This is a genomic window from Paenibacillus sp. FSL F4-0097, from assembly GCF_038593125.1.
Lineage (GTDB): Bacteria > Bacillota > Bacilli > Paenibacillales > Paenibacillaceae > Paenibacillus_AQ > Paenibacillus_AQ odorifer.
Window position 1 is genome coordinate 576713 of record NZ_CP151965.1, and the last position, 57671, is coordinate 634383.

The following is a 57671-nucleotide window of genomic DNA, read 5'->3' on the forward strand; positions in this document are numbered from 1 at the left end:
AGAGTAGCAGAGTCGTAAATAGTTATGAAATAAGCCTATATATCTGCATGTTCCTGAGTAGGGATTGCGGGTGATGGGCTTATTTTGGTTTGTAGAGCTTCGGGATCTGTCCTGAAATTGAACGAAGCTAGCTCGAAAAAGACGTAATCAGGGAAAACCTCCCTGAAAATGAACGAAATTAGCTAAAAAAGGCCATAATTAGGGAAATCCTCCCTAAAATTGAATGGAATTAACCCAATAACAGAGTAATAGCTGAATTTTTAGGGAGGAATTCCCTAAAAGCTCGTAATCTAAGCTCTATTTGGCTGATTTTAGGGAGTTTTTCCCTAATGTTTCTATTCCGTCCGGCAGTCGCCCATATCCCACACCTGAAACTGCACTAGCAGCCGAAACGGTATCCCGCACCCGAAACCGCACCAGCATCCGAACTAGCATTCCGCACTCCGAAACCTAAACAAGCATCAGCAGCCGAACAGTACCTCGCATCTGAAATTGCACCAGCATCCGAACCAGCACCCCACCCTCGAAACCGGACCATTCGCCGCGCACGCATCATACCCCCGAACTAGCATCCCACATCCGAAACCCCCGCCCTCACTCGAACCCGAACCTGAACCACTATCCGCCCCGATACTCACCACCCGCCTCCTTCAACGCACATCACACCAACACGTTGCATAGAAGCAGAGAGTGAGCTCTTACTACTTCATTTCCTGAAATCAATTATCTAATAAACTCAATTATCCCAGTTACATTCGCCCCGTAGCATTCTGCCTCAATTCCCCCTCATTGTAGTTAATCTCAATTAATAAGCGTTACCTAACGTCTGAGAGTGTCTTCATAAGCTTGAAGTATGAGGTTGCCCAAATCTCCTATTTCTTTTGAATAATTTCCAGTTACAGGATTGACAATGTAAAATTAAGGTCATATACTGTGTATATAGATATATACAGTAAGCACAGGGATATGAACACCTGCTTCTGCTAGACGCTGAAGACATTGTAAAGCGAGGTTAGCATTGATGAGAACATTAAAAGATTCATGGTTTATGTTGCGCTCTGATTTTCGCGGAGACAAATTAAAAATATTAGGGACCCTCGTAATAACAGTTGTTTTTATGAGTTATCTTGGTGGACTGACTAGCCTGATAGCAAATGATGTACTAGGTGAGCAGGATCGGACGATGCTAGCGGATTTCTTATTTCTCTCCTTTATCCCCTTATTGGGATTAACATTCTCTCGCCGCTCCATGAAATATTGGAGTGAAGACTCTTACACAAAAATGTTGGTTTACTTACGGACTTTACCGATTCCAGCTGCAGTAATATTATCGCGGAGGAAACTTCAGGGTGTGGGCTCCTTTACACTAAATGGTACGTTATTCTTCGGTATTATTTACTTGTTAGGAGAGAATTTCCGGACAGAACTGGCGGTTCCTTCGTATATAGCTTTTGCGATTACTTGGCTCGGCTTCGGATTCATGGTCTCGGGTCTATATATTTTTATTGAATATCTTTTTAGCGGCAAAGCTTATCTATGGCTAACATTGCTTATCGTAGTTTTATCGTGGGCAACATCGTTCCTAGTTACACTGGGCGGAGGCAGTTTGTTCTTATACAGTATCTCCTATTCCAAGGAGTGGGGGTTGTTATCTCCGATCATGTGGGGGTCACTTCTGCTGGGGACAATATCTGTGCAATTATTCTCTAAATGGACTATACATCGGCTGAAAAGTCGCAATCTCGTATAAAAAATCGGAAATGGCAAGGACTGCGCTCTAGCACGCTAGAGTGGAAGGCGAGGTGTAAATAATGTGGATACCGGTACAAATCAACGAAAATAGTGCAGAGCCCCTCTATCATCAAATAGAGACTCAGCTTAGATCATTAATCATTAGCGGAGTCATTACAGAAGGTACGCTGCTGCCCTCAATTCGTGAGTTCGCAGGAGATCTGAAATGCAGTGTAATTACCGTGCGGCGGGTATATCAGGATCTGGAGAACGAAGGTTTGCTGCGAACGCGACAAGGAACAGGTACCTTTGTATCCCATGTAGGTGACGGAGCAATGGAAGAATATAAACGGGAAACGGTTGGCAAAGCACTTGAAAGTGCAGTGGATATCGGCCGATCGGTACATTGCAGCAAGGATGAACTTGAACAGATTTTTATGGAGATTGTAGAACGCAAGTATAGAGAAAAGGATTGAGAGGGGGGCGCTTACTCATATGGTACAGATGGCTATAGAATTGCGGAATGTACTTAAACGGCGGCGAAACAAGACGATAGGGCCGCTGACCCTGAATATGCCTAAAGGATATATTACAGCTTTGGTAGGTCAGAATGGTTCCGGCAAAAGCACACTGCTGAATCTGCTGATGCAGCTGACTAATCCAGAGGAAGGCGAGATATATTGGTTCGAGAACAGGTATGATAGCGGGTTGTCTCTGGAGCTTCGCCAGACCATTGCCTATGTTCCTGAAACGTCAATTACTGAGGAGAACCACTGGAATGCAGAGGAGGCAGCTCGATTTCGGAAGTATTGGTATCCAAATTGGGACGATCAATATTTTCAGGAGCTGATGGATCGCTTGGAGGTTCCGTATCATATGAGACTTTCGAAGATGTCTAAAGGGGAGCGCCGGAAATTCGAAATTGCTGCAGCACTTGCGGCGCGGCCAAGTCTGCTGCTATTGGATGAACCTTCATCAGGTCTTGATCCTTTTGCCTGGAAGATTATGATCGAGACACTTCGTAAATATATGGATGAGAACAACGCAACGATCATCATCTCCACACACATTGTGGATGAGGTGCGGCGGCTGGCGGATTATATCGTCCTTATGCATCGGGGAGAACTGCTGGGCATGGCTGAAAAAGACAGTCTGTTCGGTGCTTGGACCGAGGTTTGGGTGAATGCTGCGGATGAAGAGGAGCTTGCGGAGTTATCGGCTGAGTTGCCAGGAGGCTTGCACTTTACAATGGATACACCGGGTGTAGCTTCTTTTATCATAGAACAATTTTCTGAAAACGAGAAACGCATTCATAACTTGGGCGTAAAGGTTATCAAGAGCCGCAGTTTGGAACTGGACGAAATATTAAGTTTATGGACACAGGGTCATCGTCCTATTCTAATTGACCACAAGAGAGGGGACTAGAGAAATGGAAGCCTTAAAGCTGGAAAGTGTAGTTAAGCAATATGGAGAAAAAACCGCAGTAAACGGAATTAACCTAACTGTAGGTAAAGGGGAAATTTACGGATTACTGGGGGCGAACGGCGCGGGAAAAACAACCACGATGCGTATGGTACTCGGCCTAATCTACCCTGATGAGGGCAAAATTTTGTATAACGGGAAGCCTTTCAACAGTGAACTGCAGCAACTTATGGGTTATCTGCCCGAAGAACGCGGGCTATATCCTAAGGTGAAGATCAGCGATCAAATCGTTTACTTAGCCCGCCTGCGTGGGATGTCAGCTAGTGATGCAGATAAGAGCTTGCGCTATTGGCTGGATCGATTTGAGGTTCCGGATTATTACAATAAAAAGATAGAAGAGCTTTCCAAAGGAAATCAGCAAAAAATGGGCTTTATCGCCGCTGTCGTTCATAAACCGCAGATTCTGATTCTAGATGAAGCTTTCAGCGGGCTGGACCCAGTAAACGTGGAGCTGCTGAAAGATACGGTCAAAGAATTGCGTGATTCGGGAACAAGTATCCTTTTCTCTACGCACCGGATGGAGCATGTAGAAGAGCTGTGCCGTAACATTACGATTCTCGATCGTTCCAATACGGTCGTTCAAGGGGATATCCGCACGATTAAGAATGGCTACCCGCGGGAAGAAGTATTGCTGCGTACAGCTAATGAGGTGAAAGGTCTGGAGTCCATCGCAGGCGTTACAGCAGTGAAACGGCTGGAGCGTGGGTATCTGTTATCGATCAGTGAGATCGGTGCAGCACAGCGTATTTTACAGCAGGCGATAGCACAGGGTGAAGTGGAGCATTTTGAAATCAAGGAACCTACGTTAAACCAAATCTTTATCAGAGCGGTGGGTGAATCTAATGAATAAGATGGGGACAATTATCGGCTTTACCTTTAAAAATAAAGTTAGAACGAAATCATTTATGATTACTACTTTGATTCTAGTATTATTGCTCAGCATAGGGATGAATCTTCCCTATATCATCGATCAGTTTAAGGGTGATTCGGCCAAAAGTGAAGTTACTCAAATTGCTGTGATTGCTGAAGAGGGAAATCAGGTTGCAGAATTGTTGAAGGCTTATACTGCGCCAGAGGGCATGCCACAGGCTAAGATAGTACAATATGCTTCTGCGGATGATGCCGAGTTAAAGAAAGCATTAGATGAAGAGACAGTAGAAGGTTATGTTACTTTTGCAGAACCTACTGGTGAAGGGCTTCCACCCGTTACTTATCACAGTAATGATGGAGAACTAAACGGAGATGTTCAAGTTTATCTTCAAAATGCACTTCAGCAAGCAAACACACAATTCATCGTTGGCGACAAGCTGACCTCTGAACAGATTGCTGCAATGTCAACACCAGTGCAGATTACTACACAACAGCTTAACGCAGGCGGTGGCAGTGAAAGCTCTCAGGAGGACACTCCGGCCATTAACTACATTATCGTATATGCCATGCTTATGTTGTTCTTTATGTCCATTATGATGACAGGCAACATGATTGCCGCTGAGATAACCTCTGAGAAAAGCTCGCGGATTATGGAGATTCTCATTACAAGTGCCTCACCTTTAGCGCAAATGTTCGGTAAAGTTATCGGTGTTTTCCTAGTAGGAATATTGCAAATTGGGATCTTTGTCGCAGCGATCGTCGTCAATTTGACGCTCCCGCATAACGCAACCGTATTGGCTGATTTTGATCTCGATTTAGGCCAGCTCAATATTAACTTGCTGCTCTATGGATTTGTCTTGTACGTATTAGGTTACTTCCTCTATGCCTTGATGTATGCGGCTGTAGGTTCGATTGTCAGCCGTACGGAGGATCTCGGTCAGGCGGTAATGCCAATCATGATGTTAGGCTTCGTAGCGTTCTATGTTCCACTGTTCAGTATCTCCAATGCCGATACTCTAGTGGTTAAGATAGCGAGTTATGTACCTTTCACTTCACCATTGACGATGCTGCTCCGAATTGGTGTCGGTGAGGTGGCGATCTGGCAAGTCATTGTATCGCTGCTGATCCTGCTTGTGACTACCTTCATCTTCGGATGGCTGGCAGCCAAGATCTATCGTACCGGCGTACTGATGTACGGCAAACGCCCAAGTATTAAAGAAATCAGAAAAGCGATGAAAGCATACAAGATCTAAGAAGGCCTCATATAACTTTTAAGGAGTGCTAATGATGTCTACAAGCGAACAATATACCATTATGCTTTTAATGAGTTCGGTATCACTGGCTTCGGTTAGTAGAATGCTTCCGGATGGCTCCACTTTTATGGATTTCGTTCAAGGCGTATTGACCGGTGTTGCTATAGTGGGGATGTTGGCAGGATTGTGGATGTACAGTAAGGCGCGTAAGAGTAAGGCGCGTAAGAGTAAGGCACAATAGTAGGTACTGAATTTTCGGGGGGGATCCTAACAGCCATTTATGGTTGCTGGGATATCCCCGTTTTTGCGTTGGCAATCTCTTTGTATACGAGCTGATATAGCTAACGGACCCAGCAACACTTAAATGCAACAATCATCGAGATTTGGCAAGATATCGGACACAATAGTCGCTATTGGCATGAAAAACGGTGAATTAGTAGCTCTTTTAACCAAATAGTTGCACTGGAGTCCGATACTATGCTCAAAAGGCGATAAACGTGCAAATAATGTCATCTGGGTCCGTAAGCCTTGCCTTGGTGGAAGATGATTAGGGCCTGCTTGAAGACGATCCGAGACGCTCATCGCTCGGGATTTCTACTGGAGTCCGAACGCCGGCCAAATTTGAGGAAAAGCTTCAATTAAAGGCTCCTGAGTCCGTTAGATGCTTCATGCGCTTAAAGATCGTCTGAATTCTAGTTAGTGACTAAATTATAGAAAGATTTGCGCTCGTTCGTATATCCGCTTGGTCGGTCATCTGCTCCCGTACAGCTCTAAGCTGTGCTTTCAGTGCAGGAACACTTTTTTGCAGAATAATGCTTATTTGAGAAAGAGGCAGCTTTAAGCCGTACCACAATACCTTCACAAGCTGTTCCTCCCAAGGTAATCCCTTAGCCGATAGAAGAGAGCGCCGGGCAAAAGAATCAGCACACTGGCGAATACAAGTGCGGTAAGCGTGGATAGAGAATAACTGAGGGTCGAAGTTATCCTGACGATATATTTTATGAAGCTCTGTGAAGGTGCGGATAGTAACCTTGTCTGCCTCATTAGATTGTTCTAATAACATGGAACTGAGTACGTAGACTTCATTAGTATACTTTTGAACACACTCTGCAAATTTAGCACTGTAGGTGGACACGGGAGGTAAGGGGTCAGGCATGGTGAACACGATCCTTTCAGAATGAGAGATTTGCTTGAATCTATAATATAGAAAAGTAAGAGATGGATTTATTGATAAGATCGGCGGTGTCTGGTTCCGGGCAACTGTGTTTCTGCTGGGAGGCAGTGGAAAAAGCTTTGGAAGGTTTGTAGTAGAGCCGTTCACTTCTGGAATTGCTCCCCCCAGCTGCAACACTGTACAGACGCCCTTGCTGAATATGCCCAGCCAAGGATTTACCCTGGAGCTTGGCCTTTAAATCCTGCAAAGCACCCTGAACTAGCTCAAGCTTAACCTGCTCCCAATCTGAACCTTCGCGGCGGACCTTATCCAGCGCTTCCTCAAGACGGCAATGACAGATAGCCCGTAAAAAAGAACTCCATTTAATGAGATCGAAATTTTTGGTGTTGGCAGAGATTAGACAAGCCCCCCAACTGCAACCTCCCTTACAGGTGAGCTTCAGAATACCATAACGGCAGCCTTCAGCCCCTTCCATTCCATAGTGAATAGGCTCGGGTTCATCCAATACAAATACTTCAATGCGGGATAGTCTGCGCTGGTCCATAGTAGGGTTCCTCCTTAGATTTCCAAAAGCTTTAAGTCTACATGATGAGTGACACTAGCCTTTTCTACACAGGCGAGCATTTCCATTTTATTCTCACAGACTGCGGTATGCTCTAGCCATAGTCGGAACTTCTCTTTCCGTATAACAGATAGATGTAAGGGAAAGGTGCTGCGGGATCTCAAGACATACCAACCGGCGCTTACATCTTTCCAAGGCTCCTTGAAGGCTGTAAACCACGGGAGTTTTTGATGCGATGACCAATCCTGCTGCTGTTGTTGTTCTCGAATTTTTTTATATATTTCATATACAATCTTAGAGTCTAAACAGTCTTTACAAGAAGAAGGTGTACTGAATTGGCGAAGGGCTTGGATCTGGTTCTGGCCAAATGCATAACCTACAATGTACCTGTGATTATTTTCTTCGAACCACAAGGCCCCGAAACAAACGTAATTTAGACTTATCGGCTCAAGCAGCCCTTGATGTATCCCTAAATAATAGTGCTTCAAAACATTCACCCCATCCAGCGTGCTATCACCTAATAGGCTCAGGTAACGCAAAAACCGCAGCAAGAGGAGGACCTCTGCTGCGGTTTTGGATTACAGGCAGATATACCTGGGCCAAAGCGTGGCGGATCAAGGGTCTCTCTCTTTACGCTTACGAGGTTAGCTGTCGGATTCGGACGGTGAGAGTCGCCCTACCTATTGAGACTTACGCAGTCTCCTTTGGATTCACCCCAAGTAGGCCAGGTGGCCTGATGGTTCCCCCGTTCCCTGCGAATGCAGGAACTCAGCGTTGATTGTTTTTCATGAATTAGATTCAACCCGAATCATACTCTTTTCAAGATTTTCTGTAAAAAACGGAAAATGTTCTTTTAGAGCGATTTTAACCATATCCTGCCGACTACGACTGAAAAACGAGGTAAATAGGTATTTATGGCGTGTTATCGAGCTCTTTCTCGCTCAACCTCAGCTTCTTGCGTTTCAACCTATAAAGGAAATTTGCAGTATTTTCACCCTAAAAAGGTGAATAAAATCACATGGGTTATAGATAGCGATTAAACGCTCGAAACTCGAGTAAACAAGAGATATAGAGAGATTAGATATCAAGTAAGCGCTATCTAATGGGAAAATAGTTTTTAATTTGCATTATTTTGGCATCATTCAGGTTTTACAAGTCTTCGTGCATAAGAGTATGATTACTCCTGTTTCAACGACAATCGAATATTTGATCCGCTTAATTTCCGATAAGGAAAGCGGGGGAACCAACAATCGGCAGCCGATGTGAGAGTCGGAAGCTGATTATGGGGTGAATCCTGTAGAGGGTGCGAGTGAGCTCGCATCTATACAGGTAGGGCGACTCTCACCGCCCGAATCCGACAGCTAACCTCGTAAGCGTATGGAGAGAGGATGAGTGCAATGTGACCGCTAGCGAGCCACAGAGGAGATCCTTTGTGGCTTTTTGCTGTGCTCTTAGAAGCAAAGCATTTATGGAGGCCTCCCCCAAGAGGTCGCTAAATTCATCATTAGCGGTATTTGTTAGGCAGCGTCTAATGACGTGACACAACCGAGCTTTAGGTTGTGCCCGAAAATGACGATAGGTCAACATCCTTTCGGAGATTTTCGTTGCCTCCTTGTTGTAAATGAGCAGGAGGAGAAAAAAGAGATGACGGATCAGAATGAATATGTGCTTGTATGTGCGCCTACAAAGGCGGGAGAACATTTCATTAAACTTCTGAAGTTCAGGGGTATTAAGATGGCGGGATTAACCAACAATCTGGCTGAGAAAGCTTTACTAGAGGAGCTCGGAATCGAGCAGGTTATTCTAGTGGATACCCGCCATCAGAGCACTTGGTTTCGCCCATCGTTCCCGGTAGGCAGGGTATATCTGTTTGAGAGCAGCTTTCCGCTTTGCTGCCGCTATATTCAGATGTGCCGTACCTGGACGACACAGCCAATTTTTGTGATTACAAGTTCTATAAATCCTAGATTGGTCTATAAAAGACTTGGTGCGAGCTATGTAATCTATTCCCATAGTGGTGATGCTGATTTTCTAATCGATAGATCACCTCATCAAGGATAATGGAAGGAGTGCGGAAGATATGAGGGATCTGTATATGGTGGCTTCGTTAGCTGTAATTTACGGGTTATTTTATGGCTTTATGCGCTGGTGCGCAGGTGTAGTTGAGGATACGGGGAGGGATAAGCTGTGATTCTAGTAATCGCTGTTACCCTACTGTTGTTTATATATCTGGTTTACGCGTTGATTCATCCTGAGAAATTTTAAGGAGGGGCATTCATGGGCATTTTGCAAATAGTCGTCGTAATTGTAATTCTCATCTTGTTGGTCAAGCCGATGGGGACGTATTTATATCATGTATTTTCTAACGAACCGAATCGTACGGATCGCTGGTTTGCAGGCACAGAGAAAGGTATTTATAAGCTGATCGGCCTGAAAAAACGGGACGGAATGTCCTGGAAGAAGTATGCACTCAGCTTTGTTTTAACTAATATCGTACTGGTTGCTTTCAGTTATATTTTTCTAAGATTACAGCGGGGATTGCCGCTGAACCCGAATGGAATTGCCGATATGGAACAGACGCTTTCATTAAATACGGTGATCAGCTTTATGACCAATACGAACCTGCAGCATTATAGCGGGGAGACGGGACTATCGTATTTTTCACAAATGGCAGTCATCACGATGATGATGTTCACGTCTGCAGCGAGCGGATTTTCTGTTGCGGTTGCTTTTGTCAGAGGGATTACAGGACAGAAATCAGTCGGAAATTTTTTTGAGGACTTCGTAAAAGCACATATTCGTGTATTCATTCCATTAGCTCTGCTAGTTTCATTGGTGCTGGTAGGATTGCATGTGCCACAAACGCTCAAGCCATCGCTTGAGGTCACTACACTCGAAGGGCAGACGCAACAAATCGCTATCGGTCCAGTCGCTTCTTTGGAGTCAATTAAACACTTAGGTACGAATGGTGGCGGCTTCTTCGGAGCCAATTCAGCGCATCCTTTTGAGAACCCTAATCCACTTACGAACGTTCTGGAGATTCTCTCTATGTGGATGTTGCCAGCCTCTTTGCCATATATGTACGGGTTGTTCGCTAAGAACAAACGTCAGGGCTGGGTGATTTTCACAGCAATGATGACCTTGTTCGTTCTGCTGCTGGGGCTGAATTATTATGCGGAAACTAAAGGGAATCCCGCTATTAATGCGCTGGGGATCGAGTCTTCGCAAGGCAGCATGGAAGGTAAAGAGGTACGTTTTGGGATCCCGCAATCTTCTCTGTTCACTTCGGTAACAACGGCAGCTACGACAGGTAGTGTTAACAATATGCATGATACGCTGACACCGCTGGGTGGCATTACCCCTCTGGCCCTAATGATGCTCAATAACGTCTTCGGGGGAAAAGGTGTAGGACTAATCAATATGCTGATGTATGCCATCATGGGCGTCTTCTTATGTGGACTAATGGTTGGCAGAACACCAGAGTTTCTCGGGCGAAAGATAGAAGCCAAGGAGATGAAGCTGATTGCGATTGCTATCCTTGTGCATCCGTTCATTATCCTTGTACCAACAGCAGGTGCGTTCTTAACGGACTTGGGCAACGGTTCCATCACGAATCCCGGATTCCATGGACTTAGCCAAGTGTTATATGAATATGTCTCTTCTGCCGCGAACAATGGTTCAGGATTTGAAGGGCTTGCGGACAATACCACCTTTTGGAATGTTACAACCGGGATCGTAATGCTGCTTGGCCGTTATGTCTCTATAATCGCAATGCTGGCAGTTGCAGGTTCACTGATCCAGAAGAAGCCGGTTCCTGAGACGATTGGCACATTCCGCACAGACAATGGTCTGTTCACCGGAATTCTGATTGGTACGGTAGTGATTATCGGTGCGCTGACGTTTCTGCCGGTCATTGTGCTCGGCCCGATTGCAGAATATTTGACCTTACGGTAGGAAGAGGGAGAACAAGATGAGTACTGTAAAAAGAAAAAAGCTGCTGACGGGACCCATACTCCTAAGCGCTGTAAAGGATAGCTTTATTAAGCTTAACCCGGTGACGTTAATCAAAAATCCGGTCATGTTCGTAGTCGAAATCGGCACGATTATTGTATTGCTTATGGTACTGGCCCCCGGATATTTTAATGCAGAGAAATCGGTAGGCTTCAATATCACGGTGTTGTTCATTCTGTTATTCACAGTGCTGTTTGCCAACTTCGCTGAAGCGCTGGCTGAAGGCCGCGGGAAGGCCCAGGCGGATTCGCTTAAGAAAACGAAACAGGATATCACAGCTAATAAGCTCGTTGGAGGGTCTGTGAAGACCGTTTCTTCCTCCGAGCTGCGGAAAGGAGATATCGTGATCGTCAGTCAGGGAGAACTTATCCCTGGCGATGGTGAAGTGATTGAAGGGCTGGCCTCCGTAGATGAATCGGCAATTACAGGTGAATCTGCACCTGTTATTAAGGAAGCCGGCGGAGATTTCGGCTCAGTCACAGGCGGCACCCGGGTAGTTAGTGATGAGATTAAAGTCAAAATTACCAGTGATCCCGGTGAGTCATTCTTGGATCGGATGATCTCCCTCGTTGAAGGGGCGAAACGTCAGAAGACACCCAATGAAATTGCACTAAATACACTCTTGATCAGTCTGACGTTGATTTTCCTGATTGTAGTAGTGACCTTGCGGCCTATTGCGACTTACCTGGGCGTTGATCTAGATATTCCTGTTATGATCGCCTTGCTGGTCTGTCTGATCCCGACCACAATCGGGGGACTGCTCTCCGCTATCGGGATAGCAGGGATGGACCGCGTCACACAGTTTAATGTCCTTGCTATGTCAGGGAAGGCCGTTGAAGCTGCCGGCGACATTAATACAATGATTCTAGATAAGACCGGTACGATTACTTTCGGAAACCGGATGGCGAGTGATTTTGTGCCAGTTGGAGATGAAACGGAAGCTGAGCTTACGGCTTGGGCAGCTATTAGTTCGCTAAAGGATGAGACTCCGGAAGGACGTTCTGTTATTGAGCTGGCTAAGAAGCTGGAACGCAGCTATGACAGCAAACTTGCTGAAGGCGGAGAGCTCGTAGAGTTTAAGGCTGAGACCCGGATGAGTGGTATAGATCTGCGTGATGGACGATCTGTTCGTAAAGGGGCAGTCGATTCCGTGAAGAAATGGGTACAGTCGAAGGGCGGAGTCATTCCCGCGAACCTCGACAGTAATTCCGATGCTATCGCTCGAATGGGGGGGACCCCGCTTGCTGTTGCGGTAGACAACCGGATTTATGGACTTATTTACTTAAAGGATACAGTTAAGCCAGGCATGAAAGAGCGGTTTGATGAGCTGCGAAAAATGGGAATCAAGACTATCATGTGTACAGGGGACAATCCGCTGACCGCAGCTACTATTGCCCGTGAAGCAGGGGTAGATGATTTTATTGCAGAGAGTACACCTGAGGATAAAATAGCGGTTATCCGCCGCGAGCAGAACGAAGGCAAGCTGGTGGCAATGACTGGTGATGGTACGAATGACGCACCTGCCCTCGCCCAAGCTGATGTGGGCTTAGCGATGAACAGCGGGACCACAGCCGCTAAGGAAGCAGCAAATATGGTTGATCTGGACTCCGATCCCTCGAAGATCATTGAGGTTGTAGCTATTGGTAAACAGCTACTGATGACGCGGGGCGCGTTGACAACGTTCAGTATTGCGAATGATATCGCTAAATACTTCGCAATTATTCCGGCAATGTTCATGCTCGCTATTCCTGAAATGGAAGCCCTGAATGTCATGGGATTGGGTTCACCTAGCTCGGCAATTATATCTGCATTAATATTTAATGCGATTATTATTCCGCTGCTGATCCCATTGGCTATGAAAGGTGTCTCGTATAAAGCGATGAGTTCTACGAAGCTGCTGGGACGTAATATTTTTATCTATGGTTTAGGTGGAGTAGTCGTTCCTTTTGCGGGCATCAAACTTATTGATTTGCTCGTAAGTGTATGGATATAACAACGGATTAACTAATCATTGAAAGGGTGAGAGCATCGTGAATAACAGAAAATCGATTGCGGACGCTGAAGAACAGTTGTCACCATCGAAGGGTGCTAATTTCTTTATCATATTACGGCTATGTCTAGTGTTTGTTGTTCTCTGCGGAGTGATTTATCCTCTGACTACTACAGCGATTGCTCAAGTTCTGATGCCATCGCAAGCGAACGGCAGTCAGCTGAAGAATGACGCTGGAGTAGTAGTGGGTTCAGAACTCATCGGGCAGAGCTTTACGGACCCGGCATTATTCCATGGACGTGTATCCAGCATTGATTATAAAGCGGAAGCTTCAGGCTCCAACAACTATGGCCCATCCAACCCCGATATGCTGCAGCGGACGAAGGATTCCATCACACAGTGGCAGCTGGATAATCCGGATGTGCCTGTAAACAAGCTGCCGGTTGATTTAGTAACCAACTCAGGTTCAGGTCTTGATCCGCATATCACTCCTGCATCGGCAATTGTGCAGATTCCCCGGATCAGTAATTTGACCGGGATTCCAGCCACGCAGCTGGAAGAGCTAGTGAATAAGCAGACCGAAGGTCGTGATCTAGGGCTGTTTGGTGAAGAACGGGTAAATGTTCTGAAGCTGAATATGGAGCTCCAGAAATTAACGAACAAATAAATATAGCTAATATCCCTGCCCGATTGTTCAAACTGGGTCAGGGATATCTTGCTTTTGGCATAGAAGAGTGAATGGATGAACGGGTTATTAAGGAGTGGTCTTGATGGGAACATATCGGAGGAAGACGCCGGAGGAACTGCTGCTCTCTATCTATGAGCTGCATCGTGGACGCCTGAAGATCTATATAGGTCCGGTCAGTGGATCAGGCAAGACCTATCAGATGCTGCGTGAGGGGCAGGCGCTGAAAGCACAGGGCATCGATGTTGTAATCTGTGCGGTTTCAACCAACCAGAGTCCAGAAACAAGGGATCAGCTGGGTGACTTGGAACGGATTCCAAGTATTCATTGGTTTCAGAAGGAGATCGAGAAGAAGGATCTGGACGTGGAGGCCATTGTGGCGCGTAATCCAGAGGTTGTACTGACCGATGGATTGGCTCATCATAATCGCGAGGGTGCGGAGAGATCAACTAGGCTGGAGGATATCAAATATTTATTGGGTTGTGGAATTAGTGTCATCACAACTGTAAACGTATACGAGCTGGAGGGCGCAGCAGATCTAGCGCGAAAGTGGACGGGGATTGAGGTGGAGTATTCCTTGCCTGCGGAAGTGCTCACCCTTGCAGATGATATCGTTCTAATTGATGTGACTCCGGAAAAGATACTTCAACGTTTGTCCGAAGGACATTTGGGCAAGAAGCAGCGGACATCGCTTTTTAACAAAGGGAATCTAAGCAAGCTGCGGGAGCTGGCGCTGAGAATGGTAGCGGAGGATGTTAATGGTTCGCTGGAGAAGCATCGGGAGGAGCAAGGGTTGCTGGGAGCTTCGGGGATTGCCGAAAAAGTGTTGGTGTCCGCACAGTATTATTGGAATGGCTCGATTCATATCCGCCGTGGACAGCAAATCGCTAAACGGTTAAACGGAGATCTGGCGGTGGTATCCTTCTGGAAGCAGGGCCTGACGCCCTCTAAGGAAGCAGCAACCTTCAAGCGATCCCTATGGAAGCTGACTGAGAAGATTGGGGCCTCGATGGAGGAGATTTCTTTTCGCTCGAAGAGGGAGATTCCAGGACTACTAGTGAAATACGCCATCCAGCATAATATTACCCGTATCGTTATGGGACACTCCAAGCAAACGGCGTGGCAGGAGCTGTGGAAGGGTTCGATTGCTAACTCATTGTTAAAGCAAATCCGCGGAGTAGATGTGTTTTTCGTGGCTGATCGTGCTGAGCGTGAGGGAGAACGCGTTCTTCCTACCCGGCAGAGCCGAAATGAGCGGAAAGCCGATGCCTATCACAGATTAAGCAGTCAGGAAGTAAAGGATAAAATCGATGCCATTCGTGGGGGCACATTTAAAGTGTACATTGGTGCTGCTCCCGGAGTGGGCAAGACTTATAAGATGCTGCGAGAAGGAAATGATCTCTTAAAGAGAGGGATCGATGTTGTTATTGGATTACTAGAAACGCATGGACGTAAAGAAACCCTTGAACAGATCGGTGAGCTGGAGATCCTTCCGCGACTGAGTATTGACTATCGGGGGACTGTCCTTGAGGAAATGGATACGGCAGCTATCATTAAGCGTAATCCGGAGGTCGTACTGGTAGATGAACTGGCACATACCAATATGCCGGGCAGCAAACATAAGAAGCGGTATATGGATGTTATGGAGTTATTGGATGCAGGGATCTCTGTAATCTCCACAGTGAATGTTCAGCACTTAGAAAGCTTGAATGATGCTGTAGAACAAATTACCGGAGTTAGAGTTAGAGAGACTTTCCCAGACAGCATTCTGCAACGGGCCGACGAGGTTGAACTTATCGATGTATCTCCTAAAACACTGCAAGAGCGGATGAAGGATGGGAAAATATATGCGATGACCAAAGTGGATCAGGCGCTGGGGGCTTTTTTCAAAATCGGCAATCTAATCGCCCTCCGTGAACTGGCGCTGCGGGAAATTGCTGATGATGTGGATGAACGTCTGGAGGCCTGGGAACGTGTCGGGTCGCTGCGGGGACCTTGGCGGCGGCAGGAAGTGATCTATGTGTGCATCACCTTAGGAGATCATGCGGAACGTCTGATTCGGCGAGGTTTTCGGATTGCCTATCGTCTAAAAGCTTGCTGGTATGTTACGTACGTACAGGAATATAAGCAGAGCGGGCCTTCTTACGATAAACGAATTAATGATTTGAAAGAATTGACGGAACGACTGGGTGGAACGTTTAAGATGATTCCTAACGTGCTCCCGGCACGAGTGTCTTCCTTGCTGCTTGAAAGGTCTCAAGCCTTACAGAGCACACAGATTATTATCGGTCAATCTCAACGCTCCTGGGTACGTAAATGGCTGCGTGGGGATGTCACTAAGCAGATTCTGCGTTCGGCCAGAAATGTAGATGTACTGGTCGTGGCAAATCTTATGCGTGAGGAACCTTAAGCTTTAGAACAATGAAAAAAGGGGATTCCTAGCCAAGTGGCTGTTGGAATACCCTTTTTTGGTATGCATATATCAAGTGCTAAATAATTAACCGGATGAATTACTGGGCCGCTTCGATGAGTGCTTTCAGCTCGGGAAGATTGAATCCTTTGGTGGCATGATCCCCTGCTACAGTAACAGGAACACCCATGAAACCAAGCTTTTCGACTTCCTCTTGATAGACTGTGCTAGTCATAACATCTCTTACTTCAAAAGGGATACCTTGCTCCGTAAGATATTGTTTGACCAGATTACAATCGCTGCAGCCTGCTGTTGAATAAACAATCACTTGCTGGCTCATTGGTTCACAGCCTCTTTGATAGCATCTCTTGTGATCTTCCAGTGGGAAGTGTTCCAGCGAACCTCATTATCCTCAAGCAGGAAGAGCTGTGGAGATTCATGCTTAATCCCGAAATCCTCGGCAATTTGATTGGAAACTGGACGATCCTCGATGACTAGAACTACTGCTGCTGCAGTATCCGCATCCTTTAGATAAGCCTGGAATTCTTCATTAGCTTTGGCGCTAATCGGGCAGGTAGTGCTGTGTTTGAACAGCAGTTTTTTGCCAGGTTTATCCACATACTGCTTAAGATCTTCCAATGTATGAAGTTGTTGAATAGACATAGATATCACCCTCCTGGGATCGTTATTTTACTAACCATTGTGTTGTTAACAACCTGTAATCATGATTGTAACATATATTAAATTTAAAACAAAAAGGATTCTGGAGCAGCTAATCCAAGGATGACCAAACCCTCATTTTAGCGCGTTGAAAAAAAGGGGACGGCATGCTAAGGTGAAAGCAAGACAACTTGCTTCAATAATCCTTACTAGGTAGGAGTGTTGATAAGAATGAACAGAGTCGCATGTGTGACTGGAGCTGATCGGGGTCTTGGATTGTCTCTTGTACACTCTCTTTTAGAGAAACAGTTCTCAGTATTTGCTGGACAATACATGAGAGACGCAGATGAATTGAAAGCGCTTCAAGAAGAGTATCCGGAACAGCTGGAACTTATTCCACTCGATATTGGTAGTAAGGATAGTGTAAAGCAGGCAGCAAGGGCTATCGCCAGCAGAACTGGGCATGTTGATATTCTTATTAATAATGCCGGAATTATTCATTCCGCAGATGATGCTACGATGCTGGTGGATATGGATGATGAGGGCATGGCAGAGATTTATAATGTGAATACGCTAGGCGCGTTGAGAGTCAGCAATGCACTTATGGGCCTATTATTGCAAAGTAAGGATAAATTAATTGTTAATATTTCTTCGGAAGCGGGCAGCATTGGCAGAAATAAGCGTATTAATATGTACGGCTACTGCATGTCTAAAGCGGCACTGAATATGCAGTCCTCCCTGATGCACAATCATCTAAAGACGCTTGGGGGTCAAGTGATGGTGTTTCACCCCGGCTGGATGAAGACTTATATGCATGGCGAAAAAAATGAGCAAGCGGATATTTCACCTGATGTGTCCGCAGATCAGATTATAAGTCAGGTTATGGAGTATAAAAAATATCTAGGGGATGAGCCGGCCTATCTTGATGTGGATGGCAATACATGGCCTTGGTAGAGGGGTTTCCCGTAATCAAAAAAAGTACACGAAGAAAGGCGATGATAGGATGTCTATACTAAAGGCACTGGCACTCGGAAGTTATACGGAGGTTAAATATCATCCATTTGCGGGTGTAGACCGGGAGATTGAGCAGATACTGGCCAATGATCTACAGGTAATCTCCTCGGAAGATTACGGGCTGCTTAATAAAGAAACATTATCTGACTACAAGCTGGCAATCTCCTATACCGAATTCTCCGATGATAAAATACCGGCGGAACAAAGCAGCGCATTGCTCTCCTATGTGGCTAATGGTGGCGGATTACTAGTGGTACATAACGGAATCTCCTTACAGCGTAATCAGGAGCTAGGCGCCATGCTGGGAGCTCATTTCACTCATCATCCAGAATTCACTTCGCTCCAGATGTCCATACCGGCAGGGGAGCATCCCATTATGCAGGGAATCGAAGAATTTGTGATCGATGATGAGCCTTATTATTTTGAGCAGCATCCCTATTTCAAAACAACTGTGCTTATGGAATATCCTCATGATGGGGCAATGAGGCAGGCGGCTTGGTGCCATGAATTTGGTCTAGGCCGGGTTGTTTATTTAATGCCTGGTCATCATTTGCCGTCATTTTCCGTAGAGCCTTTTCGCCAGATGATTCGTAGAGGTGGACTTTGGGCGGCGGGATTATTGTAGGATATAAGCGGATATACCTGTTGTAACATAAAACACGAGTCCAACTGCGGGTTAACTGCGGTTGGATTTTTTTTGTTGACTCTAACATTGGTGTCAGGGTTTATACTGGTGTAGAACAATTCTCATGAACCCCGGGGAGAATGCTATGAAAATAGGTGAGCTTGCTAAACTGACGGGCGTAAGCGTCCGTTCACTTCGTTACTATGAGAGTCAGGGATTAATCTCGCCGATCCGTCAGGCCAACGGATATCGGGAGTACTCTTTACTTGCTGTAGAGACGGTAGAAACGATTAAACTATATTTGAACCTGGGTCTGTCGACAGAGCAGATCGCGGGCTTTCTACATTGTGTGTTGAAGAACAAAGAAGCCTTCTGCGCAGAAGTGATGCCACTATACCGCAGTAAACTGGAGGATATTGAACGTCAGCTTGTAGAGCTAAATCAGATCAAGAGGAATTTGGAAGAACGAATGGCATCTATCTTGCAGGAGCAGGATGAGAGCAAGTTGGGCGCGTGTACACTGGAGAACTTGGAATAGGTACTGCTGGTGCTGGAAAATATGAGGAGGAATGGCAAATGTCAATTATAAATGCCGATAGCGCGGATTGGGTGCGGGCAGAAATACGTGGTGGAGGAACCGTGCTGGTGGATTATGGTGCGCCATGGTGCCCCCCTTGTAAGGTGCTGTTGCCTCTTCTGGAAGATCTTCACCAGGAATATGGAGACGATGTTTCTATTGTAAAGGTGAATTGTGATGAACTTCCGGATCTTGCTGGGGAAGCTGGTGTTATGGGGATGCCTACTGTCATTGTATATAAAGAGGGACAGCCTATAGAAAAGCTGGTCGGTCTGCGTCCGAAAGCAGCCTACCAAGGCATACTGAACAAGGTTCTCCAAGCATAAGGCAATAAATATAAAGATGAAATTAGGGAGACTCCATATTGTGGGGTCTTCTTTTTGTGCATGAATTAACCATCTTCGGTAAAAAATACGAACACAGCTATAAAGGAGGTGATGAGGGTGTGGGGTAGTATTTTAGAGCTAATTCCTAAATGGAGCGTAATTTTCCAAGGTTTTATGATCTTTTTCGTTCCGTTTATTCTAATTCGTACGACGAGTTGGGCTAGGGCAAAGGAAGATACGATAAGTACTAGAGCAAAAAAAGCTGCCGGCAGCATAGGCGGGGGTGTTCCTTACGGAGAAACATCTATAGGTACTAGCGGCACGAAAAAGGTTGCTAAGCCAGATGGATCGGCTGATCTAAGTGAAGGTCCTACAGGAGCAAGCTATAGCGGTCAATTTCGGGAGGATTTGCAACGATTTAAAGAGATGAGCACAGATATGCATGATGTGAGTTTTCGGGAGTTGCGTATCGGAGGTATAAAGCTGCAAGCGGCCCTTATATTTGTAGATGGATTGACGGATAAAGATAAAATGGATCGGAATATTCTGAAGCCTTTAATGGATGCTTATCAGGTCTTTAAGGATCCCCATACGATACCGGAAGCAAAGGATCTAAAAGATATTCTCATTCATGAAATTGTGCTTATTTCGGAAGTTGAGTTTACGGATAATGTGAAGCTCTCGCTTCAAAAGGTGTTGTTCGGCTCTGTAGTGCTGCTAGTGGAAGGGATACCGGAGGTTATTGTGCTCAGCACCCCGAAGGGGAACACAAGAGGGATAGAGGAGCCTGAATCAGAGGCAGTCTTGCGGGGATCACGAAGCTGATCTAATGAGACGTTAAGTGACAACACAGCATTACTGCGCAGGCACGGGCAAAGCACAGAGCTAGCGATGATTTCGTTTACTGTAGGAAAGAGAATGAAGAAGGATTTGGTTCTAACTTATATCAAAGATATCGCGAATGATGAACTTGTCGAAGAAGTCAAACGAAGAATTAGGACGATTGATATAGATGATGTGCAAGAATCTGGTTATGTGGAGCAATTAATCGAAGATAATAGCTTCACGCCATTCCAGCAGATTCAGAATACGGAAAGACCTGACCGCGTAATGGCAGCGCTACTGGAAGGGAGAGTAGCTATTTTACTGGATGGCACTCCCTTTGCCCTGATCATGCCAGTTTCCTTCGGGATGCTGCTGCAATCACCTGAGGATTATTACGATCGGTGGATGGTGGGTTCGTTGGTGCGCTTACTGCGTTTTCTCGCGGCATTGATATCAATGTTTGCACCGGCACTATATATTTCCTTCCTCTCCTTTCAGCCAGGATTGATTCCGACAAAGTTGGCTATTTCAATCATCAGCTCCCGCCAAGGTGTACCTTTTTCGGTATTAATCGAAGCATTGATTATGGAGACCTCCATCGAAATATTACGGGAGGCTGGACTCCGGCTGCCTAAACCTATCGGTCCTGCAATGGGGATTGTTGGCGGTCTAATCATCGGTCAAGCCGCGGTAGAAGCCGGAATTGTGAGTCCAATTCTAGTCATCGTTGTTTCAGTTACAGCAATTTCTTCCTTCACCATCCCTATGTATAGTGCTGGAATGACACTTCGCACGCTCCGTTTTGTAGCTATGTTTTCTGCAGCAGTCTTTGGATTATATGGAGTTGTGTTATTTTTCCTTTTCCTGAGTGCCCATTTAATCAAGCTAAGAAGCTTTGGCATGCCCTATCTTGGCATGTTCATACCGTATAAGATTAAGGATTGGAAAGATTTTATATTCCGTATGCCACTGCAATTTCTAACAGGCCGCCCTACGCTGTTGAAGCCGAAGGACCCCCGACGCAAAGGGTGAGGGGTCTAGGTAATGGAGGAAGAAATTATGAGTACCGAGGTTAAGGACCGAATTACTGCTGTTCAAGCAACGATCATATTAGCCAATTATACTATTGCGGCAGGGATACTTACCCTTCCTCGGACGATTGTAGAGGCTAGTGAGACTCCAGACGTATGGATCTCCGTTTTTTTAGGGGGAGTGATTACCTTTTTTACAGGTTTAATTATAGTGAAGCTTAGTCAACGGTTTCCAGGTCAAACCATCTTTCAATTTAGCGGGAAAATCATTGGCAAGCCACTTGGAGTGATTCTCTCTATATTAGTGATTGTTTATTTTCTGTGCATAGCCAGTTTTGAAGCACGTTCCGTGCAGGAAGTGACCTCTTTTTTTCTGCTGGAGGGAACCCCTCCTTGGGCTATTGTTGCCGTGTTTATTTGGATAGCCTTCTATTTGTGCAGAGGAGGGCTTAATGCCATAACTAGCATGTGTAGGTTGATTGTTCCGATTGCATGGACAGTTTTTGTTGGGGTATGTTTGCTTAGTGTTGAAGTTTTTGATATCGATAATCTGCGGCCTTTTCTTGGAGATGGGTTAGGACCGGTATGGAAGGGCATCAGGCCAACCATTCTGACTTTTACTGCTGGTGAAGCGATGCTGTTCATTGTTGCTTTTATGGATAAGCCACAAAAAGCAGTAAAGGTAATTATTGCTGGATCATGTATATCAACGTTCTTTTATCTTTTAGCCGTTGTAATGACTATTGGTGCGTTTTCTATAGATGGAGTGGTCACAAGAACTTGGCCATTTCTTGATCTAGTGAGAAGCTTTGAGGTGAATTATCTTATTTTTGAGAGGTTTGAATCGCTGCTGCTGGTAATCTGGATTATGCAAATTTTCTGCACCTTCTGCATCACTATTTATGCTGCTGCTTTGGGAGTTTCTCAAATATTTCATAAACGATTTAATAGCTGCTTATTGGCTATACTTCCAGTAGCCTATGTAGTTTCCAGAACGCCTCCAAATGTGAATGCTCTGTTTGCATTAGGGACAGTTGTGGGGAATTGGATGATCGTTTTATTTGGATTAATTCCATTGCCGCTGTTAATCATCGCACATTTCCGGAGGGCGGCTTCATGAAAAAGTGGAGAGTGTCGATTACATTTCTTATATTATGTATTCTGTTGACCGGTTGCTGGAGCAGCACACCTGTTGAGGAGTTGAGTATGGAGATTGGTGTTGCCCTGGACAGTGCGGAGGAGACAGGGGATGAGGAGGCAACTCAGCAAGGAGGTGGGGGGAATCCCATGCCTGCCCAAATAATGAGTACCTATCAGTTTACGATTCCTCAAGGCTCAGGAGGGTCAGGTATGAAGTCTGGGGCTTCCCCATCCTCAACCAGAAATTACTATAACATGAGTGAAGTAAGTGATTCGATGTTTGAAGCATTACGGGCACTTTCACTGCGTACTAGACGTACTCCGATCGGACATCACCTTAAGGTCATTGTGATCGGTGAGAAGCTTGCACGCTCTACTAAGTTTTCTGAGTTAATTGATTTCTTTAGCAGGGATAACGATATTCGTCCCAGTGTTCTACTATATGTCAGCAAGGGAAAAGCCAGAGATGTATTGGAAAATGCGCTGCCGGGCCAAACCCCTTCATTTGTATTAGAGGGGATTTTTGTGAATAGAAGTCGGAGCACGAGGATATGGGAGCCAGTTTCAATAGCTAAAGTAGCGGGTCCTTTGCATGGTAAAAGAAGTTTCATGTTGCAGAATGTAATATCTTTAGAAAAAGAGAAGGAGACAAAGCTGGATGGAGCAGGCGTAATTAAAGGGAAAACGGGAAAACTCGTTGGTTTTTTTGATGCATCGGAGCTGGAAGGAATGGTCTGGCTGACTGGAAAGGGAGAGGGGGGTGCTCTCAAAGCATACGACCCGTCTAACAATAAGCTCATTACCTATGAAATCAAATCCCTGGGTAGCAAGTATAAGGCTATTGTGAAGGATGGGAAGATCTCCTTTCATGTGAAAATAGAATCTACGGGGAGATATGGTGAGGCTTTTGCTAAGAGTGCGAAGAAGTTACATGACGGCATTGTAAAGGAGGATAAAGCAGTGCTAGAGAAGCATGTCGTAGACATGCTTCAGGTCACTGTGAAAAAAATGCAGAAGGAGCTGCATACAGAGGTTGCAGGTTTCGGCAACGCTTTGCGTATTCAACATCCAGCCGTATGGCGGAGCGTAGAGGATAACTGGGATGAAACCTTTAGCGAGATTCCGATTACCTATGAAGTGAAACTGAATATTGAAGAGTATGGTGCATCAGATACATCGGCTGAATAGAAAGGGCTATTTGCAATGTTGCATGGAGCTACTTCGTTTGTGTCTGGATAGGAATGACATCATTCTGATGCAGTGCATCGAGCACTTCATCCTTTAATTGAGATGTGAAGGCATTCCATGTTTTTTTACCGATGTCCAGTTCTTCACGTCCAATAGCATTCAGTGTTTCTAGCCACAGACGTTTGTCGTTAATCAGCCCAAGTTGATCTTGAATCTCCTTATAGATCTCCTCATGCGCATGAAATTTCTGATTTAACGCAAAATCGGCTGCACTCGCGGTATAGCGCAGTTCCTTAGCGGCAATTCTTAGCTGGTGCAAAGCGTCGAAGGCTTCTTTAGATTCGGCATTGTCTTCATGAAAAATAGCTTTACAGGTTTTTTTCTTCTGCTCATAAGCGATCTCAAGCTCACGCATAACAACGTTAACATTCTTTTTTGCGACTAGGGCTTCAAGCTGCTCGCTTAGGAAGGTCTTCCACTTTTCCTCGAGGCCTTCATTGATTAGTTCAGGCAGCTCATTAGTGAGCTTCTTGCGGTAAGTTTTGCGCTTGTCCTTTTGGTAAGCAATCACTGCCTTTAACAGGTCTGCAGTTTTAGAATCTCCGTTCTCCTTCGCTTGCTTGCGCTTGTTCTTAAAAGATTCTATTAGAACATCTGCATCTCTCACTTTACCTAATCTCTTTTGCGCTTTTTTGAAAATAGGGTACAGGCCTGAAGTGTGCCGCGGATCAAGAATGGATAATAGACTTAGCAGCTTACGGCAGTTCACTCTTGCCTGGTGGATATCTTCATCAGCGAATTTATTTAATGCGTCATGGCTGTAATCCCAAAAGTTGATATAAAGGTGGTTAAGGGCTTGTTCCCATTGCTTTGTTTTGGTTAGCTGTCGTTCTTTGGTCAGCTTGTCTCCTGTCATGCAGCATCACTCCTTAACGTTTGGGATAGCATGAATTTAGGGCTTCCCCTATTATGCTCTGGGGCAAGTCCATTTACTATAAGAATAGCGTTATCATAACCTCATTTCAATTCTCTACTCACAGCATAGAGACAGATCGGTTACAATATTACTATCATTATTTATACGGATAGGCTTGGATCTTTAGCTGGTAGAGAATAGCAGGTCTCGTGGCTCATATTCGGGAAAGAGGGGCTTTGGTGGATACTCGTGAGTATGATTCAATAATTAGTAAACTTCCTTCAGAAATGGGGCTCTTTCAACATCTGAGTGCAAAGGATGAGAGCAAAGATACAGAAGCAGGGAGCCTAGAAGATATGTTGGTTCCATTCGCTTTTGAGGAAACCTTATGCAGGGATGTTGGAGCGGGCATTATACCTCCTAGCTTACATCTGTGGAGTCATTCTGGTGGTGTGGCGCTTGGACTTCGGGACAGTAAGCTACCGTGTGCAGCTCAGGCGATGCTTATGCTTGAGGAGCAAGGGATTAGAACGGCGGTTAGGCATTCAGGCGGGGCTGCGGTGCCTCTGGATTCAGGGATCGTTAATTTTTCTCTAGTTCTGCCCAAAGGACGTGGAAAGCTGGACTTTCATGATGACTTTAAGCTCTTGGCTGCTTTGATCACGGAAGCGGTTGCTATAAGTCATCCACAGGCTGCGGCGCAAATTGAGGCTGGTGAGATTGTTGGTTCTTACTGCCCGGGTGATTTCGATCTGGCCATTAATGGTCGGAAGTTTTGTGGGATCGCTCAGCGTAGGCAGAATAATGCTTATTTTGTACATGCATTTGTTGTAGTTTCTGGCTCGGGACAAGAACGCGGTGAACAAATCCGCGATTTCTATGCGCAAGCCTCCGGAGGAGACTCCTCATTAGCTTATCCACGGGTTCGTCCAGAGACGATTGCTGGACTTGGTGAACTCGGTGGACCTGAAGTGGCGACAGTGTTTGTGGAGGGAATTATTCAGGCTTTAATTCACCGGGGAGTGTCTCTTAGACCATCCGGGATTTTGCAGCAAGAGACAGGATACAGCTTGGACTATGATGATCCACGTGTGCTCGATGCAACGCGGGTGCTTCGCGAGCGGTATTCCTGAGGGCTAAGCATGGGTTGGAGTCTGTTAAAAAAGGACGTAATGGAAAGCTGGCTAGAGCCAGCCTACGAAACGTCTTTTTTTAATATTCAATCACGCTCTTTTAATTATACAACTCAGGACGTCTGTCCGAAAAAATAGGAATTTGTTTCCTAATCTCACGCACCTGATGTAAATCGATATCTCCAGTTAGAATTTCTTCCTCTTCAGAAGCTTCACACACAATATCTCCCCAAGGATCAATAATCATAGAATGCCCAGCAAAGATATTGGCTGGATCGCTGCCTGCACGGTTGCAGGCTACAACATAACATTGATTCTCGATGGCCCGGCTGATCAACAGCGCCCGCCAGTGGGACAACCTGGGCAGTGGCCATTCAGCGCAGACGAACAGGATTTCCGCCCCTTGTGCGGTATGGGCGCGAACCCACTCCGGAAAACGGATATCGTAACAGATTAGCCCTGCACATAAGATGCCGTCCAATGTGAAGAGTCCTTTAGTTTCTCCCGGTTGGAGATACAAATGCTCCTCCATCAGCTGGAACAAATGCAGCTTGCTGTATTGTCCAACAAGCTCACCTGATCGATTAAATACATACATACGATTGGTGACCCCAGCATCATTACGGCTAGCCACTGAACCGGCGATGATATTGATGCTGTATTGTTTAGCCAAGCTGGAGATGAATTCCTTGGTAATTTCTCCTTCTAGATCGCCAATATCTTCTAAGCGAGTCAGATCATAGCCAGTGGTCCATAGCTCAGGGAGAATCAGACAATCAGGGGCTGCGGAAGCAGCTTCATTTATTTTCTGGGCAACAGCAGCATAATTCATAGCGGGATTGCCAAATGCTATATCCAGCTGAATCAGGGATATTCTCATAGGTATCCTCCTCTTTTGTTCAAGCGTATAGCACCGGATAAGGATAAGCAATGTTGATTTTTTAAAAATGATTTGATATATTAGTTGACGGGTCAATGATTATGCGTTAGTATAATTTTGTACAAAACAATTGCATGCAATTAAATTTAGAAAGGAGGCATATTTTGACGGAGCACTGTCCTGAGGAAGAGCATATATTTGAACTGCTGCAGGCTTTAAACAAAGGAATCTCTCCAAAATTCGAACGTTGTGCCGGGATTAGTCCCACACGGCTTCGCCTCCTGCACGAACTGTTTCGGGTAGACGAAGTCAGCCAAATCAGTCTGCAAAAGGAAATGGAGATTGATGGGGCAGCCGTCACACGTCATCTGAAGGGATTGGAAGAGAGTGGCATGATCGCCCGCCGCAATAACCCAGCCGATAACAGGGTCACATTGGTCTCATTAACCGATCAAGGTCGGGAAAGAATGGTTAAATATAGCGAAGAGAAAAGGCGGTTTATCGCTACTTTGCTAACAGGTTTTAACGATCAGGAGCGAGCAGTGCTCATTGATATGCTTAATCGTCTGCAATCTAATATCATTCTGTTGTAACTTACAAATCACACACTCAAAGGAGAATTACACATATGAACGCTACACAAACAAATGATTTTCAAGAAATTATTACAGGACGCCGCTCTATCCGCAAATATGATCCATCCGTTAAAATCAGCAAAGAAGAAATGACACAGATCCTTACCGAAGCTACACTTGCTCCATCTTCAGTGAACATGCAGCCTTGGCGTTTTCTGGTCATTGAAAGTGACGAAGCTAAAGCTACTTTAGCGCCTCTCGCTCGTTTTAATAACGTACAAGTAGAGACTTCTGCAGCTATGATTGCCATCTTTGGTGATCTGAACAACTTCGATTATGCTGAAGAAATTTACGGTACTGCTGTTGAACGTGGACTTATGCCTGCTGAAGTAAAAGAAAATCAATTAACCAGATTATCCGCTCATTTCGCTAACCTGCCACGGGAAATTAACAGAGACACCGTGCTTATCGATGGCGCACTTGTTGCTATGCAGCTGATGCTGGTTGCTCGTGCACATGGTTACGATACAAACCCAATTGGTGGATTTGAAAAAGACCAAATCGCTGCAGCGTTTGGTATGGAAAAAGATCGTTATGTTCCTGTAATGCTACTCTCCATTGGTAAAGCTGTTGATGCAGGTTACCCATCTGTTCGTCTGCCTATCGATAAAGTTGCTGAGTGGAAATAATTATAAAGTTAGTAAGCCAACGCGCTACCATAAACACTAATCTTAGGAGGAATATACAATGATCATTATTCATGCTGTACTTAAAGTTAATCCAGAGCGTCGTGAACAGTTTTTGACGGAGTCTAAAGCATTACTGGCTGCTACTCATGCTGAAGAGGGTAACCTTTCTTATGAGCTATATGAGAATGCTGGAGAAGCCAACTCATTTATCATGATTGAGCAATGGCGTGATGCTGAAGCAGTATCCAGCCACAATACGAGCGCTCATTTCACTGCTTTCTCAGCTAAAGCTGGCGAATTCTTGGCTGCTCCTCTAGATGTTAAAGTATTTAGCGCAGAACAGGTAAAATAAGCTGTCTCCATTCTTAGGAATTCTGTTTAAACCTAAACAGGGATGATCCATAGCCATAAAGGCTGTGGGGCATCCCTGTTTTGCATTACACCCCGTTTATAAAAAGGAGATCTAGGGTATCTATCCTTACCTTGATTCAAAGGCATGCAATATAAACGATGGGGGACTTTACATATGAAGACACAGAGAAATATGATTGATTTCTTGAATTATTATCTATCCGGTGGATCGCTTGGCCGTATTATGGGTGTAGCAGGAGAAGAGGTGGAGCGTAAGCTTGAGGGGATAGACCTAGAGGCTGCCAGAGCCTATCGTCAGACGCTTGGCGGAGTCATTACGACAAGTCAGCAGCTATTCCAGCTTCCTGGATTTAGCCCAAGCTTACTGGAACAACTTACTGAAGTATTGGGCAGACTAGACTCAGGCAAGCTAAAGGTTCTGGCTCCACAGACTACTTGGAATAATCAAGTAACACCTTACGTGAATGGTCCAGAGTGTCTAGGAATGATATTAGAGGAGATTAGAAAAGCGCAGCATTATATCCACCTGTCTGTCATGCTTTTCTTTAATGATCGTTCGGGCAATCTGGTTGCAGATGAGCTATTTTATGCTCTTAAGCGTGGCGTTAAGGTAAGGGTTATGGTCAATTACACATTGACGGCATTGGGGTACGGAAATAATCTGGAGTACGGCCAGTTCTCCAAGATTGCTGATCGGCTTGAGAATGCAGGCGCCAAGCTGCTGAATACCTTCAATTCGTATTATACAGCCGTGGAATGGCGGGTGAAACGAAAGGCGCTGGAGCAAGAGGGAGTGCCGGAAAGTATTCTGTTTCTGCAGGATAAAGTGCAAGAGGATGTTGAGGTCACAGGACTAAATGTCATCGATCATCGGAAGTTTATGGTCATAGATGGGGTAACCTCGATTATAGGCAGTGTAAATATTGGTGACCAATATACGTATGAGACCCCAGTTCAGGCGTCCTCTGCAATGAGTATAGACGGACATCCACAGGGGATTCCTAGTAAAGAGGCTGAGTGGCATGATGGCTGCTTCCGGATTCGCGGCGCTGCAGCGCAGCCTTTGAATGCGATGTTCTATTCTCGCTGGCTGCTTCTAGGCGGAGATCATTTTGATGTGAATGAGGTCTTTTATTATCCTGATGTGGATTATCATTTTGGTGAGGAAGAATGTACGCTGTTAGCAAGCTTTCCAGGTAACCCGGTTAACCTGATTCAACAATATTATCTGGATTTAATTACTTACGCGGCTGAAGAGACTATCATCGTGAATCCTTATTTGATTGATCAGGATTTTTGGGATCGGCTCGGGCTGCTTGGTCCGGAATGCTCGTGTAATTTGAACATTTGCAACCCGCTGGAGGTCAATGATCATCCTACAAATCGCGCGGCGGTAAGAGGCAATATGTATATGCCGTTTATTAACGGTGTTTCCTTCTATGACTACAGTGCCACCGGTCGATTTTCCCATTGGAAAATTACCTATGATCATAGATCACAAGCCGTTTTTCATGGTTCATATAATATCAACGAAAGAAGTGCCTGCCACGATTTTGAGCTGGGAATGCTGGTAAAAGGGGAGGCCTTTGCAGAGCAGATAAAGTCTATGATCGATTATGACCTGAGTGTCTCGCGGAAGATTACCAGTAAAAGTGAGTTCTTTAAGCATCCTTGGCTACACCCTAGTACTTATCTGAATAAGGTAACCCAGAATTATACTTGATAAATTGGGCTAATTCTCATGATATAATGATCGTTATAAATCATTAGGGTGGAGTATTGGCTATGCAAATCAAAATTACAAAAAGTGGTTTGAAAAAGGACGAGGTATTCTTTCTCACAGAATTTGGGGAGGGCCGGGGAATCTGGTGTGGTGCTCCTGTGAATCCAGGGGCAGAAATGGATGTGGAATTCGAGCTTTCGGAGCTGCTTATGAGGTGGGTGGATATCCATCCTGTACCTGCAGGTGAGTTCAATATCAGGCTCGAGCAGGATAAGGTTATTTTTACGGGCGTGTTGGAGAATATTGAAGAAGATGGCACAGGATACTTACGAATAGGTGAAGGGTTAGTGATGTTCGAGTGTCTCGGTGAACCTATGGCACTGGGTGTGTTCGTAGAATTGCAGGTCCGTGATGTGCGAATCTATCCCTTCAGTATTTGACGCTTCTCAGGGACTAAGATAACATACAAAGATAACATTAGATTCAGAAAGTTAAGCAAGAGGAGTAGAAAGCTATGAACACCGAAATTCAGCAATTTAAGACCGAATTCTTCAAGGCGCTGGCTCATCCGATGCGTATTCGTATTCTGGAGCTGCTCAGCGAAGGTGAGAAGAATGTGAATGAACTGCAGGCTATTCTCGGCTCGGAAGGTTCTGCTGTATCCCAGCAGCTAGCTGTTTTACGCGCCAAAAATGTAGTAACCAGTGTGAAAGAAGGCACCACAGTCATTTATGCCTTACGTGATCCTCTGATCAAGGACCTTCTGGTCGTGGCCAAACAAATATTTGATAACCATCTCGTGAATACCATTTCATTGCTGGAAGGCATGCGCGCGAGTGAAAATGGCATAGATTAACGTTATTTTGGCGTTGACAACAGTCGCGTCCTAGAGTAATGTTCTTCTTATATTCAAATAATCAGATATTTAAAGAAAAGAAGGTTTGAACATGACAGGGCGGGGTCGTTATAAAGGCTACAACATGAACGCTTTTCGCAAGGATTTGATATCGGGGACAATCGTCGGAGTTATTGCCATTCCTTTAGGGATGGCATTTGCTATTGCTTCTGGTGTAAAGCCGGAATATGGCATTTATACGACAATCGTTGCCGGCATATGTATTTCATTGTTCGGGGGATCAAAATTTCAGATTGGTGGACCGACAGGTGCATTTATTCCTATCTTGTTCGCCATTGGGATGCAGTATGGTTATGAGAACCTGCTGTTAGCAGGGATGATGGCGGGGGTTATTTTAGTCCTCATGGGATTGTTAAGGCTGGGTGTACTGATTAAATTTATTCCGAAGCCGGTCACGATTGGTTTCACAGCAGGAATAGCGGTTATTATCTTCACCGGACAGATTGCTAACTTCCTTGGGTTAAGGGATATTGAACGGCACGAGAGCTTTGTAGATAACATGAAAGAAATTGGACTTCATCTATCGACGATCAATGGATATAGTATCCTGACCGCCGCGATTTGTCTGGCCGTTGTTATCCTAGCGATTCGCTTCGCTCCGAAGGTGCCGGGCTCGTTGGTCGGCCTTCTTTGTGCGACTGTCATAGCAGCGTTATTTTTTAGCGGTAAGGTGACTACGATTGGTTTGGCCTATGGGAATATCCCTAATACACTGCCAAGCTTCCGTTTTCCGACCATTACCTGGGAGCGGATTACACTGCTGATTCGTCCGGCCTTTATCATCGCGATGTTGGGTGCTATTGAATCCTTATTGTCAGCTGTCGTAGCTGATGGGATGACAGGCAGCCGCCATAACAGCAACCGTGAACTGATTGGTCAGGGAATCGCCAATATTGCAGCTCCATTGTTTGGAGGAATTCCAGCTACAGGTGCCATTGCCAGAACCGCCACAAATATCAAAAGCGGTGCAGTTTCTCCGATCTCAGGGATCGTTCATGGGGTAGTGGTATTCCTAATTCTTCTGTTGTTTGCACCCTATGCTTCTAGTATTCCGTTGGCAGCGATGGCTCCTATCTTGATGGTAGTAGCTTGGAATATGAGTGAACGCAAACAATTTCTTCATTTGCTTAAAATCAAAACAGGTGATTCTTTGGTATTATTCATCACCTTCTTGTTGACGATATTTGCAGATTTAACGCTGGCCGTAGAGGTGGGATTAATTCTTGCGGTGATTTTGTTTGTGAAACGGATGGGAGAGGTTCATCTGGTATCCAAAGTATTGCCTGATCCTAATTCCGTCAAGGTAGGGGCACATATGGTAACGGAGAGTCATGATTGTCCGCAGATTGGGATTTATACCGTGGAAGGGCCGCTGTTTTTTGGCGCTGCGTATAGATTTGATGACACCATGCCCGGTTATGGCTCAGACCAGCCGAAAATTATATTAATGCGGATGGGAAAAGTGCCATTCATGGATACTACGGGCGAATCCAATCTGGCGGAGCTGGTGCGGCATTTACATGCTGTTGGAGGGAAACTGATGATCTCCGGTGTTCAGCCGCAGCCGCTTGAGCTACTTAAGAGAACCGGGCTATATGATAAAATAGGAGAGGCACAGTTTTATCACCATACCGGTGAAGCGATCAATGAAGCTCTTAGCAGTATTAATCACAACAAATGTATCGGATGCAGTCATGCGGCGTTTAGGGAGTGTACGGCATTATCCTGTCAGGAGGATGCAGGTGGACTACGAGGTCTGACAGGACGCAAGAAGCCAGCATTGCCTCTGAACTAATCAGCGGTACTTGAGCTTAATAAATAAATAAAGTCGGCCTGGGCGCTATTCTTGCGTCTGGGCTTTTGTATTAAAATTGGACTTCGGAATTCTGAATTTGTACAATTGGGTATAAGTTTAATGTAATCAATATTGATAAGGAGAATATAAGCTCATGAAGGAATTGAATTATCCGAAGGTGTTTATGCTCTTGGCGGGATTGTCTGTCGCTACATTGGGGGTATATCGTGTAGTGTCACTTCAGACGGATTCGTTTTACGGTTTTTTAATTTGGAATTTGTTCTTAGCTTGGATTCCGTTTTTATTCTCCATGGCTGCTTATGAGCTAGACAAAAGGAAGATAGGCGGTTTATTACTTCTTCCTTTGGGTGTCGCGTGGCTGCTGTTCTTTCCAAACGCGCCTTATCTCATGACTGACCTGGTGCATTTAACGGTAAGAAAAAGTAGATATATCGTGGAGGGAGCCATTCAGAATCGCTACTGGTATGACTTGGTCACTCTTTTATTGTTCACCTGGAGTGGATGGTTGACCGGGTTCTTCTCATTGTATCAGTTCCAGACGGTCATTTATCGTAAAAGCAACCTGCTGTGGTCATGGGTATTCGTGCTTGCGGCATGTATGCTCGGGGGATATGGTGTACTGCTTGGCCGAGTCTACAGACTCAATAGCTGGGACGTCCTGACGGACAGGCATCAGTTGTATCAACTTGTTCTGGATAGCCTGAATCTCCAGTCCGTATTTTTCAGCTTGTTCATTGCCTTTGTCCTGCTGGTCATTTACGCGACGATGTATTGTCTACTCAATGCTCTTGGCACCGGAGAAAGACGAAGAGTTACCAGAGGGTACTAATCGGTACACTCCGGCTCAAACTGGAATTGCTTCAGATCTACCACACCTTTTTCATTAAAACTAACTCCCTCTCCCTGTAGATAGAGCCTCTGGAGGGAGTTAGACTCATCCTCAGTTAGTGCGATCATTCCTTTAGCATTAATGACCCGATGCCAGGGCAGCTTATATTTTTTGCTCATGGAGTGAAGGATGCGAACGACCTGCCTCGCTCCTCTTGGGCTACCTGCCGCGCGGGCAACTCCTCCGTAAGTCATCACTTTACCTTCTGGTATAGACTGTATGATATGAATAACTCTCTCAGTAAATGGTGTCATAGCAAGCTCAAGCTCCTATATCTTATTTTTATCCATTGCTCCTCAACAGATAAATCAATTCTAAACGAAACGGGGGACGAACAGGAGGATTTTTTGAGGATAGCAAAAAAAGGGTTGCAAAGCAATAAATACGCGTGGTATATTCTAACTGTAAAAATAATCTAAACGTTTAACAACGTGATTGAAAGAGTTCCATAATAAGATAGGAGAAGGTGTAATGAGGAAAACCAGCATTAAAGACATAGCCGCAAAGGCTAATGTTTCGATTGCTACAGTCTCCTATGTGCTTAATGGTACCCGCAATGTACGTTCTGATACAAGGGAACGAGTTGTTGCCGCCATTGAGGAGTTGAATTATAAGCCGAATGCTATTGCGAAGAGTCTCAAACTCAACCGTACGAATACAATAGGTGTTATTGCAGAAGATGTGACGGTATTTAACACGCCCGATATTATCGATGGAATTAATGATTTTGGAGATCGAAACGATTTGCATATTTTACTGGTGAATCTTCGTTTAGACAAGCGTATCGGCCGTAACTTCTCGAATACGGAAGACTACCGAAAGTATGCCGCTAATGCGGTTGCCGAACTGCTCAGCAATCAAGTGGATGGGATTATTTATATCGGTGTTCATCCCCGTGATTTAACGGGTCTAATCGATACGGAGGGTAAGCCGATTGTGTATACCTACTCTTACACACAGGACGATATCTCTATCCAGTATAACGATGAGCAAGCTGCTTACCAAGCAATGTCCTACTTGGTTAACCAAGGACATAGCAGAATTGCAGTAATCAGTGGTTTGATGGATTCTATTCCTTCCAGATTAAGACTGAACGGTTATTACAAGGCAGTTACTGAATATCAATTACCGTTCGATCCACTGTTAATTAAGATGGGAGACTGGGAGAGGGAATCAGGGTATCGCCTTACCTCCGAGTTGCTCGCTTTGCCGGAGCCCCCAACCGCGATTCTTTCCATGAATGATGTAATGGTTGTAGGTATTTTGCAGGCGGCAGAGGAAAAAGGGGTTAAAATACCGGATGATCTGTCGGTTGTCGGTTTTGATAATCGTGAATTCAGTGATTACTTACGCCCGCGTATAACAACAATGGGACTTCCGCTACATGAGATGGGCTATCAAGCTATTGAGGTTTTGTTCAATTTAATCAAGGGGACGAAGATGGATTCACTGACCATGCCGGAGTGCCGGTTGATCGAACGTGATTCCGTGGCTACGTTAAAAAATGCTGTGAAACAAAAATAAGTTTCACAGCTCCTTTTTCCTCATAAATCTAAACGTTTAACTTAAAATATCAAAGAGGTGCTAGGCAATGACGATTCTAGGCAATGAAAACTTCACGATGGAGCTAAGCGACCGCGGAGCACTTCAGTCTCTGAAATTACAGGGCGACCCTAGTGAAATGAATTGGGTAGTTGATCCGTCTTATTTGAAAGAGGCAGGTTATGCGGATACAGATAAGCTATTCGGAGAATGGACAATAGAGCTGGACGGGAATATCATAAAAAGCACTGATCTGTTGCCCAAAATTACGCCAGAAGGAAAACACCGTGTAATTGTGGATTTTGAAGGCGCACCGATTGCAATCAGACTTACATATTCTCTGGAAGATGAGCGACTAAGATGGACTATTGAAGCTACAAACCGCTCACCACAATCTGTAAGAATTAATGGACTTCATGTGTGGCTTTCGCTCGCGTATATCATGTACAGAGATGAAAATGTGCAGCGCAATATGAGCCAGTCCTGTGCAGTGTTCCCCCATCTTGGTGGGGATTTCGCTAAAATCGCTGCTATTCGACGGAGCAACAAAGCACCACATCTGGGTGTTTATGGGGTTCAGGGCAGAACAGTAACCGTAGGTACTTATTGTAGTTATAAGAATCGTTTTCTTGAGCAGGTCTCCCCTTCTTTGGATGGTCTGCTGTATCATCGGCTATCGTTGGTGGAGGACGGATCATCTATGACCGAATCTGCAGCTGCCGACTGGATATATGGTGGCGCTTACAGTTCGCTGGATCTTGGCGCTGGGGAGACCTACAGCTGGGAATACATATTCCATCCCTGTCAGAATCGAGATGATTTCTATAGGCAGGGCATGGCCTATGGACATCCGCGCTGGAGCTATACGCCTGTATTAACCCGAGGAGGAAGGTTCGAAGCTGTTGTTGATCTGCCGCAGGGCCAGGTTCTACGTGAGCTGCGTTTGTATAGCACTTTACCGGGGACGGAGCTGATCCGCCAGGAGAATATTACGAACGAAGCTGTACGGTTGGAGTCAGGCAGTAGCTATGCTATATCTTTACAGCGTTTGGAGCCGGGAGAACATAAGCTGGAGCTGGTGCTAGAAGATGGACGGAGCGATATCCTGGTCTGGAATGTACTGGAGTCGATTGACTGGATTCTGGAAAAGAGAGCCGAGTGGTTGGTAAATAATAACTTTGGAGGGACAGGGGAGGTCGAAAGGCCATATGCCTTCCGTCCGCTATCGAATCAGGGAGAATCGCTGGGTAAGGTTGCTTTTCTACTGATGAAGAATAGCATGGCCAAGGCTGTCCCAGAACAAGTAGCTAAGGCCGAGATTGCAGCAGTATTGGATGTGAAGGAGCATTGGTTTGAAGGCGGGGATTTTCATCATCCGCGTCCCTTGTACGGAGAATTCTACCGCATTTATGATCTGGATTATATTGGGCATGTCTTTTATCTATTGTCACGAATGGATGGATCATTACTTAAAATTCATTCTCCTAGAGAATATCTACAATGGGCTGCCGAAATCATGTGTCTTCGCCTAGACCCTGATCGGCACAGTGGCCAGCGTGAGAAGGATGAGAGCCGTCTAAATGGGATATTTGTGCTCTATATTCTTGATTTATTAGAAGCACTGAAGCAGTGCGGTCTTTCAGAAGAGTATAAACGTCTACTTACCTTATGGGAGCGCTTTGGTAGAAATCTGGAGACAGGGATACAGCAGTATGAGGGAGCTATAACGGAGCATTTTTACGATAATGCAGGATTTGGCCCTACCTGTGAAACGTTGTGTCACCTTGGAAATAAAGAGGAGGCCCAGCGTTATGGACAACTAATTCTGGCAAATATCGGATTCAGCAATGATTACAGAGTGCAGAATCCGGATCGCTGGTGGGAAGCTTTGTCTTATATGATTCATTCCCTTTGGGGTGGATTGGTAGCAGGAGCATCCCGGGTTGCCTATGAATTCCTTGGAGACCCTGAATATTTGGAAGCCGCTTACCGTTCTACGATGGCAGTATTCAATTGTTACGATTGGAATGTACGCTCTACTCCACGCCGTTTGTTGCCTGGAGAGGCAGCTTCTACATATAGTGTGGCAGCTCCTAACCTGAATATGCCAGAATTGTCGCGAAACCGTTTTGGGCAATCCGTATTTGTGGGGGCAAGTGATTCCCTGTTTGCTTCGCTGTTCTCGGGTGTGACAGGAGATGATTGGGATATGGGGGAGGAGCTAGTGGCCTATCTAATGGGCTTCGGGACAACCACATATTTGTACAGGGATCCACGCGGAAAGATGCGCTGTATTAACGGTTATATTGAAGAAGACTCGGAGGGCTGGATCGTAACAAGTTACGCTGCATATCCGTCAAGATATGTGCTGCTTGAGGACAAGCTCGAATATCGCACAACTGAGGGGATGCTAGAGCCTCACGTAAGACTGGCAGGCGGAATGTTCAGCCCTTGTCTGTAATCGCTAAGAATGACAAACCATGATGATTTTAGGCTAAAGCTTTAAATGCTTGGCTTGAAATAAATAGATATGAAAAAAGGGAGGCAACAAACATGAAGTTTGGAAAACGTACTCTAGTTCTATCTTTAGCATCAATGATGGTTTTTTCCGCACTGGCAGGCTGTTCGGGCAATTCCAACAATGCGGCTCCAAAGGCATCTGAAGGGTCTGGAGCAGCCAACAAAGAAACTACGCCTGATAAAGATGTAACCTTGGAATTATTGTATTGGGGTGATGATGTACAGAAAAAGCTGGTAGAAGCGGCAGCAGAAAAATATACAGCTGACACCGGAGTAAAAATCAATGCACAAGTGCTTCCAGCGGATGGCTCCTTTGATACATTTATTCAGACCCGGCTCGAATCCGGCGAACTTCCAGATATCAGTTATATGGGCGAAGGCGATATCCAAAAGTACAATGAAATGGGAATTATCGAAGATATCAGCGATTTATTAGCGGACGGAAGTATTCCTGAAAAACTATCAGCGATAACAATCCATTCACCTGAGCAAAAAGTGATCGGAGTCGGTCTATCCAACCAGCTGGAGCTGCTTTACTATAGCAAGTCCAAATTTGATGCAGCAGGTCTTGAATATCCACCCTCCAAAGTTGAAAATGCGTGGGATTGGGATACATTCGTAACAAACGCGAAAAAGCTAACGACAGATACTAAAGGAAAAACAGCGGCAGATGAAGGCTTTGATGCTGCTCTGACCGAGAACTACGGGCTTGGTATGACAGCGGGACGGGAGTTCCACCATTTCTGGGCAGCTTATGCCAACGGTGGCGGGATTGTTTCCCCGGATGGAAAGGAGTTTCAATGGGATTCTCCCAAAACGGTTGATGCCATCCAGAAGCTAGCTGATCTCGTTAACAAAGATAAGGTTGCATCCGCTTTCAATTACACTTGGAATTCCGGAATTGGTTCTGCGGTAGACGCTTTGAGTGGTGGTTATGCCATGGCGATCAGCGGCTCTTGGGATCTAGCTAATATCAAAGGGAATGAAGATATCGGCGTTGGGGTTCTGCCTAAGATGGAAAAGGCAGTAACGATGAACTGTGGTGCTCCGCTTGTTGTGTACAATACATCGAAGCACATTGAGGAAGCCAAGAAATTCTATGCTTACATGGTCAACCCTGAGAACAGTCTGGAGCTGCTGAAGAGTGGTGCGTGGTTGCCAAACCAGGCAGATTGGTATACCGATCCTACCTTGGTTGAAAAGTGGACCTCCGATCTTCCTGAAAGCGCAAAAGAAACTATCCTTAGTTATTCGACAACGAAAGATTCTATCGCACAATGGCCTGCATATTACGTTCCTGCCTACCTCAAGATGAATACTGAATATGAGAAATCTATTGATCAGGCATTGGCAGGTAAGAAAAGTGTTAAAGAAGTCTATGACGCGATCATGCCAGCGATCAAGCAGTTGTTCGAGAGCGGCAAGGTTTCCTAATTAGAGCTTATATTTGAAAAGAGGGCTATTGCTTATGAACCCAGAGAGCAAAACCGAAACGGCTGCGGTCTATGTTAAAAAGCATGCCAAAGGTGTCACCAAAGAGGCGGTGGCTGGATATTTGTTTGCAGCACCGGCCATTATTGGATTTTTGGTATTGACGCTTTATCCGATGTTGGCCAGTTTGTTTTACAGCTTTCATAAAATAACGATTATGAGCGGAAGCCAAGTTATGGAATGGATTGGGCTGGATAATTTCCGGTACATATTCACCAATACCAGCTCCGAATTCAAGAAATCCATAACGGTGACCTTGATTTATGCCTTCATTAACGTGGCGCTTGTAATCACCTTTTGTCTGATTGTTGCACTCTTATTGAACCGTAAATTTATCGGCAGAAACTTGATGCGGGCTATATTCTTTCTGCCGTCTGTAGTTCCGATGCTGGCGACAACGATTGTGTGGCAGATGCTTCTACAGAACCAAGCCAAGGGTGGACTACTTAACTGGATTTTATTGCAGATAGGAATAGCCCCTGTTGATTTCCTGACTGATCCCATCCGTATTTTTGAGACATTGTTTATCATGAGCTTGTGGACCTGTGGTGGGACGATTGTTGTGTTCATCGCTACGCTGCAGGATGTTCCGGGAGAATTGCTGGAAGCCATCGAGATGGACGGGGGAAATGCTTGGCACAAGTTCCTCAAAGTAACCTATCCGACGATCAAGCCTGTCCTCTTTTTCCAATTGATTATGTGCATGATGACCTCTATCCAGATTTATACGCAAAGTGTGGTGTTGTCCAGAAATGGTGCACCCGATCGGATGACTTATTTTATCAACGTTATGATCTATGACCATTCATTTGTTCAGGTAGGGATGCGCGGTTTGGCGTCTGCTGAGGCATGGGTCGTCTTCCTAATCACTATGGCCATTACTGGTGTGCTGTTCTACTTCCAGGGCGCATTTAAAAGGGACGATTCGATGGGCAAAAGAAAGAAGGTGAGATAATGGCGGCAACCGCAATTATGAATTATACAAGTATCCAGAAAAAAAAGAAAAGAGCTAAAGCCATCAATACCGGGCTGATTCTGTTCTCCTGTCTGCTCGCAGTGGTGTTTGCTTTTCCGCTCTATTGGCTGCTGCGAGGTGCCTTCGTGAGCCACACAGAAATACTGGCGCGGCCGCCTGTGTTTTTCCCCGAGTCACTAAATGTCGATAATTTTCGGCTTGGATTGGAACGTATTCAGTTCCTGCGGCAGCTCTGGAATTCAGTTTCGATTGTAGTTCCTTATGTGATTGGGACGGTGCTGACGACAAGCTTTGCCGGGTATGCCTTTGCTAAGCTGAACTTTCCGCTGCGCGGGATGTGGTTCGTGCTGGTCATCAGTACGATGATGCTGCCTAGTGCCGTAACCCTGCTGCCACAATATTCCCTGTACACTTCGCTGGGACTAGCTGGCAAACCTGCTCTTATTATTCCGGCCTTTTTCTGTGCAGGCGGCAACGCGTATTTTGTCTTTTTGCTCCGGCAATTTTTCATGACGATTCCGCTAGAACTCAGTGAAGCTGCAAAGATTGACGGTGCGGGTTACTTCCGTATCTACTCCCGTATCATGCTGCCGCTTATACGTCCCGCAATGATTGTTGTGGCGTTGTTCAGCTTTATCAACTGTTGGAATGAATTTTTCTATACCATGATTTATTTGAAGACTGAAGCAGATTATACGCTGCCTATGGGCTTGTATATTGTGAACGGGATGCGCATTCCGAACTATGAACAGGTCATGGCACTGGCGCTCGTCGTTACAGCTCCTTGTCTAGTATTTTTCTTGATCGGCAACAAATATTTTGTTGAGGGCATTACATTAACGGGAATCAAGGGATAAAAAGGAGGAATTCATCCAAATGACAAGTCATAAATGGCCCAGAAGAGCTTCTGTGGCGGCATTATGTGCGGCTGTTGTATTAAATGCAGGGATTGTTCCCGTATCGGCTAACTACACGACTGATTTCTATCATGAAGGCGTAGGCACCGATTACGGGCAGGCGAAGTGGAAGGATAATTCTATTGTTAAGGAAGGCGTTAATTTCAGCGATGTCACCGTCGGAGAAATGATGCAGGCGATTGAAGCTTTTGATTTTGAGGCTTTTGCAAAAGATAATTCCGATTTGCCTTGGCTTGATGCCTTGCTTGTTAACGAAGGTGTCATTCCGGATGATGTCAACGATGAAGTTAGCGCCAATACTTTGTTCAGCCGGGGAAGCGCTTTGTACATGAAGACTCAGGATAATACCAAGCTGGGTTTTGTGGGAACGGTGCATTACGCGGATACTTTGAACAAGGACACGATGTATAACATCACCCTTTCTACAGGAGACTTGGCGGAACAGAAAAATGTGCGGAAGAACTACCCGAGTCATGAGAATCAGACCTACACAAGCGGAGGCCTGGAGATTAACCAGCGGAAATTTATTTCCAGCTATAACAGTGCTGTAACGCTGCTTCAGTTGAAGAATCCTACGGCCAGTGATATAACGTTGACGATGAAGGTTAAATCACCTTTCGTCTCAGCGGCTGAGGGTGATGAGCTGGTGGGTTACAGAGTGGCTGCTCCGCTAATGATAGGCAAAGCCGGGCAAAAGGTAGTTGAAGCGATGTCCTACGTGGATGTTCATCTGAGCGGAAACGGCATGAGTCCTTCCGGAAATGAACTGTTTAGAGAGATTACAGTGCCCGCCGGTGGCTCCGTTGACCAAAAGGTAGTCATGGGTTGGCTCGCGGATGAAATACCGGGCTCAAAGCTGCATTATGAGAGCTTTAAGGCTGCTGACAGCAATGACACAGCCTTCTCTGCACAGGTGCGGGAGTACAACGAGTGGTGGGCAGAGAACATTCCATATATCGATGTTCCCGATGAGAATGTGAAGAAGGTACTTTATTATCGTTGGTGGTGTAACCGCTTTAATTTGCTGGATGCCAACATTCCGGGCAATGACTGGCAGTTCCCAATGAACATGGAGGGCGTTCTCGGCTACAACAACGGGATTACGGTCAGTGTACCTTGGGCGATGCAGGATCTGAAATGGCTGCGTGATCCTTCCTACTTGTATGGAACCTGGCTGGCTCAAGGGGAATATTCCGAGAATAAGAATTATAAAAATAATCCCGGACGTCCTAACATCTGGACCTGGGATATGATGCAGAACACGTCGCAAGTAGGCTGGGACGCTTACAAGATTTACGGTGGTGGTCAGGAAATATTGAAGAAGTTTGCTGATTTTTCTGCGACTGATGTTACCGGCACACTTGAACATTTTAAAGGCACTAATCCAAATCTTGTTTATTATAACCATGGTCCGATTACAGGTAATGACGGAGATACCGTATCCATGCACTGGAATGGCAGTGGTAACTATGCCCGCCTGGATGGTTCTTCTACTACCTACGCCAATGCAGTGGCAACAGCGAAGATGTACGAGCAGCTTGGAGATACTGCGGGTGCAGCTAAAATGAACACTGTGGCGCAGAATATTAAGAATTCAATTCTGAATGAGATGTGGTACGACAAGGCTGACTTTGATGGTGACGGTGTGGCAGATACGAATGGTACCGGCAGCTTTTTGCATAAAAAAGTTGTGGGCGGTACCGATGTATTCAACCCTTGGCGGGATAATAACATGTTTGTCTTTAACTTTGGTGTAGTACCAACTGAAGGTGAAGAAGGATATGAGGCGAAATATTTATCTCAGTTGTCTGATTACGCAGATCCGAATTATTATCCGATCTTTCCTTTCTTTACAGCGGATCAGAACAGCATTATGAAGCGGGTAGAAGATTTCAAGAATGGCAAGACGGATGCCTTCGGTACAGACCAGTTCGCATGGTGTAACTTCGGCAACTATATTAATACCGTTCGTGCCTCTCTGCGCTATTATCCTATAGATAACATCAATAGTGACGTTTACAAAACACTGTTTGATTGGGGCGCTTGGTTGCATACAGTGGAACCGGGCAATACGGACCACCTGGACTCTAATGAATTTTTCTGGCTGGAGGATTACTTCTTCGGCACACCATGGACAAAAGACAATCCTCCTAACCCTAGCGGAGATATGGTACGGGCATGGATTCACCACGATACGCTTGGCATGATGAATTACACTGTAGTTGAAGATATGGCGGGTATTCAGCCACGGACAGATGACAAGATCGAGCTATGGCCGATTAATGTCGATTACGACTATTTTGCTGTAGATAACGTGCGTTATCATGATGTTAACTTATCTATCGTATGGCAGGATCCTGCTAAATACAGTGACAATCCTCATTATCAAGGTATTCCAGCAGGTTATTCGCTCTTCATTAATGACGAACTCGTAATGACAACTAACGAAATGTCCCATCTGATTTATGATACAGCTACTGGCAAGGTGGAAAAACCTTCAGGGGATGTAACTGGGGCCGTTGGCGACAACTCGAAGACACAGGTGTTATATGAAAAAGGCAGTGCTACGACGCTTGCTGCGGCAGATCAAACATCCTTAGCCAGCAATGAGAAGACTGTCGATATGTTTAATAAAGCAGGCGTTGATATTGTTAATAACGGTACGAATCTGGCTGTTGCTTCAGGCACTACTGTTGAATCGACTTATATCAAGAGCGGTTCGAATATCCGCAACCTGGCGGACAATTCGACAATCGCATCAATTAATCATACGTCAAACACAGCTTTATTCGGTAGTTCGCCGAATTCTGTCGATACGGTTACGTTCAAATTTGATGGAGTCCAGGCTGTGGACAATGTAAAAGTCTATTTCTATAATGACCGGCTTCTGAATGGTTATGGTACACCACAGACATTTGGTGTTGAATATCAGGATGCTGATGGAAGCTGGAAACCAGTGGAGGGACAATTCCGCTATCCGGAATATATTGCTTCCAACTATAACAATGTGGAGTTCCAAAAGGTTAACACTGCAGCGATTCGCATTCATGTGACGCATCCGCTGGAACTTGCGACCGCCATCAAGGAGATTCAGATCTACAACAATAATCTGGAGGTTAAGGCGGCTGCCAATCAGGCACCAAAGGTTTATCTAGAAACACCATTGAAGGTTGAGCAAAATGTTCCTCTGACGATTATGCCGCAGATCGTTGATGATGGGTTGCCAAGTGGCAAGCTGACTTATACCTGGGAGAAGATTTCAGGTGAAGGAGAAGTAGAGGAGACAGGGCTTGATAAAGCCATGCTGCAAGCTACCTTTAAGACGACTGGTGAATACGAATACCGCCTGACTGTCAGCGATGGAGAACTGGAAACTGTCGTGAAGGTTCCAGTCACCGTATTTGTAGCTACTGCGGAACTGACAGAGATGATCGCGAAGTTTGCGGATCGGGATTCCGGCAGACTTGTCCGGAACAAGGATGATTTTACTGCGGCAACATGGCAAGAGCTGCAAGCTGCGCTGACTGCTGCCAAGGCATTGCTGGCTCAGGGAGAATATACGCTGGAAGAGATCAAGGTGGCAACGGATCAAATGCGGATGGCGGTGGATAACCTTAGATACAGAAATGCTGCCCTTTTGGCTGCCCCTAGTGCCTCATACACTTCGGCATGGGAGTCTGTGTATGGCATTAATGATGGTTATATCCCTTATACTTCAGCAAGTATTTACAATAGCGAAGCAGAAACTCAGTATGGGAACTGGAGCGGTCCCGGTGAAAGCCACTGGCTGCAACTGACCTGGAAAAAGCCCGTGACTTTGTCAGGCAGCTCCGTGTACTTCTATGATGATGAAGGCGGTGTGCAGGTACCGGGAGATTACAACTTCGAATATTGGGATAAGGATGCTGGAAAATATGTACCGGTAACGGGCTTGAGCGAGAAAGGCAAAGCAAGAAATGCATTTAACGAGGTAACCTTTGACGAGGTGAAGACGGATAAACTCCGTTTGATTCTTAATAAGCAGTCCACCAGTATTTGGACAGGCGTTAAGGAATGGCGGGCTATTTCGTCTAAGCCAGAAGGAGAAGTTCCTGCTCCCGGCGACCATGGTGCGATTGTGAGCATTGAACAGATTGCGGTGAGTACGACAGTTAACGTCGTGCCTACGCTTCCAGCTAAGGTTACAGTAACTTACGCCGATAAAACGACAGGCTTGGCAAGTGTGGTATGGGAGGGAATTCCCCTTAACAAACTCACCATTGCTACAGACTTCACTATATTTGGTAAAGTGGTGGGCACCGATATTGCTGCCAGCTGCCGCATCAGTGTGAGGTACGATAAATCTAAACTTAAAGCAGCCATTGATACAGCGGAAGATCCTTCGGTAAATGAAGAGAATTATACCGGAACGCCTGAGCAATGGGAGGCATTACGCATTGCACTAGAGGCTGCTAAAGCCACTTATGCAAATGACGGTGCTACCGATGGTGATATTAATGTGGCATATTCCAGTTTGAAAAATGCCTTTGAAGCCTTACAGCCTGTCGAAGCTCATGATGCAACGATCAGCGGAATCACAATTCCGGGCGGATCTATTGATCAGGTAGCCAAAGAAATTATTTTACCGGATACGACTACGCTTGATGAGCTGAAGGAAGGACTTACTGTTCCGGTAGGGGTTACCTTCGCTGTGTACGAACCTGATAGCATTACTCTTGCGGGAGAAATCCAAACGGGTTACAAGGTCATTGTGACAGCACTGGATAAAACAACGACCAGAACGTATACCTTAACATTGGTTTCTGTAAATCCGCCTCTCATAACGGCACCCTTGGAGGAGAAGCTTAGAGCAATAGAGACTCTGGATAAGAGCCTTTATGTAGAGGAGAGCTGGAATACTCTTGAGAAAGAGGTAGCACGTGCAGTGATGTTGCTGGAGAGTGGAACTGCCACTCAGGCAGACATAGATGAGGCATTAAGTCAGCTTAATGCGGCGGTTGCGGGCCTGAAGTTGCTTTCAGAAGCTACGCCAACACCTACGCCAACATCAACACCTGTACCGACAGCGACACCAACGCCAACGTCAACACCAAAACCAACAGAGGCACCGGGTACTTATGTGCCGGTAGCTACGGCCAAACCGTCTCCTAGCGCGTCTGCGATAGCCCCTGCTGTAAGCAGTGGTAAAATCGTGGTCCAGACGGTCATCGGAGCAGATGGAAAAGCATTGGCTGAACTCACTGCCGCAGATGTTGAAAAGGCAGCAAAGGATGCAAAGGATGGTATTCTGTCCATTGTCGTGAATCCTGCCGGAAACGCGAAACAAATTGTAATTGAGCTGCCACTGCAGTCAATGGCAGCAGCGGGGAATGTTAAATCCCTCAAGATTGATACAGGAACTGCAAGCATAATGCTGCCGGAAAGTTTCCTGAAGACTTACAAAGATGCTAAGAACGGCAAACTTAAGCTTATTGTGGGCACTGGAGATGTATCCGGATTGCCACTGTCGGTAAGCAGTCAGTTGAATGCTGGTACAATTAAAGACATCAGTCTTAGCGTAGACGGTGTGGTTATTCCGAGTGATGTTCTGAAGACATCGGGGGTCAAGCTGGCACTTCCTTATACGCTGAAGTCTGGTGAGAAAGCTCATAAAGTAGTGGTTTATTACTTGAACAGTAATCAGCAACTAGAGATCGTTAAGAACGGAAGATTTAATACAGGAACACAGATGCTTGAGTTAACTTTGCCGCAGCTTGGCAGTTATGTAGTGGTTCACTCGAATGTTTCATTCAAAGATATCGCTACAGCTAATTGGGCGTTAAACAGCATTGAAGCACTCGCAGCACGAGGTGCAATCGAAGGGATGGATGCTGAACACTTTAATCCAAATGGAAATGTAACCCGTGCAGAATTCATCAAAATATTGATGAACGCTTTTGATTTACTAGATGAGACGGCTGTAAGCACATTTACAGACGTTAAGGATGGGGCATGGTATGCCAGTCCGATTGCGAGCGCTCAAAAGCTCGGCATTGTTAAAGGCAAAGCGGATGGCAACTTTGGTGCAAGCGAGGAGATTACTCGTCAGGAAATGGCAGTCATGATTTATCGTTTGGCTCAGACGATTAATATCCCATTGACTGACGGAACAAAGGCTACTGGTGAAGCATTCTCTGATGTGAACCAGTTGTCTGCGGATGCAGCCAAAGCTGTAGAAGCGATGCGTATTAGTGGAATTATTAACGGTATGACATCCAACCAATTTGGGCCAAACGGTAAGGCTACAAGAGCGCAAGCAGCGACAGTGATCTTCCGCCTGTTTGAGCAGCTTCAATAATCGTGCAGCAATAAAAAACACAGGTGTCCTAGTCATGCCAATGACTGGTGGGGTACCTGTGTTTTTTTGCTGCTGACCGTATGTCCCGAACGCCAGCTTTATTAGTTCAAAGCTGCTAGCTCAAAGGTGCCAGCCCCAAACGCCTAACTCAAAGTTGCTGGCTCAGAGATGCCAGTGCCAAACGCCTAGAACAAGCTGGCAACCCCTAAGGCCTAACTCAAAGTTGCTAGCATAGAGATGCCAGCCTCAAACGTCTAGATCGAAGTTGCTATCTCAGAGCTGACAACTCAAAAACACCTAATCACATGCTCGTATCCCCCATGCTCTTAAAACAAACTTTGCTTCATGGTATGTCATTTGAACGCAAGAGATCGCTAACGGACCCAGTAGCCGCTAAACACAGCATTTATCGACTTTTGGCGTGCTATCGGACTCCATAGTAGCATTGGCATGAAAACCGCCCAATATGAGCCTCTTTTGATAAAATAGCTGCACTGGAGTCCGAAAATGTGCCAAAAAGGAGATAAATGAGCAAATAACGCCTCCTGAGTCCGTAAGTGCCTGAGGATGCAAGTGGTGTTATCGCGGCTAAGTCCGTAAGTGTCTGAGGATGTGTTCGGTGTTATTGTGCTAGGTCCGTAAGCTCCCCGGGGAGAGGGGGTTTTGGCGCTAACGGACCCAGTAGCCCCTAAACGTTGCATTTATCGACTTTTGGCGTACTATCGGACCCCATAGTCACTATTGGCATGAAAAACGCCCGGTTTGAGCCACTTTTGATGAGATAGCTGCACTGGAGTCCGAAACTGTTCGCAAAAGGCAATAATTGAGCAAATAACGCCTCCTGAGTCCTTAAGTGCCTGTGGATGTATTCGGTGTTATCGTCCTAGATCCGTAAGCGCCTGATGATGTGTTGGGTGTTATTGTGCGAGGTCCGTAAACCCCAAGGGATGAGTGTGATTCGGCGGTAACGGACCCAGTAGCCCCTAAACGTTGCATTTATGGACTTTTGGCGTGCTATCGGTCCTCAGAGTCGCTATTGGCATGAAAACCGCCCAATATGAGCCACTTTTGATGAAATAGCTGCACTGGAGTCCAAAACTATGCCAAAAAGGCGATAAATGAGCAAATAACGCCTCCTGAGTCCTTAAACGCCTGAGGATGTATTTGGTGTTATCGTGCCTGAGTCCATAAGCGTCTGAGGATGTATGCGGTGTTACGTGCCTGAGCCGAAAGCGTCTGAGGATATATGCGGTGTTATCGTGCCTGAGTCCATAAGCGTCTGAGGATGTACTCGGTGTTACGTGCCTGAGCCGAAGCGTCTGAGGATGTTATGCGGTGAGTCACTATTGGCATGACCCCAAGGGCTGATTGGGTTACTTACCTGCCGAACCCGGCGTATGGAGTAGTCTCGTTTCTTTCTTGTTGATCCCTTTTCAGTATAATTTTGGCGGATAGGATTTGGAGAGACGGGGGATAATTTCTAGGAAACCTAATTCTGACAGGAGTGACTACTGTGGAGGAACGGCCAGCAGGTGGAAACAGCAATACGTCTCAAAAAAACACAAAATCTGAGCAGACTCTGAGTACGTCACTGGATGAAATGATGACTTTGTTTCGAAACATATTCAAGGACGATGAAACGCTTAGAATCAGAGTGTTTAGCAACATGTTTACTGATAGTCTTCGCTTTGGGTTAGTCTATGTTGACGGAATGGTTGACAAGCATTTGATCCAGGAAGGGATTATTAAGCCTGTTATGGCTTTTGATTTTACCAAAAAGAATTGTGACAATAAAGCCGAGCTGATGGAGAACATCCGGACGCAGGTCATTAGCATTAGTGATGTGGTCGCCTCTGAAGATTTTGATGAAATGATTTATTCGATTATAGCTGGCAAGACCTTACTGCTGATAGACGGCTTTGCGGGTGTTCTGAACATTGGGGCGCAGGGTTGGGAGACGAAAGCTCTTGCGGAACCGGTGACCGAAAAAAGTGTCAAAGGTCCAAGGGAAGGATTTACGGAATCACTGTTAGTGAATCTCACCCTTATTCGTCGCAGGGTGCAAGACTCCGAGTTAAAGTTTGTTTTTATTTCACTGGGAACACGTTCCAAAACACCGATATGTATCTGTTATATGGAGAGCTTGGCATCACCGGCTATTCTCAAAGAATTACAGAATCGAATTGAACAGATTGACATAGATCTTATTCTGGACACGGCATCTCTGGCGGAATTAATTAGAGACGAACCCTATTCGCCCTTTGAGATGACAGGAAGTACAGAGCGCCCGGATGCCGTAGTCAGTAACATGATGGAGGGCAGAGTTGCCGTGCTTATAGAAGGCAGCCCGTTTGCAATGACCGTTCCCTATCTATTTGTAGAGAATTTTCAAGCCAGCTCGGATTATTACATTAACTTTTATTTTGGTTCGTTCAATCGCATGTTAAGAGTTTTTGGAGCTTTTTTGTCGATCAGTATTCCTGCTCTTTATGTAGCTTTAGTTACCTATAGCCAGGAAATGATCCCCACCATGTTGTTGCTCAGTATTTCTACAGCAAGAGTAGCAGTCCCTTTTCCTACAATAGTAGAAGCGCTATTCATGTTAACTATTTTTGAAATATTAAGAGAGGCGGGCGAGCGGATACCTACCTATATAGGGCAGGCTATCAGTATCGTAGGCGCTCTCGTGTTAGGACAAGCGGCAGTGGAGGCCAGAATAGTGAGTGCTCCAATGATTATTGTAGTCGGTTTAACAGGGATCATGACGCTACTTAATCCTAGGTTGACCGGTCCTTTAATTATCGTAAGAACATTGCTGCTGGGTGCGAGCTTTTTCCTGGGGATATACGGATATTTTCTTGGAATGCTTGGTTTAGTAGTACATTTGATGAGTTTGCGCAGCTTTGGGGTTCCATACATGCTTGAAGTAGGCTCTATCCGTCCTCAGGACATTAAAGATACAGCGATCAGGGCACCGTGGTGGCATATGTATCTGCGTCCGGCGTTGATTGGGGCACGAAATATGAGGAGAAAAGGTTCCAATAAAGTAAGGAGAAGACCATGAGCAAGCTGAAAAGGATACTTCTGATTGTTATATCCATGATGCTTCTGATTTGCAATACAGGCTGCTGGAACTACTTTGAAATTGACGATATGTCGATTGTTGCTGGGGTCGCAATTGATAAGGGGAAAAAAGACGGTCAGTTATTGGTAACGACAGAAATTGTAGATACGAAGGAAGGGTTGAAATCAAGTCAGGCTGGCTTCAAAATGATTACGCTCGCGGGCGAGACCATGTTTGATATTGTGCGGGGGATGATCTCGATTACTGGAAAAAAGTTATTTTGGAGCCATTCTAAGGCGATTATCCTCAGTGAGGAGATTGCAAGGGAGGGAGTCACCAAAGTAATTGATTGGTACAACAGGGATACGGAAACCCGATCGGATGTGTATATCTTTGTCGCTAAAGACAAACCGGCTCAAGAAATCATAAGCCTAAGCAGTTCAACTGAGAGTATTATGTCTTACGCACTTGCACAGCAGATGAGAACTGAAAAGAATGTCAGCACAGCGCCTGTTGTGGAAATCTGGGATTTCATTGACAAGCTTGAGGCTTCTGGAGAATATGCTATCGCTCCGTTAATTTATGTCCATGAACAAAATAAGATGAAGAATGCACGAGTTAGCGGAACAGCTATATTCAAAATGGATAAAATGATCGGTATGATCAGTGGCGAAGAAACGAAATACATGCTGTTTGCCAACAATCAAATCCAGGGAGGTGTGTTAATCGTAAAGGATGAAAGTGGAGAGCCTAACTTTTCGCTCGAAATTTTATCCAATCGCACAAAAATAAAACCTGTATGGGTAAATGGTAAGCTCCAAATAAAACTTAATACACTGACACATGCCGGATTGGACGAGGTCAAATCTTCGGGCGAATTCAATAGTCTGGACAGCAAGAAAACGATAGAAAGGTGGGCTGAAAAAGAACTAGAAGAGCAGATTTTCTCAGTTATTCATAAGGTTCAGAAGGATTACCATGCAGATATTTTTGGGTTTGGAGAGCTCCTTCATGAGAAAATGCCGCGGACCTGGGAGAAAATCGAGAAAAACTGGGTGAAAGAATTTTCCAACGTCGAAGTAGTAGTGAATTCCAAGGTGATTATTGAGAACAGTGCACAAACGACAAGGTCTATCAAGATTCATCAAAAATAGGTGATAATATTGGTTGTGGTGGTCATGTTTATCTATGTAGTAATTGTTTTAATTGATCCTTATGGTCTGTGGAAGCAGGGGATGAAGCGGGATTTTTATGTTTCTTCTGCATTATGTCTAATTTCATTCTGTATTGCCTTTGCATTGGCAATGAGATGGTCGATTCCTAGTCCGTCACCATTCCTTGTGTATTGGATCAAGAAGCTATTCTAGGTATTAGCCTAAAGGGAGAATAGAGTATGAATAAAGAGATCATATCAACAGGGCATGCTATTAGTATTGCTGTCTTATTTATTATGGGGACTTCAATATTTATGGGCGTACCGGGACAATCCGGTAACAGTAACTGGATCGCCGTATTGTTAGCTATGGTGCTGGTTGCCCCACTTTTGCTGATATATGCCAGACTCCACGTCCTATTACCGGGTAAGGATCTATTTGATATGTTGATTACCGTGTTTGGCGGAATCCTGGGTCGAATCATCTCCACTCTCTATATATGGTATTCCTTTCATTTGGGGGCACTAATTATTAGAAACTTTGGAGAATTCAGTCGCACAATTACCTTAACGGATACCCCTATGTTAGCACCTATGATATGTCTGGGACTATTATGTGTTTGGGTGGTTAAGGCGGGGATTGAAGTGATGGGGAGAAGCGCTAAGCTTCTGTTGCTGTTTGCTGTATTTGTTAATTTAGTACTGATAACACTCGCCTTTTCCAGACTGGAATATCATCATTTACTTCCTCTGTTGGACAAAGGCTGGCAGCCTTTATTAAGCGACACTCTGGGTACTTTTTCTTTTCCATTTGCGGAGATTGTAATATTTCTGGGAGCATTCAGTAATTTATCGGACAAGAGCTCAATACGGAAGATATTATTTGGTAGTCTAGTAATTTCAGGGGTGATTATCATTATGGCTACTTTGCGTAACCTGTTGATGCTGGGTCCTGAAGTTCTATCCAGTTTATATTTTCCCGCTTATGTGTCTGCTGGCCGTATTAATGTAGGTGATTTTCTGACCCGAATTGAAGGTTCATCGGCAGTTGCTTTTGTAATCACTACTTTTATCAAGACAAGTTTATGTCTGTATGTAGCGAGTAGTGGGATAGCAAAAGTACTCAAGCTCAAGAGTTACCGCTCTGTTGTGCTTCAGATGGGACTACTCATGATCTATTTTGCGGATTTTGTGTACAAGGATATTATGGAAATGTACTATTTTTCTTACCATATTTATAAAATATACGCCTTTCCTTTTCAGGTGATTATTCCACTGATGTTATGGATTTGCGCTGAAATTGTTGTGAGCCGGCGTAAAAATAAACAGCTAGCGCCGCAGTCGCAGCAATAGCTCTAATAGGAGGATACAGGTGTCTCGTAAGCCTTAAAGTGGCTGGTTGCCCGTGTCTTTTTTTATTTCGTTTTATTTGATCACATTTACGCTTTTAAAGCCGCGGGAAATGTGCAAATAGCGTCCTCTGAGTCCGTAAGTTTCAGGAGAAGGCGATGATGCTATAATGATAGATACATAGATAGAGTTTACTTTTTTATTGAGAACAGGGGAGCTGATCTATCATTGAATACATATATTCTTATATATGATAGCTTTGTGCAGTTTGAGGTTACATTGGCAGCTTATTTTATGAAAACAAAGGGCGAGGTCTATACCTTAAGCTTGGAAGATAAGGCGTTAATCTCCTGCGAGGGTTTTTCTGTGAATCCATCAGTATTGGTTGAAAATGTGGACGTTAGCACCATAGATTTATTGATTATCCCTGGTGGGGAAACAGATAATTTAATAGGGCAGGAGGCTCTATTAGATTTAATCAGAAGCCTGAATCGAGCAGGAAAAGTCATCGCGGGCATTTGCGGTGGGGTATCCATTCTTAAGGCTGCCGGAGTACTGGATGGTAAGGTTTATGTGGACAATGAATCTGGGGTATCTAACGTCTTTGTCGATGGAACAATCATTACCGCTAAACCGAATGGATATGTAGACTTTGCGCTTGAAATTGGGCGAATAATGAGTATCTATAAAGATGAGGCAGATTTGCAAGAAACGATAGATTTCTTTAAACATTTTAAATCCGTCTAAGGAGTAGAAGAGGGGAAACATGTATGAACGTTAGCAATATCATTATGTCCTCTTATTGGGGTAGAGAGGTTAAACATAAATATATCACCCAAGGGTCCAAAGCGCTGGCTGTTATTTTTCCGGGTAAAAATTATTCAGCTGATCGCTCTCTGCTAGATTATGCGGCTAAAGCTGCCCGGGAGCATAATTGTGATGTTCTGCTTTTAGAATATGGTTACCAGAGTGCAAGGGTGGATTTCAAACGTGAAGAAATGAGTATTATCATTGAGGAATGTAAAGCTGTGATCGCTTCTCTTCCGGATTATAAGAGATTTCTTTTTATAAGTAAAAGCATGGGCGCTGTTATTGCAGGTAGAATAGCTGAAGAGCTAGAAATACAGAAGAAGACGTCTCATCTATATATCACCCCGTTGCCTGAGGCGGTGCCGCTGATTCAGCGGAGTCGTGGTACTGTAATCTATGGCGGCAGTGACCCCTTATTTGGTCAAGAACATTCCGGTGAAATTAGTGGGCTGAATCATTTGAAGGTGTATAGAATCGATGATGCTAATCATTCGCTGGAGGTAGGCAGTGTCAATGAGTCACTAGCTATACTGTTGGTCATCATTAATTTCTATCATGAGTTTTTCCGTGATGCTTTAAATACATAACTTTAGGAGATGATGATTGTGATTTTGGAAGCTGCGATGCTGCAAGTAAAGCCTGGTTTGACTACTGAATTTGAGCAAAGCTTCAAGGAGGCGTCAAGTTTAATCTCCTCGATAGAGGGTTATATGGGCCATGAATTACAACATTGCTTGGAGGATGATCATAAGTATCTGTTGCTGGTGAAGTGGAGAACGCTTGAAGACCACACTGTTGGTTTTAGAGAATCCAGCCAATATCAGGAATGGAAAGCACTCCTTCACCATTACTACGACCCATTTCCGGTAGTTGAGCATTTTACCCGCATTAATCTGGACTAAATGGAGGATACCGAATGAAGGCGAAGCTTGTTGGGGAAGGCAGAACAGCGGAGATCTGGCAACATGACGATCAGAGGATTCTTAAATTGTACCGGGAGGATATAGCAGAGCAACACGTCAGCCGGGAATATAAAATCAGCCGGTTTGTACATGCGCGGGGTGTTCGGACCCCTCAGCCTTTTGAGCTTATTACTGAACAGAATCGACAAGGTATCGTTTTTCAACAAATTCAGGGTCCCTCTTTACTAAAGGTGATGGGTGAGAAGCCTTGGAAAGTTACCCAATATGCCAGGCTGATGGCGGGGCTTCATTGTGATTTGCATAAGCTTGAAACTACAGAGGAAATCGGCCAGCAAAAGGATATGCTGAAAAGTCAGATCATGGTTGCCCCTATGCTGAGCGAAGAGGAAAAATCCGTCATTTTGAAGTATCTGGAGAAGCTGCCGGAAGGCACTCGTTTATGTCATGGGGATTTTCATCCCGACAATGTGCTTATGGATGAACAGCTCTGGGTGATCGACTGGATGACGGGTGTAGTGGGAGAACCTGCTGGAGATGCTGCGCGTTCCGTAGTGATGTTCAGTTTGGGAGCTATGCCTCCGGGAGCTTCTGCCTTCTCCAAATTAATGTTAGGTTTTATAAGAAAAAGATTAACTAAGGGATACATTCAAGAGTATCTCAGATTATCAGGACACACTTATGAGGACGTAGACCGCTGGATTTTGCCGATCGCGGCCGCGCGTCTGGTGGAGGGGCTTTCGCCTCCAGAGAAGGAGCTGCTGGTAAAAGAAGTTCGTAAACGTCTACACACCTTAGCCGCAGAGGTAAGCTGATCATGGCACAAAACGGAGGCGTATTCTATGACTACCTATATAGCGCTGCTGCGTGGAATTAACGTCGGCGGGAACAAAATTATTAAAATGCTGGACCTGAAGGCGATTTTTCAGACTCTTGGATTTGCAAATGTACGAACGTATATTCAGAGCGGAAATGTCGTATTTGAGAGTGATGAAGGTTCGGTGAGCCTGCTTAGCGGAGTCATTGAACGTCAGATTCATGAGGTTTTTGGATTCGAGGTCTCTGTTATTATCCGTACTTTAGCGGAGATGGAGAACGTGATCGCTAACGATCCCTTTCAGCTCTCCGAGCCAGAGGAATTCAAAAGATGGTATGTTACTTTTTTACCAGCCGAGCCTTCAGCGGAAGCATTGGATAAACTGCGCACTTATGAGAATGGACCGGATAAGGTGCGTTTTGTCGGCAGAGAGATGTATATATTATATGAGGTCAGTGTGAGCCAATCGCCGCTTTTTAAAGTCCCTTTTGACAAAATACTCGGGATGCCCATTACCGCACGCAACTGGAACACGGTGAATAAGCTTGTTGCCATAGGCAAGATGGAATAACATAGTTTGGATTGAAAAGAGTACCGAAAGGCTCCACATTGTGGGGTCTTTTTTGCGTTCTGGCAGCCTCATTTATTCAGCAAACATTCAGCTTGCACTCATTGAGAGTTAAGGTATGGATGAAATAATACACCTACGGAAAGCTTGGGCCGGAGTTACAGAACTGCCGGCATATAGAATGATCAAGGGATAGGAGTGAAATGGAGATGAGTTTTGCTAGAAAAATAAGCTCGGATCTTATACTGTGGCTCATTTTAATACTCGCTGCTTTTTTGTACGGTTATGGAGTTTGGAATGACCACTATGTGAATACATACTACACCACTGCCGTGGGAAGTATGCTGCAAAACTTTCATAATTTCTTCTTCGCTTCACTCGACTCTGCAGGTTCAGTCACGGTGGATAAACCACCGGTCACCTTTTGGATTCAGACTCTTAGCGCACTCATTTTCGGGCTGCATGGCTGGAGTGTAATTTTACCTCAGGCGCTTGGGGGCGTGGGCTCCGTGTTGCTCGTATACCTTCTGGTTAAACCTACCTTTGGTAAAGCAGCAGCACGTTTAGCAGCGCTGGCCATGGTAACAACTCCAGTAGCGGCGGCTGTTAGCCGGACGAATAACATTGATGCTTTGTTAGTATTCACGTTACTGTTGGCGGTTTGGTTTTTATTTAAAGGAACGAAGAGTAATAAGCTGGGCAGTCTCCTTGCCGCATTCGCTTTAATCGGTGTTGGGTTTAATGAGAAGATGCTGCAGGCTTATATGGTTTTGCCGGCTTTTTATCTCTTTTATGTCTTGGCTGCGAAAGTGAACTGGAAGCGAAAAGCTGGAGTATTAGCGGCCTCGACAGCTATATTACTCGTGGTCTCGTTATCCTGGGCAGTGATAGTGGATTCGATTCCCGCTAGTAAACGACCTTATATCGGCAGCAGCGGTACTAACTCCGTGCTCAATCTTGCCTTTGGTTATAATGGTGTCGCGCGATTGACGGGTGATCGGGGGACAGGTGGTGGCGGAGGTGGAATGCCTTCAATGAATGGTGGTGAGATGCCGAACATGAATGGCGAGATGCCAGCTATGAACGGTGAAAGACCCGCTATGAACGGGGCAGATGCTGAAAATGGTACGGATAGCGGACGTGGAGCATTTTCGGGTCGGCAAGGCATAAATTCAACCTCAGACGGTCAAAATGGCGCCGATGATGGAGGTTCACCAGGGCAACCACCCGGCGGTGGAACAGATAATCAAAACCGGCAATTTGGTGGTGAAGGTGGGGGCCAAAGACAACGCGGCGGCATGAATGGCGGCGGAGGTGGAATGTTCAATACTGGAACCGCAGGTCCACTGCGCCTGTTCCAATCAGAGCTGTCAGGTCAGGCAAGCTGGATGTTGCCTTTTGTATTGTTTGGTTGTATTGGATTATTCGCTAATCTGCGGAGAAGGAACTTTACGCAAGGGCATAAAGAAGCTCTATTCTGGTTAGCATGGCTGGTGCCGGTGATGGGATTCTTCAGTATTGCGGGATTCTTCCATCAATATTATCTGGTGATGATGGCTCCGCCGATAGCCGCGCTGGTCGGTGCAGGCTGGTCAAAGCTCTGGAGTCTGTATCGCGAGCACTCTGGTTGGCTGTCATGGCTATTGCCAGTTGCGACGCTGGTTACAGCAGTTTTTCAATGGTACATTATTCATCCTTATGACGATACGATTGGCAGGGGCTGGTCGATTGGCATTCTGGCTG

51 protein-coding genes, 1 pseudogene and 2 riboswitches (1 of these 54 cut by a window edge) are annotated in these 57671 nt (G+C 45.3%); of the genes and pseudogenes, 43 read left to right on the forward strand and 9 right to left on the reverse strand.

Annotation, left to right across the window (positions count from 1 at the left end):
- Nucleotides 1-379: 379 nt before the first annotated feature.
- Complete coding sequence (locus MHH86_RS02560; RefSeq protein WP_178420394.1) at nt 380-538, reverse strand: hypothetical protein; 159 nt, start codon at nt 536-538, stop codon at nt 380-382.
- A 483-nt stretch (nt 539-1021) separates the two neighbouring features.
- On the opposite strand from MHH86_RS02560, the gene MHH86_RS02565 reads away from it, so the two are divergent.
- The 6 genes from MHH86_RS02565 to MHH86_RS02590 all read left to right on the forward strand — a co-directional run bounded on the left by MHH86_RS02565 (nt 1022) and on the right by MHH86_RS02590 (nt 5577).
- Nucleotides 1022-1750 (forward strand): hypothetical protein, encoded by a 729-nt coding sequence (locus tag MHH86_RS02565; protein WP_051490929.1) that lies wholly within the window; start codon nt 1022-1024, stop codon nt 1748-1750.
- Between the two features lie 61 nt (nt 1751-1811).
- A complete protein-coding gene (locus tag MHH86_RS02570; RefSeq protein WP_036676688.1) occupies nt 1812-2207 on the forward strand; it encodes a GntR family transcriptional regulator in 396 nt (131 codons plus the stop codon).
- Nucleotides 2208-2226: 19 nt separating this feature from the next.
- Nucleotides 2227-3156: an ABC transporter ATP-binding protein gene (locus MHH86_RS02575; protein ID WP_036676691.1), complete on the forward strand. Its 930-nt coding sequence runs from the start codon at nt 2227-2229 to the stop codon at nt 3154-3156.
- A gap of 4 nt (nt 3157-3160) precedes the next feature.
- Nucleotides 3161-4063, forward strand: coding sequence for an ATP-binding cassette domain-containing protein (locus MHH86_RS02580; RefSeq protein WP_036676693.1), 903 nt, complete (start codon nt 3161-3163; stop codon nt 4061-4063).
- Nucleotides 4056-5336, forward strand: a complete 1281-nt coding sequence (locus MHH86_RS02585) for an ABC transporter permease (RefSeq protein ID WP_076101360.1) — start codon at nt 4056-4058, stop codon at nt 5334-5336. The genes MHH86_RS02580 and MHH86_RS02585 overlap by 8 nt, the downstream gene beginning before the upstream one ends.
- Before the next feature lie 34 nt (nt 5337-5370).
- Nucleotides 5371-5577 carry a hypothetical protein gene (locus MHH86_RS02590; RefSeq protein WP_076101362.1) on the forward strand — a complete coding sequence of 69 codons (207 nt, stop codon included), beginning with the start codon at nt 5371-5373 and terminating at the stop codon, nt 5575-5577.
- 462 nt (nt 5578-6039) lie between these two features.
- Here the strand turns inward: MHH86_RS02590 and MHH86_RS02595 are convergent, their stop codons facing one another.
- The 3 genes from MHH86_RS02595 to MHH86_RS02605 form a co-directional block, all read right to left on the reverse strand.
- On the reverse strand, nt 6040-6399 hold the full coding sequence (locus MHH86_RS02595; protein ID WP_141118558.1) for a hypothetical protein: 360 nt from the start codon (nt 6397-6399) through the stop codon (nt 6040-6042).
- Nucleotides 6400-6532: 133 nt separating this feature from the next.
- Nucleotides 6533-7054 carry a hypothetical protein gene (locus tag MHH86_RS02600; protein ID WP_052096743.1) on the reverse strand — a complete coding sequence of 174 codons (522 nt, stop codon included), beginning with the start codon at nt 7052-7054 and terminating at the stop codon, nt 6533-6535.
- A 14-nt stretch (nt 7055-7068) separates the two neighbouring features.
- On the reverse strand, nt 7069-7623 hold the full coding sequence (locus tag MHH86_RS02605; RefSeq protein ID WP_036676704.1) for a hypothetical protein: 555 nt from the start codon (nt 7621-7623) through the stop codon (nt 7069-7071).
- 68 nt (nt 7624-7691) lie between these two features.
- A riboswitch (cyclic di-AMP (ydaO/yuaA leader) is annotated at nt 7692-7856 on the reverse strand.
- Between the two features lie 418 nt (nt 7857-8274).
- Nucleotides 8275-8464: riboswitch (cyclic di-AMP (ydaO/yuaA leader) on the forward strand.
- 177 nt (nt 8465-8641) lie between these two features.
- Between MHH86_RS02605 and MHH86_RS02610 the strand changes: the two genes are divergently transcribed.
- The 5 genes from MHH86_RS02610 to MHH86_RS02630 all read left to right on the forward strand — a co-directional run bounded on the left by MHH86_RS02610 (nt 8642) and on the right by MHH86_RS02630 (nt 16168).
- A complete protein-coding gene (locus MHH86_RS02610) occupies nt 8642-9133 on the forward strand; it encodes a hypothetical protein (protein WP_306083442.1) in 492 nt (163 codons plus the stop codon).
- A 216-nt stretch (nt 9134-9349) separates the two neighbouring features.
- Entirely contained in the window at nt 9350-11026 is a 1677-nt protein-coding gene (gene kdpA, locus MHH86_RS02615) for a potassium-transporting ATPase subunit KdpA (RefSeq protein ID WP_076101364.1), read from the forward strand.
- Nucleotides 11027-11042: 16 nt separating this feature from the next.
- Nucleotides 11043-13076 (forward strand): potassium-transporting ATPase subunit KdpB, encoded by a 2034-nt coding sequence (gene kdpB / locus MHH86_RS02620; RefSeq protein WP_076101365.1) that lies wholly within the window; start codon nt 11043-11045, stop codon nt 13074-13076.
- Nucleotides 13077-13131: 55 nt separating this feature from the next.
- Nucleotides 13132-13740, forward strand: coding sequence for a potassium-transporting ATPase subunit KdpC (gene kdpC / locus MHH86_RS02625; RefSeq protein WP_339212045.1), 609 nt, complete (start codon nt 13132-13134; stop codon nt 13738-13740).
- Between the two features lie 103 nt (nt 13741-13843).
- A complete protein-coding gene (locus MHH86_RS02630; protein WP_038568549.1) occupies nt 13844-16168 on the forward strand; it encodes a histidine kinase in 2325 nt (774 codons plus the stop codon).
- A gap of 100 nt (nt 16169-16268) precedes the next feature.
- On the opposite strand, the gene MHH86_RS02635 is transcribed toward MHH86_RS02630, so the two are convergent.
- Nucleotides 16269-16508 (reverse strand): glutaredoxin family protein, encoded by a 240-nt coding sequence (locus MHH86_RS02635; RefSeq protein ID WP_036676715.1) that lies wholly within the window; start codon nt 16506-16508, stop codon nt 16269-16271.
- Nucleotides 16505-16831 (reverse strand): bacillithiol system redox-active protein YtxJ, encoded by a 327-nt coding sequence (gene ytxJ / locus MHH86_RS02640; protein ID WP_036676719.1) that lies wholly within the window; start codon nt 16829-16831, stop codon nt 16505-16507. The genes MHH86_RS02635 and ytxJ overlap by 4 nt, the downstream gene beginning before the upstream one ends.
- 228 nt (nt 16832-17059) lie before the next feature.
- Here ytxJ and MHH86_RS02645 point away from each other — a divergent pair, with 228 nt between their 5' ends.
- From MHH86_RS02645 to MHH86_RS02675, 7 genes and pseudogenes are all read left to right on the forward strand, one after another.
- Nucleotides 17060-17782: an SDR family NAD(P)-dependent oxidoreductase gene (locus tag MHH86_RS02645; RefSeq protein ID WP_036676722.1), complete on the forward strand. Its 723-nt coding sequence runs from the start codon at nt 17060-17062 to the stop codon at nt 17780-17782.
- Between the two features lie 49 nt (nt 17783-17831).
- Nucleotides 17832-18467 carry a ThuA domain-containing protein gene (locus MHH86_RS02650; protein ID WP_036676725.1) on the forward strand — a complete coding sequence of 212 codons (636 nt, stop codon included), beginning with the start codon at nt 17832-17834 and terminating at the stop codon, nt 18465-18467.
- 145 nt (nt 18468-18612) lie between these two features.
- On the forward strand, nt 18613-19005 hold the full coding sequence (locus tag MHH86_RS02655) for a MerR family transcriptional regulator (RefSeq protein WP_036676727.1): 393 nt from the start codon (nt 18613-18615) through the stop codon (nt 19003-19005).
- Between the two features lie 38 nt (nt 19006-19043).
- Nucleotides 19044-19370: a thioredoxin domain-containing protein gene (locus MHH86_RS02660; protein ID WP_036676728.1), complete on the forward strand. Its 327-nt coding sequence runs from the start codon at nt 19044-19046 to the stop codon at nt 19368-19370.
- A gap of 111 nt (nt 19371-19481) precedes the next feature.
- Nucleotides 19482-21227, forward strand: a pseudogene (locus tag MHH86_RS02665) (spore germination protein).
- Nucleotides 21228-21254: 27 nt separating this feature from the next.
- The gene (locus tag MHH86_RS02670) at nt 21255-22346 is read left to right on the forward strand and encodes a GerAB/ArcD/ProY family transporter (RefSeq protein ID WP_036676848.1); all 1092 of its coding nucleotides are present in this window, start codon (nt 21255-21257) and stop codon (nt 22344-22346) included.
- Nucleotides 22343-23554: a Ger(x)C family spore germination protein gene (locus MHH86_RS02675; protein ID WP_036676729.1), complete on the forward strand. Its 1212-nt coding sequence runs from the start codon at nt 22343-22345 to the stop codon at nt 23552-23554. The genes MHH86_RS02670 and MHH86_RS02675 overlap by 4 nt, the downstream gene beginning before the upstream one ends.
- A 28-nt stretch (nt 23555-23582) precedes the next feature.
- On the opposite strand, the gene MHH86_RS02680 is transcribed toward MHH86_RS02675, so the two are convergent.
- Nucleotides 23583-24470 (reverse strand): CHAD domain-containing protein, encoded by an 888-nt coding sequence (locus MHH86_RS02680; protein WP_036676731.1) that lies wholly within the window; start codon nt 24468-24470, stop codon nt 23583-23585.
- Nucleotides 24471-24757: 287 nt separating this feature from the next.
- Between MHH86_RS02680 and MHH86_RS02685 the strand changes: the two genes are divergently transcribed.
- The gene (locus tag MHH86_RS02685; RefSeq protein WP_063829777.1) at nt 24758-25603 is read left to right on the forward strand and encodes a hypothetical protein; all 846 of its coding nucleotides are present in this window, start codon (nt 24758-24760) and stop codon (nt 25601-25603) included.
- Nucleotides 25604-25703: 100 nt separating this feature from the next.
- Here MHH86_RS02685 and MHH86_RS02690 read toward each other — a convergent pair whose 3' ends face one another.
- A complete protein-coding gene (locus MHH86_RS02690; protein ID WP_036676852.1) occupies nt 25704-26489 on the reverse strand; it encodes a carbon-nitrogen family hydrolase in 786 nt (261 codons plus the stop codon).
- Nucleotides 26490-26647: 158 nt separating this feature from the next.
- Here MHH86_RS02690 and MHH86_RS02695 point away from each other — a divergent pair, with 158 nt between their 5' ends.
- The 8 genes from MHH86_RS02695 (at nt 26648) to MHH86_RS02730 (ending at nt 33403) form a co-directional block, all read left to right on the forward strand.
- Complete coding sequence (locus tag MHH86_RS02695; protein ID WP_036676732.1) at nt 26648-27076, forward strand: MarR family winged helix-turn-helix transcriptional regulator; 429 nt, start codon at nt 26648-26650, stop codon at nt 27074-27076.
- Nucleotides 27077-27111: 35 nt separating this feature from the next.
- A complete protein-coding gene (locus tag MHH86_RS02700; protein ID WP_036676734.1) occupies nt 27112-27747 on the forward strand; it encodes a nitroreductase family protein in 636 nt (211 codons plus the stop codon).
- A gap of 58 nt (nt 27748-27805) precedes the next feature.
- Nucleotides 27806-28099 carry a putative quinol monooxygenase gene (locus tag MHH86_RS02705; protein WP_036676736.1) on the forward strand — a complete coding sequence of 98 codons (294 nt, stop codon included), beginning with the start codon at nt 27806-27808 and terminating at the stop codon, nt 28097-28099.
- Nucleotides 28100-28273: 174 nt separating this feature from the next.
- Nucleotides 28274-29842, forward strand: a complete 1569-nt coding sequence (locus MHH86_RS02710) for a phosphatidylserine/phosphatidylglycerophosphate/cardiolipin synthase family protein (RefSeq protein WP_076316507.1) — start codon at nt 28274-28276, stop codon at nt 29840-29842.
- Nucleotides 29843-29904: 62 nt separating this feature from the next.
- On the forward strand, nt 29905-30282 hold the full coding sequence (locus MHH86_RS02715; RefSeq protein WP_036676739.1) for a hypothetical protein: 378 nt from the start codon (nt 29905-29907) through the stop codon (nt 30280-30282).
- A 74-nt stretch (nt 30283-30356) separates the two neighbouring features.
- On the forward strand, nt 30357-30698 hold the full coding sequence (locus tag MHH86_RS02720) for a metalloregulator ArsR/SmtB family transcription factor (protein ID WP_076316506.1): 342 nt from the start codon (nt 30357-30359) through the stop codon (nt 30696-30698).
- Between the two features lie 91 nt (nt 30699-30789).
- Nucleotides 30790-32553, forward strand: coding sequence for a SulP family inorganic anion transporter (locus MHH86_RS02725; RefSeq protein WP_076185164.1), 1764 nt, complete (start codon nt 30790-30792; stop codon nt 32551-32553).
- 154 nt (nt 32554-32707) lie between these two features.
- Nucleotides 32708-33403 (forward strand): DUF1361 domain-containing protein, encoded by a 696-nt coding sequence (locus MHH86_RS02730; RefSeq protein ID WP_036676745.1) that lies wholly within the window; start codon nt 32708-32710, stop codon nt 33401-33403.
- Here the strand turns inward: MHH86_RS02730 and MHH86_RS02735 are convergent.
- Nucleotides 33400-33717 (reverse strand): MGMT family protein, encoded by a 318-nt coding sequence (locus MHH86_RS02735; RefSeq protein WP_036676747.1) that lies wholly within the window; start codon nt 33715-33717, stop codon nt 33400-33402. The two genes, MHH86_RS02730 and MHH86_RS02735, sit on opposite strands and share 4 nt — an antisense overlap.
- Before the next feature lie 217 nt (nt 33718-33934).
- On the opposite strand from MHH86_RS02735, the gene MHH86_RS02740 reads away from it, so the two are divergent.
- The 16 genes from MHH86_RS02740 to MHH86_RS02815 all read left to right on the forward strand — a co-directional run.
- Nucleotides 33935-34987, forward strand: a complete 1053-nt coding sequence (locus tag MHH86_RS02740) for a LacI family DNA-binding transcriptional regulator (protein ID WP_036676749.1) — start codon at nt 33935-33937, stop codon at nt 34985-34987.
- Nucleotides 34988-35054: 67 nt separating this feature from the next.
- On the forward strand, nt 35055-37466 hold the full coding sequence (locus tag MHH86_RS02745; protein ID WP_076316505.1) for a hypothetical protein: 2412 nt from the start codon (nt 35055-35057) through the stop codon (nt 37464-37466).
- 92 nt (nt 37467-37558) lie between these two features.
- Nucleotides 37559-38959, forward strand: coding sequence for an extracellular solute-binding protein (locus MHH86_RS02750; protein WP_076101376.1), 1401 nt, complete (start codon nt 37559-37561; stop codon nt 38957-38959).
- A 34-nt stretch (nt 38960-38993) separates the two neighbouring features.
- Complete coding sequence (locus MHH86_RS02755; protein WP_081384363.1) at nt 38994-39971, forward strand: sugar ABC transporter permease; 978 nt, start codon at nt 38994-38996, stop codon at nt 39969-39971.
- On the forward strand, nt 39971-40849 hold the full coding sequence (locus MHH86_RS02760; RefSeq protein WP_081382617.1) for a carbohydrate ABC transporter permease: 879 nt from the start codon (nt 39971-39973) through the stop codon (nt 40847-40849). The genes MHH86_RS02755 and MHH86_RS02760 overlap by 1 nt, the downstream gene beginning before the upstream one ends.
- 19 nt (nt 40850-40868) lie before the next feature.
- Complete coding sequence (locus MHH86_RS02765; RefSeq protein WP_339211248.1) at nt 40869-47246, forward strand: S-layer homology domain-containing protein; 6378 nt, start codon at nt 40869-40871, stop codon at nt 47244-47246.
- 1513 nt (nt 47247-48759) lie between these two features.
- Nucleotides 48760-50310 (forward strand): spore germination protein, encoded by a 1551-nt coding sequence (locus MHH86_RS02770; RefSeq protein WP_339211250.1) that lies wholly within the window; start codon nt 48760-48762, stop codon nt 50308-50310.
- A complete protein-coding gene (locus MHH86_RS02775) occupies nt 50307-51464 on the forward strand; it encodes a Ger(x)C family spore germination protein (protein WP_036676759.1) in 1158 nt (385 codons plus the stop codon). Before MHH86_RS02770 ends, MHH86_RS02775 begins: the two co-directional genes overlap by 4 nt.
- Before the next feature lie 24 nt (nt 51465-51488).
- A complete protein-coding gene (locus tag MHH86_RS02780) occupies nt 51489-51677 on the forward strand; it encodes a hypothetical protein (protein ID WP_143760483.1) in 189 nt (62 codons plus the stop codon).
- Between the two features lie 26 nt (nt 51678-51703).
- A complete protein-coding gene (locus MHH86_RS02785; protein ID WP_036676761.1) occupies nt 51704-52816 on the forward strand; it encodes an endospore germination permease in 1113 nt (370 codons plus the stop codon).
- Nucleotides 52817-53041: 225 nt separating this feature from the next.
- Complete coding sequence (locus MHH86_RS02790; protein ID WP_038568581.1) at nt 53042-53560, forward strand: DJ-1/PfpI family protein; 519 nt, start codon at nt 53042-53044, stop codon at nt 53558-53560.
- Between the two features lie 23 nt (nt 53561-53583).
- Nucleotides 53584-54210 (forward strand): alpha/beta hydrolase, encoded by a 627-nt coding sequence (locus MHH86_RS02795; RefSeq protein WP_036676765.1) that lies wholly within the window; start codon nt 53584-53586, stop codon nt 54208-54210.
- A gap of 18 nt (nt 54211-54228) precedes the next feature.
- Nucleotides 54229-54525, forward strand: coding sequence for an antibiotic biosynthesis monooxygenase (locus tag MHH86_RS02800; RefSeq protein ID WP_036676767.1), 297 nt, complete (start codon nt 54229-54231; stop codon nt 54523-54525).
- 14 nt (nt 54526-54539) lie between these two features.
- The gene (locus tag MHH86_RS02805) at nt 54540-55358 is read left to right on the forward strand and encodes an aminoglycoside phosphotransferase family protein (protein ID WP_038568584.1); all 819 of its coding nucleotides are present in this window, start codon (nt 54540-54542) and stop codon (nt 55356-55358) included.
- A 27-nt stretch (nt 55359-55385) separates the two neighbouring features.
- Complete coding sequence (locus MHH86_RS02810) at nt 55386-55931, forward strand: DUF1697 domain-containing protein (RefSeq protein WP_342479625.1); 546 nt, start codon at nt 55386-55388, stop codon at nt 55929-55931.
- Between the two features lie 206 nt (nt 55932-56137).
- Nucleotides 56138-57671, forward strand: partial view of a glycosyltransferase family 39 protein gene (locus MHH86_RS02815; RefSeq protein ID WP_342479626.1) — the 5' portion only. 596 nt of this gene lie beyond the right edge of the window; 1534 of the gene's 2130 nt are visible here — the first part of the coding sequence; the start codon lies at nt 56138-56140; its stop codon lies beyond the right edge, outside the window.

Bases quoted from the DNA above. Each gene is read 5' to 3' on its own strand.
- MHH86_RS02560 (WP_178420394.1), bottom strand. From the start codon at position 538: ATGGTCCGGTTTCGAGGGTGGGGTGCTGGTTCGGATGCTGGTGCAATT.
- MHH86_RS02565 (WP_051490929.1), top strand. From the start codon at position 1,022: ATGAGAACATTAAAAGATTCATGGTTTATGTTGCGCTCTGATTTTCGC.
- MHH86_RS02570 (WP_036676688.1), top strand. From the start codon at position 1,812: ATGTGGATACCGGTACAAATCAACGAAAATAGTGCAGAGCCCCTCTAT.
- MHH86_RS02575 (WP_036676691.1), top strand. From the start codon at position 2,227: ATGGTACAGATGGCTATAGAATTGCGGAATGTACTTAAACGGCGGCGA.
- MHH86_RS02580 (WP_036676693.1), top strand. From the start codon at position 3,161: ATGGAAGCCTTAAAGCTGGAAAGTGTAGTTAAGCAATATGGAGAAAAA.
- MHH86_RS02585 (WP_076101360.1), top strand. From the start codon at position 4,056: ATGAATAAGATGGGGACAATTATCGGCTTTACCTTTAAAAATAAAGTT.
- MHH86_RS02590 (WP_076101362.1), top strand. From the start codon at position 5,371: ATGTCTACAAGCGAACAATATACCATTATGCTTTTAATGAGTTCGGTA.
- MHH86_RS02595 (WP_141118558.1), bottom strand. From the start codon at position 6,399: ATGTTATTAGAACAATCTAATGAGGCAGACAAGGTTACTATCCGCACC.
- MHH86_RS02600 (WP_052096743.1), bottom strand. From the start codon at position 7,054: ATGGACCAGCGCAGACTATCCCGCATTGAAGTATTTGTATTGGATGAA.
- MHH86_RS02610 (WP_306083442.1), top strand. From the start codon at position 8,642: ATGACGATAGGTCAACATCCTTTCGGAGATTTTCGTTGCCTCCTTGTT.
- kdpA (WP_076101364.1), top strand. From the start codon at position 9,350: ATGGGCATTTTGCAAATAGTCGTCGTAATTGTAATTCTCATCTTGTTG.
- kdpB (WP_076101365.1), top strand. From the start codon at position 11,043: ATGAGTACTGTAAAAAGAAAAAAGCTGCTGACGGGACCCATACTCCTA.
- MHH86_RS02630 (WP_038568549.1), top strand. From the start codon at position 13,844: ATGGGAACATATCGGAGGAAGACGCCGGAGGAACTGCTGCTCTCTATC.
- MHH86_RS02635 (WP_036676715.1), bottom strand. From the start codon at position 16,508: ATGAGCCAGCAAGTGATTGTTTATTCAACAGCAGGCTGCAGCGATTGT.
- ytxJ (WP_036676719.1), bottom strand. From the start codon at position 16,831: ATGTCTATTCAACAACTTCATACATTGGAAGATCTTAAGCAGTATGTG.
- MHH86_RS02645 (WP_036676722.1), top strand. From the start codon at position 17,060: ATGAACAGAGTCGCATGTGTGACTGGAGCTGATCGGGGTCTTGGATTG.
- MHH86_RS02650 (WP_036676725.1), top strand. From the start codon at position 17,832: ATGTCTATACTAAAGGCACTGGCACTCGGAAGTTATACGGAGGTTAAA.
- MHH86_RS02655 (WP_036676727.1), top strand. From the start codon at position 18,613: ATGAAAATAGGTGAGCTTGCTAAACTGACGGGCGTAAGCGTCCGTTCA.
- MHH86_RS02660 (WP_036676728.1), top strand. From the start codon at position 19,044: ATGTCAATTATAAATGCCGATAGCGCGGATTGGGTGCGGGCAGAAATA.
- MHH86_RS02670 (WP_036676848.1), top strand. From the start codon at position 21,255: ATGAGTACCGAGGTTAAGGACCGAATTACTGCTGTTCAAGCAACGATC.
- MHH86_RS02675 (WP_036676729.1), top strand. From the start codon at position 22,343: ATGAAAAAGTGGAGAGTGTCGATTACATTTCTTATATTATGTATTCTG.
- MHH86_RS02680 (WP_036676731.1), bottom strand. From the start codon at position 24,470: ATGACAGGAGACAAGCTGACCAAAGAACGACAGCTAACCAAAACAAAG.
- MHH86_RS02685 (WP_063829777.1), top strand. From the start codon at position 24,758: ATGGGGCTCTTTCAACATCTGAGTGCAAAGGATGAGAGCAAAGATACA.
- MHH86_RS02700 (WP_036676734.1), top strand. From the start codon at position 27,112: ATGAACGCTACACAAACAAATGATTTTCAAGAAATTATTACAGGACGC.
- MHH86_RS02705 (WP_036676736.1), top strand. From the start codon at position 27,806: ATGATCATTATTCATGCTGTACTTAAAGTTAATCCAGAGCGTCGTGAA.
- MHH86_RS02710 (WP_076316507.1), top strand. From the start codon at position 28,274: ATGAAGACACAGAGAAATATGATTGATTTCTTGAATTATTATCTATCC.
- MHH86_RS02715 (WP_036676739.1), top strand. From the start codon at position 29,905: ATGCAAATCAAAATTACAAAAAGTGGTTTGAAAAAGGACGAGGTATTC.
- MHH86_RS02720 (WP_076316506.1), top strand. From the start codon at position 30,357: ATGAACACCGAAATTCAGCAATTTAAGACCGAATTCTTCAAGGCGCTG.
- MHH86_RS02725 (WP_076185164.1), top strand. From the start codon at position 30,790: ATGACAGGGCGGGGTCGTTATAAAGGCTACAACATGAACGCTTTTCGC.
- MHH86_RS02730 (WP_036676745.1), top strand. From the start codon at position 32,708: ATGAAGGAATTGAATTATCCGAAGGTGTTTATGCTCTTGGCGGGATTG.
- MHH86_RS02735 (WP_036676747.1), bottom strand. From the start codon at position 33,717: ATGACACCATTTACTGAGAGAGTTATTCATATCATACAGTCTATACCA.
- MHH86_RS02740 (WP_036676749.1), top strand. From the start codon at position 33,935: ATGAGGAAAACCAGCATTAAAGACATAGCCGCAAAGGCTAATGTTTCG.
- MHH86_RS02745 (WP_076316505.1), top strand. From the start codon at position 35,055: ATGACGATTCTAGGCAATGAAAACTTCACGATGGAGCTAAGCGACCGC.
- MHH86_RS02750 (WP_076101376.1), top strand. From the start codon at position 37,559: ATGAAGTTTGGAAAACGTACTCTAGTTCTATCTTTAGCATCAATGATG.
- MHH86_RS02755 (WP_081384363.1), top strand. From the start codon at position 38,994: ATGAACCCAGAGAGCAAAACCGAAACGGCTGCGGTCTATGTTAAAAAG.
- MHH86_RS02760 (WP_081382617.1), top strand. From the start codon at position 39,971: ATGGCGGCAACCGCAATTATGAATTATACAAGTATCCAGAAAAAAAAG.
- MHH86_RS02765 (WP_339211248.1), top strand. From the start codon at position 40,869: ATGACAAGTCATAAATGGCCCAGAAGAGCTTCTGTGGCGGCATTATGT.
- MHH86_RS02775 (WP_036676759.1), top strand. From the start codon at position 50,307: ATGAGCAAGCTGAAAAGGATACTTCTGATTGTTATATCCATGATGCTT.
- MHH86_RS02780 (WP_143760483.1), top strand. From the start codon at position 51,489: ATGTTTATCTATGTAGTAATTGTTTTAATTGATCCTTATGGTCTGTGG.
- MHH86_RS02785 (WP_036676761.1), top strand. From the start codon at position 51,704: ATGAATAAAGAGATCATATCAACAGGGCATGCTATTAGTATTGCTGTC.
- MHH86_RS02795 (WP_036676765.1), top strand. From the start codon at position 53,584: ATGAACGTTAGCAATATCATTATGTCCTCTTATTGGGGTAGAGAGGTT.
- MHH86_RS02805 (WP_038568584.1), top strand. From the start codon at position 54,540: ATGAAGGCGAAGCTTGTTGGGGAAGGCAGAACAGCGGAGATCTGGCAA.
- MHH86_RS02810 (WP_342479625.1), top strand. From the start codon at position 55,386: ATGACTACCTATATAGCGCTGCTGCGTGGAATTAACGTCGGCGGGAAC.